This window comes from Bradyrhizobium sp. i1.15.2 (genome assembly GCF_040548425.1).
In the GTDB taxonomy this organism is placed as follows: Bacteria; Pseudomonadota; Alphaproteobacteria; order Rhizobiales; family Xanthobacteraceae; genus Bradyrhizobium; species Bradyrhizobium canariense.
The window spans coordinates 56,522-114,192 of sequence record NZ_JBEPRQ010000006.1 but is presented as its reverse complement, the minus strand read 5'-3'; the positions used below and the strand labels follow the sequence as shown (position 1 = coordinate 114,192).

Here is a 57,671-nt window from a genome sequence, read left to right as displayed (position 1 = left end):
GACCCTCGTCGAGCTCGACTACCGCGATCGCGTAAGGCGGCGTGAAGCCAGGCGCGGCGGGACGGTGATTGATCACGTAGCTGTAGAGAAAGCCCTTGCCGCTCGCCTTGAAGATGCTGACCTTGCGCGAGGCGCAGGACGGGCAGAACGGGCGAGGCGGGAAATAGACATGCGCGCAGGCGTCGCAGCGCTGCAGGCGCAACTCGCCCGCCTTGGTGCCGTCCCAGAAATGCTGGGTCTCCGGCGTCGGTTTCGGTCGCGCGCGCTGCGGTTCGGCCATCTCGGCAGGTCCTCCCAAGGCCAAGCGACGCCCGGCTGTTGCGATCTTGATGCGACAATCGACCATGGCGCGTCAACGGTCCAGCAATGCGCGTGCATGCCATCATGCGCACAATGCTTGTGTCGAAGTGAGGCAGCGCTATACATTGCGCGCAAATATTCCGTGAGACAGACATGCCCGATTTTTCGACACTGAAGAAGCTCGCCGAAGACCTCGAAAGCGGCCGCACCACCTCCCGCAAGCTGGTCGAGGCTTGCATCGCCAAAATCGCCGATCCGGCCGGCGAGGGGCAGCGTGCCTTCATCCATGTCGACAAGGACGCCGCGCTTGTGGCGGCGGATGCGATGGACGGTTTGCGCAAGGTGAAGGCGGCGCCGTCGCGCTACGCCGGTATCCCGGTCTCGATCAAGGATCTCTTCGACATCAAGGGCCAGGTGACGCGCGCCGGCTCCCGCGCTCTGGACGATTCCTCGCCGGCCGAACAGGATGCCCCCACGGTGGCGCGGCTGCGCAAGGCCGGCTTCGTCGTGATCGGGCGCACCAACATGACCGAGTTCGCCTATTCCGGCATCGGCATCAATCCGCATTACGGCACGCCGAAGGGCGCCTGGAACCGGGCCGAGGGCCACGTGCCCGGCGGTTCGTCTTCGGGTGCCGCGGTCTCCGTGCTCGACGGCATGGCGCATGGCGCGCTCGGCACCGACACCGGCGGCTCCTGCCGGATTCCGGCAGCCTATAACGGCATCGTCGGCTACAAGCCGACGCAGCGGCGCGTGCCGCTCGACGGGGCTGTGCCGCTGTCGTTCTCGCTCGATAGCATCGGGCCGCTGGCACGATCGGTCAGTTGCTGTGCCATTCTCGACGCCGTGCTCGCCAACGAGCCGATCGCCCCGCTGAAGCCTCGCCCGGTCAAGGGCATGCGGCTGGCGGTGCCGACCACGATCGCGCTCGACGACCTCGATGCGGCAGTGGCCGGGACATTTGAGCGGGCGCTCAAGACCCTTGCCGATCACGGTGCGATCATCGAGCGCATCGAGATGGCCGAATTCCACGACATCGGACCGATGAACGCCAAGGGCGGCTTTGCGGCTTCCGAAAGCTATGCCTGGCATCGCTACCTCCTCACGTCCAAGGGCGACGTCTACGATCCCAGAGTCTCCGTGCGCATCATGCGCGGCGAGGCGCAGAGCGCGGCGGACTACATCGATCTTCTCAACGAGCGCCGCTCGCTGATCGCCCGCGTCAATGCGCGCATCGCTCCCTATGACGCGCTGGTGCTGCCGACCACCGCCAACACGCCGCCGAAAATTGCGGATCTTGCCGACGACAAGGCGTTCACCAGGGAAAACCTGCGGGCGCTCCGCAATTGCACCCTGATCAACATGATCGACGGCTGCGCCATCTCGCTGCCTGCGCATCGCGAGGGCGAGATTCCGGTCGGCCTGATGCTGGCGGGCGCGGGCGGATCGGACCGCCGTATCTTCGAGCTTGCTGCCGGCATGGAGGCCGTAATTCGTGTTTGACCTGACTTTCACCGTCGACGCCCAGGACACCGCCACGCCGCTGACGCTGGCGATCGACCAGATGGTCATCGCCGGCTGGACCGGCCGCGATCCGGTCGCGCGCGACAAGCACATTGCCGAGCTGCAGGAGATGGGTATCGCCCCGCCAGCCTCGACGCCGATCTACTATCGCGCCTCGGCGCGGCGCCTGACAATGGAAGACAGCATCGAGTGCACTGGCGGCGATTCCAGCGGCGAGGTCGAGTTCGTGCTGATCGGCTGGCAGGGTCGCATTTTCGTCGGCTGCGGCTCCGACCACACCGACCGCAAGGTCGAGGCCTACAACGTCACGGTGTCCAAGCAGATGTGCGACAAGCCGATCTCCTCAACGCTGTGGGAGCTCGAGGACGTCATCGGCCATTGGGACAGGATGATCCTGCGCTCCTGGGCCACCATCAAGGGCGAGCGCGTGCTCTACCAGGAGGGCACGCTGGACGCGATGCTGCCGGTCGTCGACCTGATCGCGCGCGGTTTCGAGGGTGGAAAATTCCCCGACGGGTGCGCCATGTTCGGCGGTACGTTTGCGGCGAAAGGCGGTATCCGCCCCGCCGACCGTTTCGATTTCGAGCTGGAAGATCCCGTGCTGAGGCGGACGATCAAGCACGGCTACGACGTGGTGACGCTGCCGGTGAGGGGCTAAGGTCTCTCCGCACTGTCATTGCGAGGAGCTCTTGCGACGAAGCAATCCAGACTGGTTCCGCGGAGGGATTCTGGATTGCTTCGCTGCGCTCGCAATGACGGGGGCGAGAGTCGGAAATCGGGTGGTAGAGGACGGGGCGGTCCTGCGAAGATCAGAGCCATGACAGCTACAGCACGCAAATCGCGTCAATCTGCGGCAGCCGACCCCGCCGCCCATGTCGATACCCTCGACTGGCCCCAGATCACCGCCGAACTCGACACGCACGGCTGCGCTGTCCTGAAGGGCCTGCTCACGCCGGACCAATGCCGCGCCGTCGCCGCGCTCTATCCCGACGACGCCAACTTCCGCAGCCGCATCGTCATGGGCCGCCACGGCTTTGGCCGCGGCGAGTACAAATATTTCTCCTACCCGCTGCCCGACCTGATCGCGCAATTGCGCCCGGCGCTCTACGCGCATCTCCAGGGCGTCGCCAATCGCTGGAACGAGGCGATGGGAATCGACATCCGCTACCCCGCCGAACACGCAGCGTTCCTGAAGCGCTGCCACCAGGCAGGGCAGGCGCGGCCGACGCCGCTGCTGCTGCAATATGAAGCCGGCGATTTCAACTGCCTGCATCAGGATCTCTATGGCGAGCACGTGTTCCCGCTGCAGGTCGCGATCCTCTTGTCCGAGCCCGGCCGCGATTTTGCCGGCGGCGAGTTCGTGCTGACCGAGCAGCGCCCGCGCATGCAGTCCCGTGCCGAGGTGGTTCCGCTCGCGCAGGGCGACGCGGTCGCCTTCGCTGTGCATCACCGTCCGGTGCAGGGGACACGCGGCACCTACCGCGTTAATCTCCGCCATGGCGTCAGCCGGATTCGCTCTGGCCAGCGCCACACGCTGGGTGTGATCTTTCACGATGCCAAATAAGCGCTGCCGCTGATGGCGGATTTGTTCGATAGCGTCGCCGAAGCCCAGCCGTCGCGCGAGGAGATCGCCGACGGCGCCGTGCTGTTGCGCGGCTTCGTCAAGCCGATCGAAAGCGAGTTGATCGAAGCCGTGCGCGCCATCGTGGCGCAGTCGCCGTTCCGCCGCATGACCACGCCCGGCGGTCATTTGATGTCGGTCGCCATGACCAATTGCGGCGAGCGCGGCTGGATCACCGATCATACCGGTTACCGCTATGATCCGATCGACCCGAAAACCGGTGCGCCATGGCCCGCCATGCCGTCCGTGCTGCGTGATCTCGCCGGCCGTGCGGCCGAGCAGGGCAGTTTCAAAGACTTCGCGCCCGATGCCTGCCTCGTCAACCGCTACGAGCCCGGCACGCGGCTGTCATTGCATCAGGACAAGGACGAGCTGGATTATTCGGCGCCGATCGTCTCGGTCTCGCTCGGGCTGCCTGCGACCTTCCTGTTCGGCGGCATGGCGCGCAGCGACAAGCCCCGGCGCTTCCGGCTGATCCATGGCGATGTCGTGGTCTGGGGCGGGCCCAGCAGGCTCGCCTATCACGGCGTGGCGCCGCTGGCCGACGGCGAGCACGCGCTGCTCGGGCGCAAGCGGATCAATTTGACCTTCCGAAAGGTCCGCTGACGCGTTTCCTCGCAGTCCCCGCTCGTCTAAGCTTCCGGCGGGGGAGACGGCGATATGGCGACCACACAGCTCTCGGCCGGCACTGGCGCTGCCAACCGCACCGGCCTGTATCTGGCCGTGCTGCAACTGGCGTTCGCGCTTGGCTGGACCACCTACGTCATCTATCTGCCAAAGCTCGCGGCTGAAGTCGGCATCGCGCCATCAGCCGTCATCCTCATCCTGATGCTGGACCAGGCAATCTTCACCGTCGCCGACACCGCGATGGGGATTGCCGCCGACAAGATCGCGCTCCATCTCGGGAGGCTTAGCCTGTTCGTCGGGCTCGTGGCCGCGATCTCCTGCGGCGCGTTCGTCGCGCTGCCCTTCGTCGCAGGACGCGGCGTGGCCGCGCAGGGGTGGTTCATTGCCCTGATCGTGGTCTGGTCGATCACCTCGTCCGCGCTGCGCGCGCCGCCGCTGACCCTGCTCGGCAAATACCGCGCGCGGCCGCAGGTGCCGTTCCTCGCCGCGCTCGCGATGCTCGGCTATGGCGTCGCCGGTGCGGTCTCGCCCTATCTCGGCGTGGTGCTTCGCGAGCACGATGCTCGGCTGCCCTTCGTGATATCGAGCGCAGTGTTGCTGTTGACCGCGCTCGGACTGTCACGGATCGAGCACGAGGTGGCGCGCGACACCGCGCCGCCGACACCGGCCGAGGCGGCGAAGCCGCTTGGTGTCGTGCCGATCGCCTTCATCGTCGCGATGGTGGCGCTCGCGCTCGGCTATCAATTGCATTTCGCTCTGAACAGCGCGCCGTTCTATCTGCGCTTTGCCAAGCCGGATGAGCTGCAATGGCTGATGCCGGTGTTCTGGATCGGTTTCAACATTGCGATGTTTCCGGCAAGCCTCGTCGTCAAGAACCGTGGCGGCGTGATCGTGATGGGCGCGGCCGGACTGCTTGGAGCGGTCGCAATCGCTGGGGCCGAATTCGCCGGCAGCCTCAACACGCTGATCGTCGCGCAGTTTCTCGCCGGAGCGGCGTGGGGCTGCATGCTGATGAGCGCGATTTCGGCTGCGTTGGCCATCGGCTCAACCGGCGCGGAGGGAAAGGTGACCGGTCTCGTCTTCTCGGCGCTCGCACTCGGGACCTTCGCGCGGATGGCGGCGGTCGCCGGCGGCTTGCAGAAAATGCCTGATTACGCGCCCCTGCTGCACTGGGCCCCGGTCGCCTGCTGGGCAGTCGCAGGCGCGGGCTTGCTGGTGATCGCGGCAGCGCGGCTACAGGACGGCGTTCACCTCAAGGCTTCGGGGGGTGAATGAACGCCCACGGGCTGACTTCCGAATCCCGCGTCACTTCCACCGAGATCAGATACGGTCCGCCATGGGCCAGCGCCTTCTCCATCGCCGCCTTGAACTGTTCCGGCGCGGTGACGCGCGCAGCGGCGACGCCAAAGGACTCCGCCAGCTTGACGAAATCCGGGTTGACCAGATCGGACGCCACCACACGGCCGTCAAAGCGCTCGCGCTGGTCGCGGCGAACATTGCCGTAGGCGTTGTTGTTGAACACCAGCGTCACCACGCCGATGTTGAACTGCACGGCGGTGGCGAGCTCCTGCACGCCGAACATGAAGCCGCCGTCGCCGGTGATCGCCACCACCGGCTTGTCGGGATTGGCGACCTTGGCCCCGAGCGCGGTGGGGAAGCCCGAGCCGAGCGTGCCCTGATAGCCTGACGTGATGAAGGTGCGCGGCTCATAGATCGGAAAGCCGTACCAGGAGGCGAAACCGAACTGGGACAATTCATCTGTCACGATCGCGTTCGCCGGCAACACCTCGCGCAGGATGTTGAGATACGCCATCTGCGGCTGGATGCGCTGGATCTCGGCTTGCGCCGTCGCCGTTGCCTCGCGGATGTCTCCCCGCCGGCCGCTGGTCCTGGCATAGCCGGCCTTCTTCACGGCAGTGACCAGATCGGCCGTGCCGGCTTTGGCGTCGGCGACGACAGCGACATCGGAGGCGAGCCGTCGCATCTCGGCCGGATCGATGTCGACACGGATGGATTTCAGACCTTTCGGCTGATACGGCCAGCGGAAGCCCGACGCCGGCAGCTCGGCGCGCGTGCCGATCGCGATCATCAAATCGGTCGTCGGCCACAGCTTGTAGGCCGCCGCCATCGTCAGTCCAAGCTCATGCGCATTGGAGACGATGCCGCGGCCGCTGCGGAAGGCGACGACGGGGGCGTCGATCATCTCGGCGAGTTCGAGAATCTCCTCGCGCGCTTCGATCGCGCCGCTGCCGACGAAGATCATCGGCGCCTTGCTGTTCCTGATCAGCGCGGCCGCCTGCTTGATCATATCAGGGTCGGGCTGCGGCGCGGGCAAGGGCTCCAGCACCTGTGCTGCGGCGGTATCCGCGCGTTGGGTGAAGACGTCCCAGGGCATCTCGACCGAAGCGGGGCCGCGCCGTCCGGACGTCATCTCCTGGAACGCGCGCGCCACCGTGGTCGGCGCGTTGCCGGGATATTCTACGCGGTCCGCCCATTTCACATAGGTGCGCAAGGTCGCGAGCTGGTCCGGCATCTCGTGCAGATGGCCGCGGCCCTTGCCGAGAAATTGCGTCGGCACCTGGCCGGTGACGCATAGCACCGGCTCGTTGCAGCCGAAGGCGGTGAGCAGCGCGGCGCTGGCGTTGAGCACGCCGGGACCCGGCACCACGCTGAACACGCCGGGCCTGCCGCTGGAGCGTGCATAGCCGAATGCCATGTAGCCGCAGGCCTGCTCGTGCCGCGCGCCAATCACCTTGAGCTGCGCCTGGTGGAAGGCGTCGAACAGGCCGTAGACCTGCGCGCCGGGCAGTCCGAACACGGTGTCGACGCCGTGGGCGACAAGGCCGCTTACGATCGCTTCGCCGCCGGTGAGGGTGGTCATGGCACTATTCCATTTCAATCAATGTTCAGGCTTCGTCGACGACGCCGTTGCGTAAGGTTCCGATGCCCTCGGCCGCGACTTCGATAACGTCACCAGGCTTTAGATAACGCGGCGGATCGAACCGTGCGCCGGCGCCGGTCGGCGTGCCCGTGACGATGATGTCGCCGGGAACGAGCGTTGCGAAGGTCGAGATATAGCTGATGAGATAGCGGAACGGAAACATCAGCCTGCTGGTGCGGTCGTCCTGCCGCAGCTCGCCGTTGACATGCGTGGTGAGGCGGATGTCGGCGATCTGCGATTCCTGCGTGTAGGGCACCAGCCACGGGCCGAGGCTGCCGCTGGAATCGAAGTTCTTGCCCTGCGTGACATTGAACTTGGCATGGCGCAGCCAGTCGCGCACCGAGCCTTCGTTGCAGAGCGTCAGCGCGGCGATGTAGTCGAGCGCAGAATTTTCCGGAATGTGCCGACCGGCCTTGCCGATCACCAGCACGATCTCGCCCTCATAGTCGAGCTGCGCGGAGGCGCGCGGGCGCACCAGCGGCGTGTCATGGCCGACGAAGGAGCGCGGCGAGCGCATGAACATGCTCGGATATTTCGGCGCGTCCTGGCCGTCCTTGTACTCGGCATTGCGATCGGGATAGTTGACGCCGATGCAGATGATCTTTTCCGGCGCGGGCACCGGCGGCAGCCAGATGATGTCACCGAGCGCGTGATCGGGGGTGCGGCTGGCGGCCTCCTCGGCGAGGCTCGCGAGCTTTCCTGCGGCGATCACCTCGCGCAGCGTGGGATAGTCTTTGCCGTGGCGCGCCGAGAGATCGACGATGCCGCCGTCGACGACGGCGCCGTAGCGGATTGCACCCTTGACGGAATAGGTGGAGAGGTGAGGGAGGGTCATTGCTTAATCCGCCACCAGCACGTCGGCCACGAACTTCGGCTCACGCACGGCTTGCCCGGAGAACGGCGAGCCCTGCTCGAACCAGGAGCGCGGGGCGGGCGCACCCCACAACGTCTGGCGGCGCGGATCGCGCAGCGACCAGCGCAGCGGCTCGTGGTCGTGATCGCCGGTGAAGTAATCGCTGGTGTAGAGCTCCAGACGGTGCCCATCGGGATCACGGACGTAGAGGAAGAACGCATTCGAGATGCCATGGCGGCCGGGACCACGCTCGATGTTCTTCACGAAGCCCTGCGAGGCCATGACGTCGCAGAGATGGATGATGTTCATCGCCGTCGGCGTCCAGTACGCGAAGTGGTGCAGCCGCGGGCCCCTGCCGTTGGTAATCGCAAAATCGTGGACATTGCCCTTGCGATGCATCCAGGCAGCGGCGATGCGCCCGTTCGGCCCGTCCTCCTCGGCGTATTCGGTGAGGCGAAAGCCGAGCCGGGCATAGAATTCAACGGTGTCCTGCACTTCGGCGGCGAACACGTTGAAATGGTCGAGCCGCTGCGGATGGCAACCCCTGTAGAGGTCGTAGCGCCGCAGCAGATGCGGCCGCCGCTCCATCGATGCATACAGCTCGATCTGGAAGCCGAAGGGATCGGTGAACTGCAGCGTCCGGCCCTGGAAGGGCTGATCGGCGAAGGCGTAGCCCAGGCCGTTCTCGGACAGGAACTTTGCGGCCTTGTCCAGATCCCCGTCATTGCCGACCTTGAAACCGAGCCGGTTGCAGGCAGGCGCCGCCGCCTTGCGCAACACCAGTGAGTGATGCTGATGTTCCTCAGCGGCGCGCAAATAGACGACCTTGTCGTCGGCGTCCTCGACATGCAGGCCGACAACGCTTTCATAGAACTCGCGGCTGAGCTTCAGATCGGTCACGTCCAGCACGGCGTGGCTGGAGCGGATGATGTTGAACGGCGGCTCGAAGATATGTTGCGGTACGGGCATTGCGTTTCCCCTCTCGGCCCTTGTCATTCCGGGGCGCGGAGCGCGAGCCCGGAATCCATTCTTCCACTAACTCTGCTGCGCGATGGATTCCGGGTTCGGCTCTTCGAGCCGCCCCGGAATGGCAGTTAAATTCCCAGCTTCTGAATCTTGTGCGTGCCCCGCGCCAGCGAGACGTGCTTGGTTTCCATGTAGAAGTCGAACGAATAGTCGCCGCCGTCGCGGCCGATGCCTGAAGCCTTCATGCCGCCGAACGGCGTCGGCAGATGGCGGACGTTTTCCGAGTTCAGCCAGATCATGCCGGCCTCCAGCGCATCCGCGACACGCAACGCGCGGCCGACATCGTTGGTCCAGACATAGCCGGTCAGGCCGTAGCGAATGTCGTTGGCGATATCGATCGCGTCTGCTTCGTCCTTGAAGGGCAGCACGGTGAGGAAGGGGCCGAACACCTCTTCCTGCGCCACGCGCATCTTGCCGTGTGCGCCGGTCACCAAAGTCGGCTCGACATAATGTCCGCCACCCGGGCCGTCATAGGCCTTGCCGCCCACGGCAATCGTCGCGCCGTCCTGGCGTGCGACGTCGAAATAGGAGCAGACCTTCGCCAGATGCCGCTCATGAATCAGCGGGCCGATCTCGGTGGCGGGATCGAGGGGATGGCCGACCTTCAGGGCTCTTACCCGCGCGGTCAGCTTCTCGATGAACTTTTCGGCGATGCCGGCCTGGATCAGCAGGCGGCTCGACGACGTGCAGCGCTCGCCGTTGAGCGAGTAGATCATGAACACGACGGCATCGAGCGCGCGGTCGAGGTCGGCGTCGTCGAACACGATCACGGGGTTCTTGCCGCCGAGCTCGAAATGCACGCGCTTCAAGGTCGGCGCGCCCTGAATCATGATCGCGGATCCCGTCGAGCTTTCGCCGACGAAGCCGATCGCCTTGATGGCAGGATGCTCGGTCAGCGCCTTGCCGGCCTCTTCGCCAAAACCGTGGACGGTGTTGAGCACGCCGTCGGGCACGCCGGCTTCCTTGACGAGCTTCGCGAGAATAGCCGCCGTGATCGGCGACCACTCCGCCGGCTTGTGCACGACGGTGCATCCCGCCGCGAGGGCAGGCGCGATCTTCCAGGTCGAGAGCATGAACGGCGTATTCCACGGCGTGATGACGCCGACCGGCCCAATCGGCACGCGGGTCGAGACGTTCCAATGCTCGTCGCTCGGCGTGTTCTGGCCGTCGCGCGCCTCGCCGCATCGATCGGCAAAGAAGCGGAAGTTCTCGGCGGCGCGGATCGCAGCCTTGGCCATGAAGCGATAGGCCTGGCCGGTGTCGATGCATTCGAGCACCGCGATGTCCTCGGCATTGTCCTCGATGGCGTCGGCGACGCGATGCAGCAGCTTCTTCCGCATCGCTGGGCCCATGTCGCGCCAGGATTTGAAGGCGAGGGTGGCAGCGGTGGCGGCGCGATCGACGTCCTCGCCATTGCCGCGGGCGACGCTCGCGAGCGTGGCGCCGTCGACCGGCGATTTCGTCTCGAAGGTCTCGCCCGAGATCGACGGCACGATCTTGCCGTCGATCATGTGGCCGATACCGTCGGCACGCAGCGACTTCAGCAGCGGCGCGACCCGGTCGCGGTTGGCCTGGAATACATCGGCTTTCGGCGTGGTCTTATCCATGGGCGGCCTCCGCTTTCAGGGCGTCGTGGATGTTGTTGCGCTTCCAGCTCGTGTCCTTGTCGTTGATCTGCATGTCGAACGAGAGCGCGAATTTCGAGCTTGCGAAGACGGAATCGAGATGGCGGGAGAGCGCCTGGAAGATTTGTTCGCCGGCCTCCTTGCGGGTCTTGAGGTCACGGCCTTCGCCGATGCGCAGCACCATGTCGAGAAAGCCGTAGTCCTGCCGCGCGTCCGCAATCGCATAATGCTCGCATCTGACGGCGCGGACGCGGATGCCCCCGAGCGGGAAGATGCCGGTCTCGACCGCCGCCTTGCGCACCACCTCGCACGCCGCGCCGATGTCGAGGCGGTCGTCGAGATTGGCCGAATATTCGATCGTGAAATGCGGCATCGCGGCTTCACTCCCTGTCTTTACTTGTTCGTCAGGCGAAGTAGCAGCTCACCGAGCCGTAGGCGCCATAATCGGCCTGAATTGTGTCGCCCTTGCGGGTCTCGATCGGACGGATGAAGGAGCCCGCGAGCACGATTTGTCCGGGCTCGAGCGCAAGGCCGAGCGGTGCGATCTTGTTGGCGAGCCAGGCAACGGCCGTTGCGGGATGATTGAGCACGCCGGCGGCAAGGCCAGTCTCTTCGAGCTGACCATTCTTGAAACAGAGCGCGCCGATCCAGCGCAGATCAGCATCCAGCGGGCGGATCGGCCGTCCGCCGAGCACGATGCCGGCGTTCGCCGCGTTGTCGGCGATGGTGTCGAAGATCTTTCGCGTCGCCTTGGTCTGAGGATCGACGCGCTCGATCCGCGTGTCCAGAATCTCCAGCGCCGGCACCACGAAGTCGGTGGCGTTGAGCACGTCGAATAGCGTGCAGTCGGGGCCCGCGAGGCGCTTGCTCATGACGAAGGCGAGCTCGGCTTCCACGCGCGTCGCGATGAAGCGCTCCGTCGGGACGAGGCCACCATCGGCAAAGAACATGTCGTCGAGCAACACGCCGGAATCCGGCTCGTTGATCCCAAGCGCGCTCTGCATCGCCTTCGAGGTCAGGCCGATCTTGTGTCCCCTGACGATGCGCCTCTCGGCGATCTTGATATCGACCCAAGCCTTCTGAATCGCGTAGGCGTCAGCGATGCTGATGTCGGGGAAGTCCTGCGAGAGCTGCCGGATCTGCGTACGGGTCTTCTCCGCCTGGTGCAGACGGTTCGCGCAAGCTCGGATATCGTCGTTTGAAAGCGCCATGTGTAATCTTACAGATCGTGGTGCCGGAAGATACTTAACATGTTAAGTGAATGCGTCAAACACAATTTGGCTTGCTGCACTGCAAACGTTTCGCGGCTTGAAAGGGCGTCATGACGAAGAGACCGGCTGATCCCGCGAACGGAAGCGAGCCCGCCGTGCGGCAGGTGCCGATGCGCGACTTCTCGCGCTCGCTGCCGATGTCGTTGCTGCGGGCACGCGAAGCGGTGATGCGGCAATTCCGTCCCTCGTTGCGTGAGCATGGCCTGACCGAGCAGCAATGGCGCATTCTGCGCGCGCTCGCGGCAATCGACACGGTCGAGGTCACGGAACTCGCGCGCACGGCGTTCCTGCTCGGACCGAGCCTGTCGCGCATCCTGCGCGATCTGGAGGCGCGCAGCCTGATCGAGCGCAAGACCGCGAAGGCGGACCAGCGCCGCAGCATGGTTTCGATCTCGGAAAAAGGCGTGAAGCTGATGGCCTCGGTGGCGCCGTCCTCCGAAGCGATCTATGCGGAGATCACGCGACGCTTCGGCGCACGCAAGCTCGTCGAGTTGCAGGAGATGCTCGGCGAACTCGAACAGAGTCTCGCAGGGCTCGGCGCAAGCGAGGAGGCAAGTGCCGAGGAGTGAAAGCAGATATGCGCGAGCGCGCGGCAACAATCATGGACATCGCCGCATTTTTTCGCTCAAGTGCCGCTCAAGCCGATCGCTGCAAAATCGGCGCGCCGGAACGGATTGCGCCGCCTTTGCCAGTGACACCTTGCGTCATCGCGAGCGTAGCGCGGCGGTCGGGATCGCGCTAATAACGGCATCGTGCTGTCGCGGCGCTCGTCATGGTGACGAAGGTCCAAAACAAAGAAGGAAGGCAACGTGGCGAACAAGGTGAAGGAAATCTGGAAGTCGGGCAAGGCCGTGGTCAACGCGTGGCTCGCGATTCCCTCCGGCTTCTCGGCCGAGATGATCGCGCAATGCGGCTTCGACAGCGTCACCGTCGACATGCAGCACGGCGTGCAGGATTATCTGTCGATGGTGCAGTGCTTCCAGGCGATGGACAAGCACCCGATCACGCCGATGGTCCGCGTGCCCTGGAACGAGCCCGGCATCATCGGCAAGGTGCTCGATGGCGGCGCCTATGGCGTGATCTGCCCGATGGTCAACACGCCGCAGGAAGCCAGGAACCTCGTCTCCTATTCCAAGTACCCGCCGAAGGGCGTGCGCTCCAACGGACCGATTCGCGCCGGCATGTACGGCACCGCGGGCTCCTACCAGAAGACGGCCAACGACGACATCGTGCTGCTGCCGATGATGGAGACCAGGACCGCGGTCGAGAACATGGAAGCGATCTTCGACGTCGAAGGCATCGACGGCGTCTATATCGGCCCGTCCGACCTCGGCTTCTCCTACGGCCTCGAACCGAAGCTCGATCGCACCGAGCCCGAAATCCTCGCGATCTACGAGAAGATCGTCAAGGAGTGCGGCAAGCGCGGCCTCAACCCCGGCATCCATTGCAGCGGCGCCGAAGGTGCCGCGCGCGCCATCAACATGGGCTTCAAGCTGGTGACGCTGTCGAACGAGGTCGGTCTGATGACGACCTACGCCAAGATGCAGGTCAACGCCACCCGGAAGGATTCCGGCGGCAAGGCCTGATCTCTCTCTGTGTCCCGGACGCGGTGCGGCGCGTAGCGCCGCTCCGCAGAGCCGGGACACAGAAGCCAGTGAAGCACATTACGTAAACAACTGGGGCCCCGGCTCAGCAGCGCACCGTTTCACGCTGCGCTGCGTCCGGGGCATGATAGTTTCGATACAGGAGACATCCCATGACCATCAGCCCCGTCATTCGCCTGCATCCCGATGATGGCGTGCTGATCGCGCGCGCAAGCCTGCCGCCGGGAACATCGGTGGCCGACGGCGTGACCACGGTCGAGCGCATTCCTTCCGGCCACAAGGTCGCGATCAAGCCGATCGCAGTCGGCGAGCCGGTGATACGTTATGGCCAGATCATCGGGTTTGCGACGGTGCCGATTGCGCCGGGTCAGCACGTGCACGTGCAGAATTGCGGCATGGGCGATTTTGCCAAGGACTATGCCTATTGCGCCGACGTCAAGCCAACGCCGAATTTCGATCTGCCGGCGAGCTTCGAAGGCATCCGCCGCCCGGACGGCCGCGTCGCCACGCGCAACTATATCGGCATCCTCACATCGGTGAATTGCAGCGCGCATGTCGCAAGCCTCGTCGCCGACGTGTTCAAGAAAAATCCGTTCACCGGCGACAATCCGCTGGCCGACTTCCCGAATGTCGACGGCGTGGTCGCGCTGACCCACAAGACCGGCTGCGGCATGACGCAGAACGAGCCGCTAGCGCTGCTCCGCCGTACGCTCGGCGGCTATGCGCGGCACGTGAACTTCTCCCACGTCATCGTGCTCGGCCTCGGCTGCGAGGTGAACCAGATCGGCGGCCTGATGGAAGAGCAGAAGCTCGCCGGCCGTCTGCGCGCGATGGACATCCAGGAGGTCGGCGGCACCCGCAAGACGGTGGAGGCGGGCATCGCGTTCGTGCGCGAGGCGCTCGCGGAGTCCAACAAGGTCAAGCGCGAATCCGTACCGGTGAGCGAATTGACCGTGGCGCTGCAATGCGGCGGATCGGATGGCTATTCCGGTGTCTCCGCCAATCCGGCGCTGGGCGCGGCCAGCGATCTCATCGTGCGTCACGGCGGCACCGTGATCCTGTCGGAGACGCCGGAGACCTATGGTGCCGAGCATCTGCTGACGCGCCGCGCCGTCAGCCGCGAGGTCGGCGAGAAGCTGGTCGATCTCATGCGCTGGTGGGACGAATACACGACGCGCGAAGGCGCCGAGATGAACGCCAATCCAAGCCCGGGCAACAAGGCCGGCGGTCTCACCACCATTTTGGAGAAGTCGCTCGGCGCGATGGCGAAGGCCGGCACCACCAATCTCGTCGAAGTGCTGCGCTACGCCGAACCCATCACCAAGAAGGGGTTCGTGTTCATGGACACGCCCGGCTACGATCCCGTTGCCGCGACCGGGCAGGTCGCCGGCGGCGCCAATCTGGTCTGCTTCACCACGGGCCGCGGCAGCGTGTTCGGCTGCAAGCCGGCGCCCTCGATCAAGCTCGCTACCAACACGCCCATGTACAAGCGCATGGAAGAGGACATGGACGTCAATTGCGGCACCATCCTCGAAGGCGAGGAGAGCGTCCAGCAGTGCGGCCAGCGCATTTTCGATCTCATCCTCAAGACCGCGTCCGGACAGCCGACCAAGAGCGAGAGTTTTGATTTCGGCGGCGCCGAGTTCGCGCCATGGGTGCTGGGCGCGACGATGTAACCTCGTTGTTGCGCGCCGGCGGTAGCCCGACACTACAAGCGATGCTCCTAAGTAATGATACGGAGCCGTCAAGTGATCACGGGGGTTCCCGCGGTCACACCTGATTAACATCTTCTGCCGTAATCCCTGGGAGGATGCGAGCTCCACTCGTTTGGAGCGTTCGCCCTTCGTGAGGATTCGTCAACGATGACGCGTGCGATACGGCCGACCGGCGTGGAAAATCTCCTCGGTGAGGAGGAGCTGATCGTGTCGAAGACCGATCTCAAGGGCCGCATCACCTACGCCAACGATGTCTTCATCCGGATGGCGAAGTATTCCTGGAAGGAGCTGATGGGCGCCCCCCACAGCCTGATCCGCCACCCTGAGATGCCACGCTCCGTCTTCAAGCTGCTGTGGGACACGCTTCAGTCCAGGCAGGAGATCTTCGCCTACGTCGTCAACCTCGCCAAGGACGGCAGCCATTACTGGGTGTTCGCCCACGTCACGCCGACATTCGACGAGCGTGGCAATATCGTCGGCTATCACTCCAACCGTCGCAGGCCCGATCCTGCGCAGATCGAGCGTATCAAGCCGATCTACAAGACGCTGTGCGCGGAAGAGGCGCGGCATGCCAATGCCAAGGACGGCATGCATGCGAGCTTCGAGGCGATGGTCGGGCTGCTCAAGCAACAGGGTGTCGGTTACGATGAATTTGTGCTCTCTCTCTAAAGCGCAGGGAGCGACCGCGCTCGCATCCGTTCTTGCCGTCGTCGCGTTCGTGCTCTCGCTCGCCGGTACGACCGGAGTTTCCGGCGCGGCGTTGCTTGGCGTTACGGTCGTGCTGCTCGTCTATGCCGTCTGGTGCCAGCACCGCACGGCGGTGGCCGTCGACGAGGTGGCAGACGTGTGCCGCAAGGCCGCAGGTGGCGACCTCGAGGCGCGCATCCTCAGCATCCGCCAGGCCGGACGGATCGGCGCCATTCAGAAGTCGGTCAACGACATGCTCGACATCACCGATGCCTATTTGCGGGAAGCTTCGGCGTCGATGGACTATGCAAGCCGCGGTAAATATTTCCGCAAGATCCTCGCGCGCGGATTACCCGGCTCGTTTCGCCGTTCAGCCACCGTCATCAATTCCGGCACCGACAGCCTCGGCCGTCGCGTGGTCGAGATCGCGGACCTCGCAAAGCAGTTCGGCACCCATCTCGACCAGGTCGCCGGCACTCTGATGGGCGCGGCAACCGATCTCGAATCCGACGCCGGCCAGATGGCGGCGGCGGCCGAGAAGACCAGCCGACAGACGTCCGGCGTGCTCAGTGCGTCCGACCAGGCCTCGCGCAACGTCGCCACCGTCGCCAGCGCCGCAGAGCAGCTCGCATCATCGATCGCCGAGATCAGCCGGCAGGTGGCCGGTTCGACCACGAGCACGGGGCGGGCGGTGAACGAAGCCAATCGTGCCGGCAGCGAGATTCGCATGCTTGCGGATGCAGCGATGCGGATCGGCGACGTGGTCAAGCTGATCAGCGAGATCGCCGAGCAGACCAATCTCTTGGCGCTCAACGCCACCATCGAGGCCGCGCGGGCAGGCGAGGCCGGCCGCGGCTTCGCCGTGGTCGCATCCGAGGTCAAGAGCCTCGCCAACCAGACCGCGAAGGCGACCGAGGAGATCAGCGCCAAGGTCGGCGAGATGCAGCAATCGACCACCAATTCGGTCGCCGCCGTCGAGGCGATCGCGCAGACCATCACCGAGATCAACGGCATCACCGCCTCGATCGCGACCTCGATCGAGCAGCAGGGTCTCGCCACCCGTGAGATCGCCCGCAACGTCCAGGAAGCCTCGGCCGGTACCTCGCAAATGTCCTCCAACGTCACCGGCATCAGCGAAGCCGCCGCCGACACGGGCCGTGTGGCGAGCCGCGTCAACAGCGCCTCCGAACGCGTCCATGGCGAGGTCGAGACGTTCCGGCGCGAGGTGACGCAATTCCTGCAACGGCTGACGTCAGCGGCGTAGGCCTTCGATGCAGATGCACTCTGCTAACCCTCTCCCCTTGTGGGAGAGGGTGGCTCGCCGCTCAGCAGCGAGACGGGCGAGGGGTCTCTCTCCGCGCGCACCTCTCACGCCGGAATTCGCGGAGACGTACCCCTCATCCGGCGCTTCGCGCCACCTTCTCCCACAAGGGGAGAAGGAAGAAAGCGACCGCCCGCACCTTGCGTAGGCACCCTTTGCCCGTTGTTAGTGCTTGATCGAGGTCACCAGCGGTGTTCTGCTCAAAAAAGCTGCTGGAGTACCGCACCCCGTGTCGATCTACGTCGCATTACACCACGTCACGCACTACAAATACGACCGCCCGATCGATCTCGGCCCGCAGACCATCCGTCTGCGGCCGGCGCCGCATACGCGCACGCCGATCCTGAGTTATTCGCTCAAGGTCACGCCGGCCAATCATTTCGTGAACTGGCAGCAGGATCCGCTGGGCAATTGGATCGCGCGTTATGTCTTCCCGGAGAAGACGACCGAGCTCAAGATCGAGGTCGATTTCACGGCGCAGATGACCACGGTCAATCCGTTCGACTTCTTCGTCGAGCCCTATGCCGACAGCTTTCCGTTCGAATATACGCAAGATCTCAAGACCGAACTCGCGCCTTATCTCGAGACCGTCAAGCCCGATCGGCTGTTCGCGAAATATCTCGACACGATCCCGCCCGAAGCCCCGAACACCGTCAACTTCCTGGTCGACCTGAACAGGGAGCTGCAGAAAAAGATCGGCTACGTCATCCGCATGGAGGCGGGCGTGCAGACGCCGGAGGAGACGCTCTCCTCCGCGGCCGGCTCATGCCGTGACTCCGCCTGGCTTCTGATCCAGACCTTCCGTCATCTCGGTCTCGCCGCCCGTTTCGTCTCCGGCTATCTGATCCAGGTCCGTCCCGACATCGATCCGATCGAGGGGCCGCCGGAGGTCGAGAACGATTTCACCGATCTCCACGCCTGGGCCGAGGTCTACCTGCCGGGCGCCGGCTGGATCGGCTTCGACGCGACCTCGGGCATGCTCGCGGGCGAGGGCCACATCCCGGTCGCGGCGACGCCGCACTACCGCTCGGCCGCGCCGATCTCCGGCGGGGCCGGCTTTGCCGAGGTCGAATTCGCCTTCGACATGAGCGTCAAGCGCATTCGCGAGGCGCCGCGCATCACAAAACCGTTCTCGGACGAATCCTGGATACGGCTCAACGATCTCGGCGAGCAGGTCGACGGCGATCTTGCGGCGCAGGACGTGCGTCTGACCATGGGCGGCGAGCCGACCTTCGTCTCCGTCGATGATCTCGAAGGCGCCGAGTGGAACACGGATGCCGTCGGTCCGACCAAGCGCGGGCTCGCCGACGATCTGATCCGCCGCCTGCGCGCGCGTTTCGGACCCGGCGGCCTGCTGCACTTCGGGCAGGGCAAATGGTATCCCGGCGAAAGCCTGCCGCGTTGGGCGTTCGGCCTGTACTGGCGCAAGGACGGCGTGCCGATCTGGAAGAATGCCGACCTCATTGCCAGCATTGAAAATCCGCGGCCGGCACAGGCCAAGGACGTCCAGGCGTTCGTGGAAGGCGCGGCGTTACGGCTTGGCCTCGATCCCGGTTACATCATGCCGGCCTATGAGGACACCGCGTACTGGCTGCAGAAGGAAGCCGAGCTTCCCGTCAACGTCGATCCCTCCGATTCCAAATTATCCGATCCGGAGGCACGCGCGCGCATGGCGCGGGTGTTCGAGCAGGGGCTCAACAATCCTCGCGGCTTCGTGCTGCCGGTGCAGCGCTGGAACGCGGCACCACGCTGGCGCAGCGAGCGCTGGCAGCTCCGGCGCAGTCATCTGTTCCTGATGCCGGGCGATTCGCCGCTCGGCCTGCGCCTGCCGCTGGACTCGCTCGGCTATGTCCCGCCCGATCAATATCCCTACATCGTCGAGCGGGACCCGATGGAGGCCCGCGGCAAGCTGCCGGTGTTCAGCCTTCCGGCGCGTCCCGACTCGCCGGAGCGGCTTGAGCCGGAAGAGCTCAACACCTCCGTCCCGGTCCGCACCGCGATGTCGGTCGAGGTTCGCGATGGCGTGCTCTGTGCCTTCATGCCGCCGGTCGAGCAGATCGAGGATTATCTCGAGATGATCGCGGCGCTCGAAGCCACGGCCGAGGAGATGCAGCTCCAGGTCCACGTCGAGGGTTATCCGCCGCCATTCGATCCGCGCGTCGACGTCATCAAGGTGACGCCCGATCCCGGCGTGATCGAGGTCAACGTCCAGCCGGCAAAAAACTGGCGCGAGGCGGTCGACATCACCGCCGGGCTCTATGAAGATGCCGGCAAGACGCGCCTCGGCGCCAATCGCTTCCTGGTCGACGGCCGCCACACCGGCACCGGCGGCGGCAATCACGTCGTGGTCGGCGGCTCGAGCCCGCAGGACTCGCCGTTCCTGCGCCGGCCTGATCTGTTGAAGAGCCTGGTGCTGCACTGGCAGCGTCATCCGTCGCTGTCCTATTTCTTCTCCGGCCTGTTCATCGGCCCGACCAGCCAGGCACCGCGCATCGACGAAGCCCGCCACGACAGCATTTACGAGCTCGAGGTGGCGCTCACGCACGTGCCGCCGCCGGGCACTCAGGCGCCGCTGTGGCTGGTGGATCGCTTGTTCCGGCATCTCCTTGTCGACATCACCGGCAACACCCATCGCGCCGAGATCTGCATCGACAAGCTCTATTCACCGGACGGCACGACCGGCCGCCTCGGCCTGGTCGAATTCCGCGCGCTCGAAATGCCGCCGGATCCGCGCATGTCGCTGGCGCAGCAGCTGCTGATCCGCGCGCTGATCGCAAAATTCTGGCGCGAGCCGCAACAAGGCAAGTTCGTGCGCTGGGGCACCGCGCTGCACGACCGCTTCATGCTGCCGCACTTCATCTGGGAAGATTTCCTCGAAGTGCTGACCGAGTTGAAGCAGTCCGGCTATCCGTTCGAGCCCGAATGGTATCTGGCCCAGCTCGAATTCCGCTTCCCCGCCTTCGGCCGCATCCATCATGGCGGCGTGACGCTGGAGCTGCGGCAGGCGCTGGAGCCCTGGCACGTGCTCGGCGAGGAGGGCTCGGCCGGCGGCACCGTGCGCTATGTCGACTCATCGGTCGAGCGGCTTCAGGTCAAGGCGGAAGGCTTCGTCGAGGGCCGCCATATCGTCACCTGCAACGGCCGTCGCCTGCCGATGACCGCCACCGGCCGCTCCGGCGAAGCCGTGGCCGGAGTCCGCTTCAAGGCCTGGCAGCCGGCCTCAGGCCTGCACCCGACCATTCCCGTTCACGCGCCACTGACGTTCGACCTCATTGACACCTGGAACGGCCGCTCGCTCGGCGGCTGCGTCTATCACGTCGCCCATCCCGGCGGCCGCAGCTACGACACCAAGCCGGTCAACACCTACGAGGCCGAGGCGCGGCGGCTGGCGCGCTTCCAGGACCACGGCCATACGCCGGGCCCGATGCAGCCGCCGCCCGAGGAACGCACAAATGAGTTTCCGCTGACCCTCGACTTGCGGTCCCCGCTCCTGCAATGAGTATGATGCGGGGGCAGGGAGAGGCGCATGGCCGAGGGCGCAGCCGAAGAGGACGACAAGGCGGGTAAGGCGCAAGGTCAACGTGAAGGCCAGCGCCGTTTTGCGCAATGGGTCCGCGACTATAAGCGCCTGCCCGGCATCCCCGACGAGTTTCTCGGCCCGGACGGCAAGCCCCGCGCCGTCTGGAGCCGCTTCTTCGATGCCTTCGGCGGGCTCGCGCCCGACGAGGTCGAGCGGCGGTTCGGCATGGCCGACCGTCATCTCCGCGAGGCCGGCGTCACCTATCGCGCGCCCGGCGAGAGCGCCGACCGGCCCTGGTCGATCAGCCATCTGCCGCTGCTGATCGACGAGGCCGACTGGAAGCAGCTGTCCGACGGCATCACCCAGCGCGCCGAGCTGCTCGAGCTCGTGCTGCGCGACATCTATGGCGAGGGCCGCCTCGTCGCCGAAGGCGCGCTGCCGGCGGCCGCGATCGCCGGGAGCCCCGAATATCTCCGCCCCGTCTGCGGCGTGCCGCCGCCGGGCGGGCGCTATCTCTCGCTCTATGCCGCCGATGTCGGCCGCGGGCCCGACGGCCGCTGGTGGGTGCTCGGCGACCGCACGCAGGCACCGTCGGGCGCGGGCTATGCGCTGGAGAATCGCCTGGTGCTCTCGCGCGCCTTCTCGGATCTCTACAAGTCGATGAACGTGCCGCGCGTCGCGCCGTTCTTCGAGGCCTTTCGCGACAGTCTTCGGGCGCGCGCCGACCGCGACGAGCCGCGGATCGGCGTGCTGACGCCGGGCAGTTTCAGCGAGACCTATTTCGAGCACGCGACGCTGGCGCGCTATCTCGGCTTCCTGCTGGTCGAGGGCGACGATCTCGCCGTCAGCGACAACCATATCCACATCCGCACGGTTGCGGGCCTCAAGCGCCTCGACGTGCTGCTGCGCCGCGTCGATTCCAACTCGCTCGATCCGCTCGAACTCGATGCCTCCTCGCGGCTCGGCGTGCCCGGCCTGATCGACGTGCTGCGCAAGGACGGCGTCGTCGTCGCCAACATGCCGGGCTCGGGCGTCCTGGAGGCGCGCGCGATGCTCGGCTTCCTGCCGGCGCTCAGCCGCCGCCTGCTCGGTGAGGAGCTGAAGATGCCGCACATCGCGACCTGGTGGTGCGGCCAGCGCTCGGCGCGCGACGAGGTGTTGTCGCGGCTCGACCGGGTCGCGATCGAGGGGGCCTATCGCCGCGGCGTTCCCGGCTTCGACAGCAATGGCCCCGTGCTCGCGAGCGAGCTCGATGCGGCCGAACGCCAGCGCCTGATCGACGCAATCAGCGCGCGCGGCATGGACTATGTCGGCCAGGAGGTGGTGCGGCTCTCGACCATGCCGGTGTGGGAGCAGGGGCAGATCACGCCCCGTCCCTTCGTGCTGCGCGTGTTCGCAGCCGCGACGCCGGACGGCTGGGCCATCATGCCCGGCGGCTTCTGCCGGATCGCCGAGCAGCCGGATGCGCGCGCGGTGTCGATGGGCGACGGCGCGCGTTCCGCCGACGTCTGGGTGGTCTCGGACAAGCAGGTCTCGACCGCGACGCTGCTGCCTGCGGTCGACAAGGTGCGCATCCGCCGTATCGCCGGCGTGCTGCCGAGTCGCGCCGCCGACAATCTGTTCTGGCTCGGCCGCTATCTCGAACGCGCCGAGGCGACGCTGCGGCTGGTGCGGGCGCTGGGCTCGCCGAGCGGGCCCAACAAGGGCACCGCGGCGTCGCTGCAATCGGCCGAGCGTATCCAGCGCCTGCTGGTGACCTGGGGCGCGATCTCGCAGACCTCGCGCGCGGCGCCCGGCCGCATCGTCGCCGAGGCGCTGCAGAGCCCGGAGCGTTTCGGCTCGGCACTGTCGCTGGTCCGCGCGGCCCAGCGCACGGCGACCTCCTTGCGCGAGCGGCTGTCGCCCGATGCCTGGCAGGTCATCACCGAGATGACCGAGCGGTTAGCCTTCGAGGTCGAGGATGACGACAGCGTGCTGAGCGCGGCCGAGCTGACCCTGCAGGAGCTCGCGAGCTTTGCCGGCCTTGCGCATGAGAACATGAACCGCGCCGCCGGCTGGCGCTTCCTCGATATCGGCCGCCGCACCGAGCGCGCCATCAACACCACGCGTTTTGCCCGGCAGTTTGCCTATGACGAAGCCGGCGACGAGGATCTCGATATCCTGCTCACGCTGGTGGATTGCCAGATCACCTACCGCTCGCGCTATCTGCTGGCGCCGATCCTGGCGCCGGTGCGGGACCTCGCCGTGCTCGACAGCTACAATCCGCGTTCGGTGGCGTTCCAGGTGACGGCGCTGAACGAGCACATCGCCGCACTGCCGAGCCTGAAGGAGCATGGCCTGATCGAGAAGCCGCAGCGGCTTGCGGTCGCGATGCAGGCGATGCTCGCGACCGCGGAGGCCGAGAAGCTCGAGGTCAAGACGCTGTTCGCACTGGAGCAGGATCTGCTCAGCCTCGCCGAGGCAGTCGGGCAGCACTATTTCCCGCACGGCCCCAATGCCAGCCGCCCGGAAAAACTGACGGGGCTGGCGTGATCTACGATATCCGCCACGTCACCACCTACGAATACGAGAGTCCGGTCAGCTTCGCCCGCTGCACGCTGCGGTTGGAGCCGGGGAGCGGCCATGGCCAGGAGCTGATCTCGCATAAGGTCGAGATTCGTCCGCGCCCCGCGGAGCGTAGCGTCCGGCGCGATTTCTTCGGCACCCTGACCGAGAGCGTCGTGATCGAGGCCGCGCATCGCACTTTGCGTATCGATTCCCGCTCTCGCGTGAAGGTGTCGCGCCAGCCGCCGGCGCGCGCCGCTGCCAGCCCGACCTGGGAGAACATTCGCGACATCGCCTTCGAGGCGACGAGCCTCGGGCCGTCATCGCCGGTCGGCTATGTCTTTGCGAGCCCGCTGGTCCCGGTGCTGGGACCGGTCAGCGCCTATGCGGCGGAAAGCTTCGCGCCCGGCGCAGCCATCCTCGCCGGGGCGGTCGATCTGATGCATCGCATCCGCACCGAATTTCGCTACGACCCCAAAGCGACGGTGATCTCGACGCCGCTTGACGAGGTCTTCGTCAAGCGCCATGGCGTCTGTCAGGATTTTGCCCATGTGATGATTGCGGGCTTGCGCGGGCTGGGCCTGCCCGCGGCCTATGTCAGCGGATATCTGCGCACCATTCCGCCGGCGGGCCAGCCGCGCCTGCAGGGCGCCGACGCTACCCATGCCTGGGTGTCGCTGTGGTGCGGGGAGGAGCTTGGCTGGGTCGATTTCGATCCGACCAACGATCTTATGGTTGCTGGCGATCATATCGTGCTCGCGGTCGGCCGCGACTTTTCCGACGTTTCGCCGGTCGACGGCATCATCGTCGGCTCGCCGAAGCAGAAGCTCGACGTCGCCGTCGACGTGCTTCTGGTGGAATGATTACGGGTCCTGCCGTGCCCGCGACGCCCAGCCCGGGTGTGTCGGGCCGGCACCGCAATCGCGATATCGCGGGGCACAACCGCAACATATTTCCGTATTTTCGTTCCCGGGTTTGGCCAGTCGGCCCAAGTTGGGCTAAGCTGGCCTTTGCGTCGAGGACATGAATGAGACGTCGGGAGTTGGCGTGGAACACCACCGACAAGCGGGGCTGCATCCATGATCACGTTACCGAAACTGGCGGCGGAGACCCTGGAGAAGTTGCTGGGATCGTTCATGCGTCGTCGGTACGACGAGTCCTACGCCAGAGTGCTGGAAGGCTCGACTCGGACGGCGATGGAATGCATCGGCAACAGCGACGCACTCTATCACAACATCGAGCACACGATGTTGGTGACGCTGGCCGCTCAGGCGATCCTGATGGGACGTAATCTCCACACGCATCTTGCGGCTGAGGACTACATCAACGTTCTGATCGCATGCCTTGCGCACGACATCGGCTATGTCCGCGGTCTGTTTCCGGAGGATGATGAAGACGGTTTCATCATCGATGATTCCGGCACCAAGGTGGCGCTGCCGCGTGGCGCTTCGGATGCCAGCCTGATGATGTATCACGTCGATCGCTCGAAGCTTTTTGTACGGCGGCGGCTGCCGCAAGTTCGGGGCGTGGACAGCGAGCGCGTCGCCCGCGCCATCGAGGGAACCCGCTTCCCGGCCCGCGAAGGGCAGGAATACGACGACGACGCCTCGATCCTGCGCGCTGCCGATTTCATCGGGCAACTCGGCGACCCCAACTATCTGCGCAAGGCCAACGCGCTCTATTACGAATTCGAAGAAGTCGGCATGAACCGCCAGCTCGGTTACGATTCGCCGGCCGATATCGTGAACCGCTATCCGCAGTTCTATTGGAATAGCGTCGCACCGCACATTCAGACCGAGATCGGCTACCTCAACAAGACCGAGATCGGTCGGCAGTGGATCGCCAACCTCTACAGCAACGTGTTCCGCGCCGAACGCGACATCACGTTGTCCGGGCCGCAGAAGTAGGGCGGACTCTCGTAGCCCGGATGGAGCGAAGCGCAATCCGGGAAACCTGTCGCTGCGGACGCACCGCCCCGCATTCCGCTTCGCTGCATGCGGGCTACGACATTGCAAATCGGTCAGTCGATCATGCAACAAAAAACAATCGCCACCGATATCCTCGACATTGCCTACCGTGAATACGGCGCGCCGGACGGCTGGCCCTGCATCATGGGTCACGGCTTTCCCTACGACGTGAACGCCTATGCCGAGACCGCGCCGATCATCGCGCAAGCGGGCGCGCGGGTGCTGGTGCCCTGGCTCCGCGGCTACGGGCCGACGCGATTCCGCTCCGCTGCGACGTTGCGCTCCGGCGAGCAGGCGGCGCTTGGCGCCGATCTGCTGGCCTTCATGGATGCGCTTGGAATCTCGCGCGCGGTGGTCGGCGGTTACGACTGGGGCGGGCGCGCGGCCTGCGTGGTCTCGGTGCTGCATCCGGAGCGCGTGATCGCGCTCGTCTCGGGCAATTCCTACAACATCCAGAACATCGCGCGTTCGATGGAGCCGGCTTCGCCACCGGAGGAGGCGGCGCTCTGGTATCAATATCTCTTCCACAATGAGCGCGGCCGCCGCGCGCTGGAGCGCAACCGGCGTGGTTTCGCGCGCCAGCTCTGGTCGATGTGGTCGCCGACATGGGCCTTCGACGATGCGACGTTCGAGACCAGCGCAATGTCGTTCGACAATCCTGATTTCGTCGATGTCGTGATCCACTCCTATCGACATCGTTACGCGCTGGTCGCGGGCGATCCCGCCTATGCCGCGATCGAGGCGAAGCTCGCCGCCCAGCCGCCGGTCCGGGTGCCGACCATCGCGATCGATGGCGACAGCGACGGCGTCAATTCCGGCACGGCGCACCATGCAGGCAAATTCGAGGGCTTTTTCGAGCGGCGCGTCTTTGCAGGGGCTGGCCACAATTTGCCGCAGGAGCGGCCGGCCGAATGGGCGCAGGCCGTGCTCGATGTGCGGAAAGCGGCCTCATAGAGCCGGGTTTCTCGTCCCCACTGTCTTGCCGCTCTCGCAGCTTCCGATTTTTCCTGATCCCGGGAACCTTTTCCAATCGCAGCCGTCCAAGCTGTGGGGCCGCTTTCTGTATGCGGTTCGTTGCAGGGGAGGTTTTCGATGAAGACGCAAACGCGCAGGCTGGAACGTGTCGCGGTCGCGCAGGCGCCGAGCGAGCGGCCTGAGAGGGCGGAGGTCGAGCAGGCGATCCGGACCATGATCCGCTGGGCCGGCGATGATCCCGCGCGCGACGGTCTGCGCGATACGCCGGGCCGGGTCGCCCGCGCCTTCGAGGAGTATTTCTCCGGCTATGCGCAGGATCCGACCGAAATCCTGCAAAAGACGTTTGAGGAGATCGAAGGCTATGACGAGATGATCGTTCTGCGCGGTGTTCGCTTCGAAAGCCATTGCGAGCACCACATGGCACCGATCGTCGGCCGCGCCTGGGTCGCTTATATCCCGCAAGGGCGCGTCGTCGGCATCTCCAAGCTCGCGCGTCTCGTCGACATCTACGCCAAGCGGCTTCAGATCCAGGAGAAGATGACCGCACAGATCGCCAACACCATCAACGATGTGCTGAGGCCCGAAGGCGTCGGGGTCATCATCAAGGCAACGCATCACTGCATGACCACGCGCGGCGCGCACAAGCCCGGGACCGATCTCGTCACCAGCCGCATGCTCGGCGTGTTCCGCGACAATGCGTTGACACGCCAGGAGCTGCTGGGGCTGGCCAATTCGGACGATTGATCCGCGGCGACCCAAGGAGGCAACGCCATGACTGAGGACAAGAAGCCAAGCGGGCCCGACCTGAGCAGGGGCGTGACGCTCGCCGCGTTCAAGGGCGGCAAATTGCTCGGCCATGTCGGCGAGGAAGACGTTCTGTTGGTGCAGGCCGGCAGCGAGATCTTTGCGATCGAGCCGGCCTGCAGCCACTATCACGGCCCGCTCGCCGAAGGACTGGTGGTTGGCGACACCATCCGCTGTCCCTGGCACCACGCCTGCTTCTCCTTGCGGTCAGGCGAGGCGACCCGTCCGCCGGCGCTGAACGCGCTGGCGGTGTGGGAGGTCTCGCGCGATCAGGACAAGATCATCGTTGAGCGCAAGCGCGAGATGCCGAAGCCTCCGGCGCCTCATCGGACAGCGCCAACGCCGGAAAAATTCGTTATCATCGGCGGCGGCGCGGCGGGTTTCGCGGCGGCGGAGACGCTCCGTCGCGAGGGCTTTGCCGGCGCCATCACCATGCTTAGCAATGACAGCGCGATGCCGGTGGACCGGCCCAATCTCTCCAAGGATTACCTCGCGGGCAACGCGCCGGAGGATTGGCTGCCGCTGCGGGGCGAGGACTACTATCGGGACGCCGGCATCGATCTCAGGCTCAACACGAACGTCGCCGCGATCGAGGCGAAGACGCGCAGCGTGACGCTGGGCAACGGCGACAGGCTGCCGTTCGATCGGCTGCTGCTCGCGACCGGCGCCGAGCCGGTCAGATTGCAGATTCCGGGTGCCGACCAGCCTCATGTCTACACGGTGCGCTCCGTCGCCGACAGCCGCGCCATCATCAAGGCGGCCGCCAGCGCCAAGCGCGCGCTGGTAATCGGCGCCAGCTTCATCGGCCTCGAAGTTGCGGCCTCCTTGCGGGCACGCAAGATCGAGGTGCACGTGGTCGCGCCGGACGAACGGCCGATGCAGAAGGTGCTCGGTCCCGAGATGGGCGACTTCGTGCGCGCGCTGCATGAGGAGAACGGCGTCAACTTCCATCTCGAGGACACGGTGGAGAAGCTGGACGGCACGCGCGCCACGTTGAATAGCGGCGGCATGATCGAGGCCGACCTGGTCGTGGTCGGCATCGGCGTCAAGCCGCGCCTCGCGCTCGCCGAGCAAGCGGGACTTGCGGCCGACCGGGGCGTCAGCGTCAGCGGATATCTGGAGACCAGCATAGCCGGTATCTTCGCGGCCGGCGACATCGCGCGCTGGCCCGATCCGCATTCGCGGCAAACCATCCGCGTCGAGCACTGGGTCGTGGCGGAGCGGCAGGGCCAGACCGCGGCACGCAACATGCTCGGCAAGCGCGAGCGCTTCGAAGCCGTGCCGTTCTTCTGGTCTCAGCACTATGACGTACCGATCAACTATGTCGGCCATGCCGAGAGCTTCGACGACATCGCGATCGACGGCAGCATTTCCGGCAAGGACTGCCTGCTGAAGTATCGCAAGGGCGGCCGCGTCCTCGCGGTTGCTTCAATTTATAGGGATCTCGACAATCTCAAGGCCGAGCTGGAGATGGAGCGAACACGCGGCTGAGGCGCGCATCCGGTCTTGATTTGCGTCAATGTTGCTGGCCGCGAGGGCTGCTGTGCTGGCTGTTGTCCCGGTGCGGCGCGCGCTATACTGGCCTGTGCTCGCGGGCTTCCATGCAGGAGTCACCGTCATGACAAGTGCCTCGGATACCTCCCATCCTTCCGGCCTGGGCTCCGGGATCTCGGCCCTGCATGCCAAATGGGGCTGGATCGTAGCCTTGGGAGTCGTCTACCTCGTCGCCGGCTTCGTCGCACTTGGCAGCGTGGTAATGGCGACGGTGGCGAGCGTCATCGTGGTTGGCGCCATGATGATCGTCGCGGGCGCGGCCGAAATCATCGGCGCGTTCCAGATGAAAAGCTGGGGCAAGTTTGTGATCTGGGCCTTGCTCGGCGTACTCTATGTTATCGCGGGCTTTCTCACCTTCGAGAACCCGCTGTTTGCTGCAGTGTTGCTGACTCTGTTCCTGGGCGCATCGCTGCTCGCCTCCGGCGCCGTCCGGCTCTTTCTCGCCTTCAGCATGAAGCGTGAAAGTCCATGGGTCTGGGTGGCGCTCTCGGGCGCCATCACGCTGCTGCTGGGGCTGTTGATCCTGGCACGTTGGCCGGTGAACAGCGTCTACATCCTCGGCCTGTTTCTCGGCATCGACCTGATCATGGCGGGCGCGGGGTGGGTGAGCCTGGGCTTCAGCCTGAAGCGGCGCCACTGATCAGCAACTCGACGCAAGACCCTCTCACGGAACTCCGCTGATCTGGCGTGCTGGCAAAAAGCAGCACGCCGCGCCTTCCGACCAGCGCGGCGATCATCACCGGGGAGAAACCATGAAAGCCGCTTTGGTCCTGGCTGCAGCCTTGGCTGCCTGCTTGTCCACGCCTGTCTCCGCGCAGAAATCTTACGGTCCCGGCATCAGCGACACCGAGATCAAGATCGGCAACACCATGCCCTATAGCGGCCCCGCATCGCCGCTCGGCATCACCGGCAGGGTGATCTCGGCCTATTTCGACGAGGTCAACGAGAAGGGCGGGATCAACGGCCGCAAGCTCAATCTCCTGTCGCTCGACGACGCCTTCTCGCCGCCGAAGACCATGGAAGCGGCGCGGCGGCTGGTCGAAGGCGACGGCGTCGCCTTCATCTTCGCGACCATGGGCACCGCGCCGAGCTCGGCGATCGCGAAATATCTCAACAGCAACAAGGTGCCGCAGCTGTTTCTGATCAGCTCGGCCTCGAAGTGGAACGACCCCGCCAACATGCCCTGGTCGATGGCGCTGCCATGGGCACCGAACTACACCAGCGAGGCCGCCATCGACGTCGCCTATGCCCGTGCCAAGAACCCGAACGCGCGCTTCGCGGTGCTCTATCAGAATGACGATGCCGGCAAGGAATATCTGCGCGGCGTCAAGGAAGCGCTTGGTGCCGACGCCGACAAGGCGATCGCGATGGCGTCGAGCTTCGAGGTCGCCGACCCCACCGTCGATTCCCAGGTGCTGACGCTCGCCAACACCAAGGCCGACGTGTTCATGATCTATTCGGTGACGCCGCGTGCCTGCGCCCAGGCGATCCGGAAAGCGCATGAGGTCGGCTGGCAGGCGACGCGCTTCCTCGCCTCGGGCTGCGCCAACAAGGCCACCGTGATGGTTCCGGCCGGCCTCGATGCCGGCAAGGGCGTGCTCTCGCTCGGCTCGCTCAAGCCGTTCGTCGAGGTGCCGAAGGACGATCCGGCGATGACGGCCTATATCGACTTCATGAAGAAGCGCCTGCCCAATGCCGACGTCAACAACGTCGCGGGTCTCTACGGCTACACCGTTGCCGAGGCATTGGTGGTCTTGCTGAAGCAGTGCAAGGACAATCTGACGCGCGAGAACATCATGGCGCAGGCGGCCAATTTGAAGAACGTGCCGCTGTCGCTGCTGATGCCCGGCATCACGCTCAACACCACGCCGCAGGATTTCCGCCCGATCAAGGACGGCTATATGCTCCAGTTCAACGGCAATGACTGGATCGTCGCGAGCGAGCTATTGCGCGGCACGTGAGGGGACTGCGCGAGGTCGACGAACGGGTTGAGGGAGCTCTCTCCGCGAGTTCGGAATCGTAGGGTGGGCAAAGGCGCACTTGCGCCGTGCCCACCACCTATCAATGCTTCGAGAGAAGCGGTGGGCACGCTTCGCTTTGCCCACCCTACGATACTGGCGCGAAGGTCGGCGAACGGGAGGATCAAGAATGGATTTTCAACACTCCGCCCGCTCGATGGAAATGCAAGAGCGCGTCCGCCGGTTCATGCGGACGCATGTCGAGCCGGTCGAGGAGCTCTATTACGAGCAGGTGAAGCCGGAAGCGACACGCTACAAGACGCCGCAGGTCCTTCAGGACCTGAAGCGGCTGGCGCGCGAGCAGGGGCTCTGGAACCTGTTCCTCTCCGGCGAGCACGGCCAAGACCTTAACAACACTGGCTTGACCAATCTCGAATATGCGCCCGTGAAGGAGATCATGGGCCGCATCCTTTGGGCGCCCGAGGTCTTCAATTGCTCGGCGCCCGATGTCGGCAACATGGAGGTGCTGGCCAATTACGGCACGCCGGCACAGCAGGAGCGCTGGCTGAAGCCGCTTTTGGAGGGGCGCATCCGCTCCGGCTTCTCGATGACGGAGCCGCAGGTCGCCTCCAGCGATGCCACCAACATCCAGTGCGAGATCAGGCGCGACGGCGGCGACTACGTCATCAACGGCCGCAAATGGTTCACCTCCGGCGCGATGAACGAGGATTGCGAGATCCTGATCGTGATGGGCAAGACCGCGCCTGACGATCCCGACCGCCACCGTCAGCAATCCATGATCCTGGTGCCGAAAGCGACGCCCGGCGTGCGCATCGTGCGCGACATGCTGACCTACGGCTATGACGACGCGCCGGTCGGCCATCCCGAGATCGTCTACGAGAACGTTCGCGTGCCCGCAGAGAACATCCTGCTCGGCGAGGGCCGCGGCTTCGAGATCGCGCAAGGCCGGCTCGGCCCCGGCCGTATCCATCATTGTATGCGGCTGATCGGCTGCGCCCAGCGTGCGCTCGAATTGATGTGCCAGCGCGCGGTCTCCCGCACGGCGTTCGGCAAGCCGCTCGCAGAGCAGGGCTCGGTGCGCGAGGACATCGCACATTCATTCTGCGAGATCGCGCAGGCGCGGCTCTTGACGCTGCAAGCCGCCGACAGGATGGACCGCGAGGGCAACAAGATGGCGCGCGACCTGATTGCGGCCGCCAAGATCGTGGTGCCCAGCATGGCCGCCCGCGTTATCGACCGCGCCATCCAGATCCACGGCGCCGCCGGCGTCTCGCAGGACACGTTCCTCGCCCGCGCCTATGTCTACGCCCGCTTCATCCGCATCGGCGACGGGCCGGATCAGGTGCATCTGGCTGCGGTGGGGAAGGAGCTGATCAAGCGGGGCGGGGTGATGGAGGGGTAGGTGGTTGCTCTTAGCCAGGGCGTGCAGTCATAGACGGCGGATGCCCGCTCATGGGGGTGAAGCAGATTGCGGCAACGCCGACACTTTGATTTTTGCTCCTGAACTGCCGTCGATCACCCGCCGCTATGCAGCCGGTTTCTCATCCATAAGCCAATAGACGATGGCTGTCAGAGCAAGGGTCGATGCGCCTGCAACGATAAACGGGGCGAGATAGTCGCCATTCGAACTGAACTGCAGGGCCGCGCCCAAAAGTGCGATCCCGAAGCTGAAACCGATTTGGCGCATCGTGACGCAAATGGCAGATGCGGTCGCCGCACGATCGCTTGGAACCGCCGACACGGCGGCGGCAGTGATCTGCGCGTTGATCACGGCACAGCCTGACCCGCTGACGAGCAACGCAATGACTGTCACTACCAGCGTGTCCGGCCCCACGTTTCCGCCGGAGATTGCACCAAGGGCCAGGTCAGCCACCCCGATAAGCGCGAGACCACCACAGAAGAACGAGCGTGATGGGATGCGGGTCGTCAAAACCGCTCCATAGCGCGGCAACACCATCATCGGCAATGTGAGCGCGACCAGGAGCCAGCCCGCCTCAAACGGACTGAGACCCAACGGACCGCGCGCCAATTGCGGCACGTAGACGAGAAGCGACCAGAAGCCGGTCGATCCCGCCATCGGGACGAGGCACATCGCGACGAACTGCCGAGATCCGAACAGCTTGAGATCGAACGCCGGGTTGGGATGTCGGCGTTCCACCCAAACGAAAAGGAGGAGCGCAATCCCCGAAGCGGCGAGTCCCGTCAGGAACGTCGCCGAGGCGACGCCACCAAGCGCAGCTGCTTCCAGCAACATAAACGCCAACGCCGCCGAAATTGTCGCAAGAAGGCCAGCACCGAGCCAATCCACCTTGGCGCTCGAACGCTGCTGGTCGAGCTCATTGCCAATTCTGTACAGCACCAGGAAGACCAAAACGGCGCAAAGCGGCAAGTTGATCCAGAAAATCCAGCGCCACCCGATCGTATCAGCCAGGAGCGATCCGAGCGGCGGGCCAGCGACCATCGAGGCACCGACGATCGTGCCCCAAAGTCCAAACGCCCGCGCACGTCGGGGCCCCTCGTAAGCACCAGCAAGGAGGGCAGACGAGGTGCTGGTGATGCAGGCACCGGCGATACCTTGCAATGTGCGGAATGTCAGCAAAACGTCGAGCGTGTTGGCGCACGCACACAGCAGAGAGGCCAGGCCAAACAGCCCTGCACCCCAGGTGAACATTTGAACGCGTCCGTATCTGTCGGCAAGGCTACCTGCAATCGGCAAACAGAAGATCAAGGCAAGGCTGTAGACGTCGATGACCCAGGCCGCTCGTGCGGAAGCGGCACCGAGATCGTGGCCAACATCGGGTAAGGCAGCCGCTAGAGCCGTCAGGTCGACTTGAAACAGAGAGCCGCTCAAGCACGCTGCAAGCAGCGTCGCCGTTTCCAGGGACATGCGATTGCCGCGATGGCCGTCATCGGCAAGCCAACTGGCGCTCGGCATTTCATCATCGTCGTGCTGAGGTTTGTCGAGCATGGTTGTTTCGGCCTCCATGGAGCATGGATGGCCGGGCAACGGGCTTTGGTCGAATGATGGTTCCTCAAAACCTCATGAATCGGTATCATGGCGTGAGGAGATCGAGATGCCACGCCGCTTGCCACCCTTCGCGCCCCTTGTCGCGTTCGACGCGGTCACCCGCCATGGCTCGTTCACGCGCGCCGCGGCGGAGTTGGGCGTCACGCAGAGTGCGGTCAGCCATCAGATCCGAAAACTGGAGGACCATTTCGGGGTTGCATTGTTGCAGCGGCAGAATCCAGGGGTCGGGATAACACCTGCCGGCGCGCAGCTTAGGCAAGAGCTTGCCGCAGCACTCGACGCGCTTGGTGCGCTGGATGCTCAGGTGCGGCGGCGCTCGAACCGAACGACGTTGCGCGTGGGCGCCGGCTCGGCGTTGGCAACATGGTGGCTCGTCCGCCGCCTGCCAGATTTTACGGCGCGATATCCGTCGATCAATGTTGATCTCAAACCACTGGAGACGGGTGACAGTTCAAAGCGGCCGCTCGACGTGCGAATTGTCTGGAACGCCGGCGAAGACGCACGGCGGACGTCTACTCAATTGCCGCTGTTTTGGGAGCGGATTTTTCCCGTCTGTGCGCCGCACCTGTTGCCCCGGCGGCGTCCCTTGACGGACCCCGACGGCTTGCTGACCCTGCCGCTCATCCACAAAGGCGACAACGCGACCGGCGACTGGGGTTGGCCCTCCTGGTTTAGACGCCTGGGATTGCCGAAATCGGGCGCTGCCGCTGGCAGCTTGACGCTGGACGACATGGGAATGTGCATGTCGGCTGCGGCCGAAGGAGCCGGGGTGACACTTGGGCGCTCACTTCTTGTGGCAGATGCGGTTTCGTCTGGACGCCTCGTGTCCGCACTCGCCGATTACCCCGCAGTCGAGTGCACGAAAATTCAGGTTGCCCAGTGGCCAGCCGATTTGATCGGCGATCGCAGCGTCGAGTTATTCGTGAATTGGCTCGCCGAGCAGGCCGAGACGACCGTGAGGAATATTTCGGCCGCATAGTCCTTTGCCGGCCCTCTGCCGATTTGTTAGGGGCCGGCACTGTCAGTTCGCAGCTATTCGTCGGGGCTCTCGTCGTCATGCTGTTGACGCAATGTCTGTCTTAGACGGCGACAACTAAAACGCCGTGCTGGAACCGTTGGGGTTCCTACAAACGGTTCCGGAGCCAGGGGTTGGCTCGACCCGCAAAACGATTTGCGGCATCGGAACCGAACAATCGAAAATCACAGGAGATATAATGGTGTTTCGATCGAGCGCCGCAATTTGCGGCGCCGTGGTTGCGCTTGCCGTTTCCGTTTCTATTGCGCGATGTGAAGCTGGTGGGGTTCACTCAAGCGCCGCCGACAATGCCGCTTCCGGGGAAGCGATCGTTGGCGCGGCATCCATGTACAATCCGTTCAAGCCCGGCAAAGAGGAGGGCGGCCCGAAGACGGCTTCCGGCGAGCGCTATGATCCCTCGGTCTGGTCGGCCGCCATCAAGACGAGCTTGCGTAAGAAATTCGGTGGGGTCCAATTTGGCGCGAAGCCGAAATATGCCCTCGTCGAGGCCGTCGGCAAGAAGGTCATCGTCAGGATAAATGACGTGGGACCGCTAAGGCCGGGCCGCATCATCGACTTCAATGAGCGGACGATGCGCCATTTCGATCCGAGCCTGGAGCGCGGGGTCATTCCTGACGTAAAAGTCCGGCCGCTTGCCGGCGGCGATTGGACACCCGGACCGGTTGGCTGAACCGTCGCATCAGAACTCGAGCAACACGCCCGTCCAGAACAGTCGAGCGCCTCGATGGCTTCATCGCGTTTGTCTCGATCGGCGGGAAGCGTGCCTGACGCGTGGAGACACGACGCTTCGTTGGCGGGAAAAATTCGCGCGTACATTCCCTCGGCAGGACGACCAAGGTCCCGCGGGGCGCCATCGCCATGATGACATCATGCCGGTGTTTTGCCCGACGAGTCAAATGTCATTTCGTAAAATACGAATATATTTGGACTAGAACCAAGCCATTGATATCGCTGTCCCCGGCTACTGTGCATGGGGTTGTTTTCGCGTTTTTTGCTGGAGAGACCCCACCGCCGGCTCTGTTGGCGATGGACGTGCTGCTACCCGGCCTTGGCGATGCGGCCGTCCGCTGCGTCCGAGCGCAGGTTCTGGAAGAACTTCTCCACCTCGCGCGACAGCGTCTCCGCCGTCTCGGTCACGCTGCTCGCAGCCGTCAGCACCGAGGAGGCCGCAGTGTCGGTCTCGCCGATGGCGTCGCGGAGCGAGCTGATGTTGGCGACGAGGGTCTCGTTGCCTTGGGCCGCCGATTGCGCGTTGGACGAGATCTCGCGCGTGGCGGCGTCCTGCTGGCCGATGGCGCCGGCGATCGCCGAGGTGACGTCGTTGATCTCGCGCACTGCGCCGCCGATCTCGCGGACGGCGTCGACCGCGTTGCGGGTGGAGGACTGGATCATCGAGACGTTTTCGCTGATGTCGGCCGTCGCCTTCGCGGTCTGCCCCGCGAGCGCCTTGACTTCATGCGCGACGACGGCAAAGCCGCGGCCGGCATCGCCCGCGCGCGCGGCCTCGATGGTGGCATTGAGCGCGAGCAGATTGGTCTGCTCGGCGATCGCCTGGATCAGGCTGAGCACGCCGTCGATGCGTTGCGTGGCGGCCGCCAGGCTCTCGATCTCGGCGATCGATTTCTCGGTGCGCTGGCCGGTCTGCTCGACCGCGCCGGCGGATTGCCGCACCTGCCGGCCGATCTCCACCACCGACGCAGATAGCTCCTCGGCCGCGCCTGCCACCGCCGTAACGTTGTGCGAGGCCTGTTCGGTGGCGTTCGCCGCCGTGCCGGCGCGGCTGCTCGCGTCCGCGGTGACGCGGGTGATGGTCTGCGCCGTCTCGCGCATGACGGAGGCGTTGTCGCTGAGGCCGCGCATGATCGCGCCGATCGCCTCGCGAAACGCGTCGACGGATTGTTCGATGTGGCGGGCGCGCTCCTCGCGCGCGGCGGAGTCCTGCGAGACCTGCGAGGCGAGGTTGCGGTTGCGCGCCATCGCGTCCTGGAAGATCTGGATCGCGCGTGCCAGTGCGCCGATCTCGTCGGCCCGGTCAGAGTGGGGCACCACGACGTTCTCGGCGCCGTCAGCGACCTGCTTGATGGTCGCGGTGATGGCGGAGAGGGGGCGTGCGATCGAGCGGGCGATGATGACGATGCCGATCACGACGAGGGCGAGCGCCACGCCGGCGAGGCAGGTCAGGACCAAGGACAGGGTGCGATTGGTCTCGGTCTCGTGCGCGATTTGCCTTGCACGCTCGGCATAGACCTTGGACAGCGCCTCGAGATCCTTGTTCAGCGCCGAGCGCACGGCGCGGTTGGCGTCGTTGTCGCCCCATTCGCGGCCCGCGGCCGCATTGATCTCGACGCCGCGGCGCACCAGCTCCTTGCGAAACTCGACGAACTGCTCGATGCGCTTCTTGAACGTGGCGAACTGCTCGGCATCGTCAGCCTTGACGATGGTCTCCCAGCGCTTCACGACGTCAAGGATCTGGGCGTTGAACTTGAGCAGGCCCTCGCCGTACTTCTTCACCACGGCCGGTTCAGTCGACATGTAGACGCCGCGCGATTCCATCACGACCGCATAGACCAGCGAGTTGACCCGCTCGACGTTCAGCGCGGCGGCGTTCGCGGTCTCGATCGCGGTGGTCAGCTCGGCGCCGCGGCGGCTGTTGTAGTCGGACAGCATCGCGATCGCCGCCGTGAGAAGCGCGAACAGCGCGAAGATGGCGTAGAGCTTGTTGGCAAGCGTGAAGCGGCCGGCGAGGCCGGTGGCATTCCCAGGTCGGTCAGTTGTCATGGTTTTCAGAGGCCCGAATGGCCGGGAGCGGCCGGAGAGCGCGGTCGTGCAAATTATTGCAAAACTATGCAGAATGAAGATGGACGCGGCGTTAACGCTGGGTTTGGCGCCCTTCGCCCTCGGTCGAAGGAAAGGTAGATATTTCAGCGTCTTGATCTGAAGGTATAGTCTTGGGATCGTGCTGGACTCGGTCACTGGCCGACGAACCCCGGAGAGACCCTTGATCTACCGCCACACCATCGACGCCACGACCTACACGTTCCCGGATTTGCGCGACCTGCTCGCCAAGGCGACGCCGCCGCGCTCCGGCGACCGCCTGGCCGGGATCGCCGCCGCCAGTGCCGAACAGATGATCGCGGCGCGGATGGCGCTGGCCGACGTCCCGCTCGGGCAGTTCTTGCAGGAAGCCGTCATCCCCTATGAGACCGACGAGGTCACCCGCCTCGTCATCGACAGCCACGACGCCAAGGCCTTCGCGCCGGTGGCTTCGCTGACGGTCGGCGCCTTTCGCGACTGGCTGCTATCGGACGCCGCGACACCCGAAATCTTGCGCAAGCTGGCCGGCGGCATCACCCCGGAGATGGCCGCCGCGGTCTCGAAGCTGATGCGCAACCAGGATCTGATCCTGGCGGCGCGGAAATGCGAGGTCACCACCGCTTTCCGCAACACCATCGGCCTGAAGGGCCGGATGAGCACCCGGCTGCAGCCCAACCATCCCTTCGACGACGCCAGGGGCATCACCGCCTCCATCCTCGATGGCATCCTGCTCGGCGCCGGCGATGCCTGCATCGGCATCAACCCGGCGAGCGACGACCCGGCCGTGATCGGCCAATTGCTGCGGCTGCTCGACGAGGTCATCGCGCGGCTGAAGATTCCGACACAGGGCTGCGTGCTGACCCATGTCACCACGACGCTGTCGCTGATCGGGCAGGGGGCGCCGGTCGACCTCGTGTTCCAGTCGGTCGCCGGCACTGAGGCTGCCAACCGCAGTTTTGGTATCGACCTCGCGCTTCTCAAGGAGGCGCACGAGGCCGGGTTGTCGCAGAGGCGCGGTACGGTTGGGCAGAACGTGATGTATTTCGAGACCGGGCAGGGCTCGGCGCTGTCGGCCAACGCCCATCACGGCGTCGACCAGCAGACCTGCGAGGCGCGCGCCTATGCGGTCGCCCGCGCCTTTGCGCCCCTCCTGGTCAACAGCGTGGTCGGCTTCATCGGCCCGGAATATCTCTACGACGGCAAGGAAATCATCCGGGCCGGGCTGGAGGATCACTTTTGCGGCAAGCTGCTCGGCCTGCCGCTTGGGATCGACATTTGCTACACTAATCACGCCGAGGCGGACCAGGACGACATGGACAATCTGCTGACGCTGCTCGCGGCCGCCGGCGTCACCTTCATCATGGGTGTCCCCGGCGCCGATGACGTGATGCTGAACTACCAGTCCACGTCTTTTCACGACGCGCTCTACGTCCGCGACGTCTTCGGATTGGGTCGTGCGCCGGAATTCGACGACTGGCTGGTGCGGTCCGGCATTGCGGGCGCCGACTTCCGTCTTGCCGGCGATGCAGGCCTGCTGCCCGATTTTGCCTCCCGGCTGATCGCGTGACGCGGCGGAAGCACCCGGCGGCCCGAGGAAACCATTGGTGCCCTAAGGAATTATGCTCATGCCACAATATTGAGAAATTCCGGCGGCAGCATTACGCTATGTGGCTGTCTGGCAATTTCCGCAGCTAAGTCGAGCGTGGCGGGGGAGCTTTGATGCGAGCTGAAAGTAACGGGACGTCCCGGCGGATTCTCTGCGTGTTTCCGCGATACACATCGTCGTTCGGGACGTTCGAGCATTCCTACCCCCTGACCGATGGCGTCCGCGCCTTCATGCCGCCGCAGGGACTTTTGCTGCTCGCCGCCTATCTGCCGGAGGAGTGGCAGGTCAAATTCGTCGATGAGAACCTTCGCCGTACGACAAGGGAAGAGTTCGAATGGGCGGAGGCGGTCTTCGTCAGCGGCATGCACATCCAGCGCCAGCAGATGAACGACATCTGCCGCCGCGCCCATGAGTTCGACCTGCCGGTCGCGCTTGGCGGTCCCTCCGTCAGCGCCTGCCCGGATTACTATCCGTCGTTCGACTATCTCCATGTCGGCGAGCTCGGCGACGCCACCAATCAGCTGCTCGAAATACTGTCGCGCGATATCTCGCGTCCCGAGACCCAGGTGGTTCTGACCACCAAAGACCGCATGCCGATGACGGAGTTTCCGATCCCGGCCTACGAGCTCGCCGACGTGAAGAAATACTTCCTCGGCAGCATCCAGTATTCCAGCGGCTGTCCGTATCAGTGCGAGTTCTGCGACATCCCCGGGCTGTACGGCCGCAATCCGCGCATCAAATCGCCGGAGCAGATCATCGCCGAACTCGACCGCCTGCGCGAATGCGGCATGACCGACACGGTCTATTTCGTCGACGACAATTTCATCGGCAACCGCAAGGCGGCGCTGGACCTCCTGCCGCATCTGATCGAATGGCAGAGGAGGACCGGCTACATGGTGCGGCTCGCCTGCGAGGCGACGCTCAACATCGCCAAGCGGCCGGAAATCCTCGAGAAGATGCGCGAGGCCTATTTCGTCACCATCTTCTGCGGCATCGAGACGCCCGATCCCGATGCGCTGAAGGCGATGCACAAGGATCACAACATGATGGTCCCGATCCTCGAGGGCGTGCAAACCATCAACTCCTACGGCATGGAGGTCGTGTCCGGCATCATCATGGGGCTCGACACCGATAAGCCGAACACTTCGGAGGCGCTGCTCGCCTTCGTCGAGGACTCCCGGATTCCGCTGCTCACGATCAACCTGCTTCAGGCGCTGCCGAAGACGCCGCTATGGGACCGTCTTGAGCGCGAGGGACGCCTGGTCGAGGACGACGGCCGCGATTCCAATGTCAACTTCCTGTTGCCCTACGACGACGTCGTCGCATCCTGGAAGCACGCCATGGCCGTCGCCTACGAGCCCGAGAAGGTCTACGCGCGCTTCCAGTATCAATGCGACCACGTTTACGTGCATCGCCTGAAGATGCCGACGCCGGACGAGATGAAGACCTGGCCCAACATCAGGCGCGGCCTCGTCATGCTGCGAAACATCTTCTGGAAGGTCGGCGTGCTCGGCGACTACAAGCGCGTGTTCTGGAAGTTCGCGCTGGGCCGCATCAAGCGCGGCGACCTCGAAGGTCTGATCGGCTGCACTCTGATCGCGCACCATCTCATCACCTTTGCGCGGGCGGCCTCGACCGGCCAGCAGAACGCCTCGAACTATTCGATCCGGCTACGCGAGGCCTCCGTCCCCGCCGAATGACACAACATGTCTGATCCGGCCATCCCGCGTCGTCCGACCCTCGATCTGCGGTCGCTCACGCCTGCGCGCGTCGCGCTCGGGCGCAGCGGCGCGAGCCTGCCGACGCGGGCACTGCTCGATTTCACGCTGGACCATGCCCGCGCCCGCGATGCCGTGCATGCCGTGTTCGATGCGCCGCGGCTGGTCGCGGATCTCCGCGCGCTCGGCCTCGTCGTCACCGAGGCGAACAGCCGGGCGGTCGACCGCAGGGACTATTTGCGGCGGCCCGATCTGGGCAGACGGCTGGATGCCGGATCAGTCGAGGCTCTGGCGCGGAGCGCCTCGGAGCCGTGCCAACTCGCGGTCGTGATTGGCGATGGGCTGTCGGCTGCGGCGGTCCACGCCCATGCGGCCGCGCTGGTGATTCGCCTGCTGCCGTTGCTCGCAGCCGGCGATGGTGTCGCGATCGGCCATGTCGTGGTCGCCTCAGGCGCGCGTGTCGCGCTCGGCGACGAGATCGGCGCCATTCTCGGCGCGCGCATGGTCGCGACGCTGATCGGCGAGCGGCCGGGCCTGTCGGCGCCCGACAGTCTCGGCGCCTATCTGACTTTCGCCCCGAAGCCGGGCCGCACCGATGCCGAGCGCAATTGCGTGTCGAACATCCACAAGGCCGGGTTGAGCTATGACGAGGCTGCTTTCAAGATCGCCTGGCTGGTCCGCGAGGGGCTCGCGCGGGAAGTGAGCGGTGTGGCGCTGAAGGACGACAGCGCGGACCGCGCGCCGCGTCGAATTGGCACGGCTTTGCCCGAATGAAGGGCATTAAGGCAAAATCGCCACATCTTGATCGATTCGGCCACACTCCGCCTGCTTGCGAGAAGGGCGATTGACCTGCTAAACCCCTCGCGGCGATTTTCTGCGCATTTTCAAAGGGCAAGCCTCCCATTGGTATGGCATTTTCAAGCCGTTCGCGGGGCGCGACAAGCTCACAGACCCGAGCCGATTTAGGAACTGGACAAGGCATGCTCGAAAAGCACAGCGAGAGTGAGGTTCATGTCGACAAGGTCGAGCAGGGACCTGCGTCCTCGATCGCCTTCGGGCTGGAGCGCATCGGGCTGTTCGCCGTCCGGGCGCCCATCGTCTCCTGCATCGTCCTGCTCGTCCTGATCGTCGGCGCCGTGTTCGGCATCCACCGGATCAAGATCGACGATTCGCTGTCGCAGCTGTTCCGGTCCAACACGCCGGAATTCCGCCAGTACGAAGCGGTGACCAAGAAGTTCCCGGCCGAAGAATTCGACGTCCTCGTCGTAGTCGAGGGCAAGACCCTGCTGGCGCGGAACAACCTCGAGAAGCTGCGCGACTTCGTCACCGACATGCAGCTGGTGGAGGGTACGCGCGGACTGGTCTCGCTGTTCTCCGCGCGTCAGGCGCCGGCGCCGGGCAAGCTTCCCGCAGCCTTGTTCCCGCCCGAGCTGCCCGAGGGCGCGGCCTATGACAAGTTCATCGAGGGCGTCAAAGCCAACGAGATCATCCGCGGCAAGCTGTTGTCCGAGGACGGCACGCTGGCGCTGATCGTGCTTTCGCTCGATCCGGAGGTGGTCGCCTCCAACAAGCTGACCAAGACCGTCGCCGACATCCGCGCGCTGATGAAGGAAGACCTCGGCGATACCGGCCTCAACGTGCAGCTTTCCGGCGTGCCGGTGATGCAGCTCGAGATCCGCAACGCGGTCGAGCGCGACGGGCTCACCTACAACATCCTCGGCATTCTCGCCGGCTGTGTCATCGCCATCATCTTCTTCCGCAAGATCTCGTTCATGGTGGCGGCGGCGTTCCCGCCGATGATTGCGATCCTGCTGGCGCTCGGCGCGCTCGGCTGGGCCAATTTCAACCTCAACATGTTCCTGAACGTGATGACGCCGCTCATCATGGTCATCAGCTTCTCGGACTCCATGCAGCTCACCTTCGCCGCGCGCGACCGGCTGATCGCGGGCCAGGACAAGTTCACCGCGTTCAAGAACGCGGTGCTGGTGGTGGGACCGGCCTGCGTGCTGACGCACGGCACCGCCGGCATTTCCTTCATCGCGCTCCAGTTCTCCGACTCCGATCTGATCCGCAAGTTTGGCGAGGCGGGTCTCGCCGCCACCATCATCGCGCTGGTCGCGGTGTTGTCGCTGGTGCCGGTGTTCGGCGTGCTGCTGGTGCGCAACGAGAAGGTCTTTGCGACCAAGTTCCAGAGCGCGGATGCCGGCGTGCAGGCGCTGCGTAATTTCTGCTACTGGATCGCGGTGCGCATGGTGGGCCGTCCTGGCCTGTTCAGCCTGATCGCGGTGGTGTTCGTGGCGGGCCTCGGCGTCATCTACGCCAATCTGGAGCCGCGCTACCGGCTCGCCGACCAGGTGCCGGACAAGCGCCAGGCGGTCGCCGCCAGCGACCGGCTCGACGCCAAGCTCACCGGCGCCAACCCGGTCAACGTTCTGATCCAGTTCCCCAAGGGTGAATCGCTCTATTCGCCGGAGACGCTGCAGACCATCGCGGATGTGCACGCGACGGTGGAGAAGGCAGCCGGTGTCGGCAATGTCTGGTCGGTCGAGACCCTGCGCCGCTGGCTTGCGGACAAGGCCGGCAGCGCCGACGTCGCGACGCTGAAAGAATATGTCAGCGTCATTCCGGAGCATCTGGTGCGCCGGTTCATCGATGCCGAGCAGGACGCCGTCGTGGTCGCAGGTCGCGTGCCGGACAAGGATTCCAGCCAGCTCCTTCCGATCGTCGACAAGCTCGATACCGAGCTCGACGCCGTGCGCAAGAAGCATCCCGGCTATGAAGTGGCGGTCACGGGTCTTGCCGCGATTGCCGCGCGCAACTCGGCCGGCATGATCGAGAAGCTCAACCGTGGGCTGACCGTCGAATTCGCGCTGGTCGCGATCTTCATCGGCCTGGCCTTCCGTTCCTGGGTGGTGATGTTCGCCTGCATCCTGCCGGGCATCTTCCCCGTTGTGATGTCGGGAACGGTGCTGTGGGCGATGGGTGAGGGACTGCAATTCGCCAGCGTCGTGGCTCTGACCGTTTCGTTCGGCCTCGGCTTAAGCGCCACCATCCATTTCCTCAACCGCCTCAGGCTCGAGAGCAAGCCGGGCGTCGGCTCGGCGCTCGCGGTGGAGCGCGCCACCGTGCTGGTCGGCCCGGCCTTGATCCTGACCACGCTGGTGCTGGCCTGCGGTCTCGTCGTCACGGTGTTCTCCGACCTGCCGTCGCTACGGCTGTTCGGCTGGCTCAGCGCCTTCTCGATGGTGATGGCGCTCGTCGCCGACCTCTTCATCCTGCGGCCGACGGCGATGTGGTTGATCAATCTGCACGCCAAGCTTCAGGGCGACAAGCCGGCGATCTGAACGGCTTCGTTCATCAGACACTCGAATCGGCGCGGTCCGGGCGATTGCGCCGCGTCTCCCGAAAACAACAAAGCCCCGGTTCGCGAGAACCGGGGCTTGTTGCTTTCGAAGCGGTAAGAGCCGTCAGCCCTTCGTCATCGTGATGTTGACGCCGCGAATCTCGCCCTTGGATGAGATCTGCACCGTTTGCTTGGTGCCGTTGGTGCGCAGCGACAAATTGGCGGCAAAGCCGTTGGCCTCGACGAACACCTCGATCTGGCCGCCACCGGCGGTGCCTTGCAGATTGCCGAAGATGTTGCGGTTGGTCTCGCTCCAATTGCCGGAGATCCGCTCGCCCTGGCTGGTCACGTCGCTGGTGAGGTCGAACTTGTAGCTGTCGGACGCGCAGTGCAACGCCTGCTTGAGGCTGAGACCGGTGCCGGCAACTTTGTAGTCGGCCTTGCAACGGATGCGCTCGGTGGAGCCGTCGGACAGCGACACCGTACCCGTGCCGGTCCATGCGCCCTCGAAACCTGCAAACGGTCCGGACGACTGAGCCTGACTTGCCGAAACCGAGAACAGCAGCACAGCGCCGATGCCGGCCGCCTTGATTGCCAGTTCAGATCGCCCAAAAAAATTCATCTTCAAAATATCCCGTTTTGGAACGACGTCCGCTTGTCACCAAGGACGTCTCGCCACATCGAAGGTTTAGTGTTCCGAGCCTGTGTCAGGTTCAATGGCCGGCCGCCCACATGTCGGCATCGCGAAGCGCACTTGCCATGATTGGCCTCCGGATTCTCTGCGTTTCGGCATGTTTCTGGGGCCCATGGCGGGATGTAGAGATGCAGCTCTGCAACAGGTGCGCAGCAAAACGCGACGCACCTGAATTATGACGTAGTATCAGTCTCTTACATTTGTCACAGAAGGCGCAGGGAAGACCTGATCTGGTGGACGTGGCGCCAATTTGGCCGCATTTGCCAGTGCTTGTGCCTTCTCCGAGGCCGCTACTCCCGCGGCGACTTGCCCATCAGAACAATCCGCTCCGGTCGTCGCCCTGTGCTGTCCGGGATTGGTGCGATTCTGCCGTCAGAATGAAGGAATACAATGCGTAAGCTTCTCGTCGCTCTCACCTTGCTGTCGGCCTCCCTCTCGACCGCAGCGTTCGCCCAGCAAGGGCGCGGCACGGACGCCGAGCAGAAGGCCTGCTCGCGCGATGTGCAGAAGCTCTGCCGTCCGGTCATCGACCAGGGCGATTTCACCATCCTGGCCTGCCTCAAGGAGAACCGGGCCAAGATTTCGCAGGCCTGCGACCAGGTCCTGAAGAACCACAACCAGTAAGCTCGGCCACTGGCCCACAAAAGGCGGCCTCCGGGGCCGCCTTTTCGGGCCTGATCCGCAAAGGGCAGCCATCGAGAGACAGGATTGGTTTTGCGGCCGTATTCCCCTATATGGGGGCCGCGGCGGCATCGCCCGCACGGGCTAGCGCGAGCGAAAAAGCCCTTCCTGTCCAAACGATTGTAGACCAGCCCTCGATGACCTCTGCGAGCGAATTGCGATCCGGCAAGGGTGAGCGCGACGAGAATTTTCCCGTCGCGTCCTGGATCATTCATCCGCGTCATCGCGCGCTGATCCTGGCGTATTACAATTTCGTTCGCACCGCCGACGACATCGCCGACCACGCCACGCTGCCGCCGGACGAGAAGCTCGCTTATCTCGACCTGCTCGAGGCGGAATTGCTCGGCAAAGGCGACACCCAGGCCGAGGCCGTCAGCCTGCGGCACGCACTGGCCGAACGCGGTATGGCGCCGCGCCACGCGCTCGACGTGCTCATCGCGTTCCGCATGGACGTGACCAAGTTGCGCTACGAGAATTGGGACGAGGTCATCCATTATTGCCGCTACTCGGCGATGCCGGTCGGCCGCTTCATGCTCGACGTCCATGGTGAGAGCACCTCGACCTGGGCCGCGTCCGATGCGCTCTGTGCAGCGCTGCAGATCAACAACCATCTCCAGGATTGCGGCAAGGATTTCCGCGAGCTCAACCGCGTCTATCTGCCGCGCGATGCGCTGGCTGCGAGTGGCGCCTCGGTCGAGCAGCTCGGAGAGGCGCAATCGCCACCGGCGATGCTGGCCTGCCTTCAGGCGCTCGCCGTGCGCAACGAAGCGCTGCTCGACGAGGGCAGGTCGCTAGCTGCGGAGATCAGGGATTTCCGCCTCGGCATCGAGGTCTCGGTGATCCAGGCTTATGCCGACCGCATCGTGCGCCTGTTGAAGGTGCGCGATCCCCTGCGCGAGCGCGTGCACCTGAACAAGCTCGAGCTCCTCACCTTCAGCCTCGCCGGCATGATCGGCGAAGTCGGCCGCCGCGCGGTCGGACGCAAGGCCATTTCAAGACCGGGGACTGCACATGACGCTTGAGGCGACCTCGCCCGGCGCCAATTATGGCTCGACCGCATCCGGCAGTTCGTTCTACGCCGCGATGCGCATCCTGCCGCACGACCAGCGCGAAGCGATGTTCCAGATCTACAGCTTCTGCCGCCAGGTCGACGACATCGCCGATTCCGACGGACCGCGCGACGAGCGGCTCGCCGCCCTTCAGGCGTGGCGCAACGACATCGATGCGCTCTACCAGGGCAATCCGCCGCCACGGCTGAAGGACTACGTCGCCTCGGTGAAGACCTTCGGCCTCAAGCGCGAGGATTTCCTCGCGATCGTCGACGGCATGGAGATGGACGTGCCGCAGGACATCCGCGCGCCCGACATGGCGACGCTGGATCTCTACTGCGATCGCGTCGCGAGTGCCGTGGGGCGGCTGTCGGTCCGCGTCTTCGGCCTGCCGGAAGAAGACGGCATCGAGCTCGCCCATCATCTCGGCCGCGCGCTCCAGCTCACCAACATCCTGCGCGACATCGACGAGGACGCGGGCCTCGGCCGGCTCTATCTACCGCGCGAAGCGCTGCTGCATGCCGGCATCACTTCCAACGATCCGGACCGCGTGATCGTCGAGCGCGCGCTGCCGAAGGTCTGCCTGCCGCTGGCGCAGCGCGCAAAGGTGTATTTCGAGAAGTCGGACGAGATCATGAACCGCAATCGGCGCCGCGCGGTGCGCGCGCCCCGGATGATGTCGAAATACTATCATGCCATTCTGGATCTTCTGATCGCGCGCGGGTTCAACGCGCCGCGTGAGCCGGTGCGTGTGTCGAAGATCACACGCATCGCCATCCTGCTCCGATACGCTCTCATCTGATGCAAAAAACAGCTCACATCATTGGCGCTGGAATTTCCGGCCTCTCCGCCGCCGTGCGGCTTGCCAATGCCGGCTTCAAGGTCGCCGTGCACGAGGCGACCCAGCAGGCCGGCGGCCGCTGCCGTTCTTATTTCGACGGCGCCACCAATCTCACTATCGACAACGGCAACCATCTGCTGCTGTCCGGCAACAGCCATGCGCGCGCCTACGCGCGCTCGATCGGCACTGAAGCGGGCCTCGTCGGTCCGGAGCGCGCGCAGTTTCCCTTTGTCGACCTCACGACCGGGCAGCGCTGGCAGATTGACCTCGGCGACGGCCGGCTCCCGACCTGGGTGCTCGACGAGAGCCGCCGCGTCCCCGACACCGGGTTGACCGATTACCTGAAGCTGGCGCCGCTGATCTGGGCATCGGAAGAGACGCTGGTCGGCAAGTCCATTCCCTGCGAGGGCGTGCTCTATCAGCGCCTGGTGCAGCCGCTGCTGCTGGCGGCGCTCAACGTCGATCCACCCGAAGGCTCGGCGGGGCTGGCCGGCGCGATCGTGCGCGAGACGCTGCTCGCCGGCGGGCAGGCCTGCCGTCCCCTGATCGCGCGCGACGGGCTCAGCGCGGTGCTGATCGAGCCTGCCGTGACGTTCCTGCAGGAGCGCGGGCACAGCGTTCAGCTCGGCCATGAGCTGCGCTCGTTTGCGACCCATGACGGCAAGGTCGGCGCGCTGAATTTCGGCGGCGAAGATGTGATCCAGATCGGCGAGGGCGACGTCGTCGTGATGGCGGTACCGCCGCGCGCTGCCTCCAACCTGCTGCCGGGCCTGAAGACGCCGACCGAATTCCGCGCCATCGTGAATGCGCATTTCCGCGTTGAGCCGCCAGCGGGATCGGCTCCGATCCTCGGCGTGATCGGCGGCGTCGTGGAATGGCTGTTTGCGTTCCCGAACCGGCTGTCCGTCACCATCAGCAACGGCGACCGTCTGGTCGAGATGCCGCGCGAGGAACTCGCGCAGGCGATCTGGAACGACGTGTGCAAGGCGGGCGGTGTGTCCGGCGAGCTGCCCCCTTGGCAGATCGTGCGCGAGCGCCGTGCCACATTCGCGGCGACGCCGGCGCAGAATGCCCTGCGTCCAGGGCCGGTCACTGCGCTGAAAAACCTGTTTCTTGCAGGCGATTGGACTGCTACGGGATTGCCTGCAACCATCGAGGGATCGGTCCGATCCGGTGATCGCGCCGCCGATCTGGTTCTGGCCGCCAAGGGATAGTGACAGGCGGCCCTGACGGGTATTTGTCCCGGTCAATTTCGGCCAATTCAATCGACTATCGGAGCAATCGAGCGAGATGGATTCCGTGAACGCGACCAGCCGCGAAGCCCAAGAATTCGGGAACTTGGAATCGAGCATTGCGTCGGCCACCGAAGGCGTCCTCGGCTTCCAGCAATCCGACGGGCATTGGGTGTTCGAGCTCGAGGCCGATTGCACGATTCCGGCCGAATACGTGCTGCTGCGCCATTATCTCGCCGAGCCGGTCGATGCCGTGCTCGAAGCCAAGATCGCCAATTATCTTCGCCGCGTTCAGGGCGTCCATGGCGGCTGGCCGCTGGTGCATGATGGCGAGTTCGACATGAGCGCCAGCGTGAAGGCGTATTTCGCGTTGAAGATGATCGGGGATTCCATCGACGCGCCGCACATGGTGCGTGCGCGCGAGGCGATCCATTCCCGCGGCGGCGCCATTCACAGCAACGTCTTCACGCGCTTCATGCTTGCGATGTTTGGCGTCGTGACCTGGCGCGCGGTACCGGTGCTGCCGATCGAGATCGTGCTGCTGCCGTTCTGGTCGCCGTTCCACATCAACAAGATCTCCTACTGGGCACGCACCACCATGGTGCCGCTGATGGTCATCGCCGCGCTGAAGCCACGGGCGAAGAATCCCAAGGGTGTCGGCATCGACGAGCTGTTCCTGCAGGATCCGCGCTCGATTGGCATGACGGCCAAGGCGCCGCACCAGAGCATGGCCTGGTTCGTGCTGTTCCGCGCGCTCGACGGCATTTTGCGCGTGGTCGAGCCGATGTTTCCCAAGAGCCTGCGCAAGCGCGCGATCGATGCCGCGCTCGCCTTCACCGAGGAGCGGTTGAACGGCGAGGACGGCATGGGCGCGATCTATCCGCCGATGGCCAACATCGTCATGATGTACGACGCGCTCGGCAAGGATGAGACCTATCCGCCGCGCGCGATCACGCGCCGGGGTATCGACAAGCTGCTCGTGATCAAGGACGACGAGGCCTATTGCCAGCCCTGCGTCTCGCCGGTGTGGGACACGACGCTGACCGCCCACGCGCTGCTCGAAGCCGGCGGTGACAGAGCGGTGCCCGCGGCCAAGCAGGGTCTCGACTGGCTGATCCCGAAGCAGGAGCTCGAGGTGAAGGGCGACTGGGCGGTGAAGCGGCCCGACGTGCGCCCGGGCGGCTGGGCCTTCCAGTACAACAACGCCCATTATCCCGATCTCGACGACACCGCGGTGGTGGTGATGTCGATGGACCGGATGCGCCGGGAGCACGGTGCGACCGGCTATGACGCCGCGATTGAGCGTGCCCGGGAGTGGATCGAGGGCATGCAGAGCGACGACGGCGGCTGGGCCGCCTTCGACGTCAACAACCTCGAATATTATCTGAACAACATCCCGTTCTCCGACCATGGCGCGCTGCTCGACCCGCCGACCGAGGACGTCACCGCGCGCTGCATCTCGATGCTGGCCCAGCTCGGCGAGACCGCGAACACCAGCAAGCATGTCGCCGAGGGCGTCGCCTACCTCCGCAAGACCCAGCACCCGGAAGGGTCCTGGTACGGCCGCTGGGGCATGAATTTCATCTATGGAACCTGGTCGGTGCTGTGCGCCCTCAACATGGCCGGCGTCCGCCATGACGACCCCATGATCCGGAAAGCCGCCGGCTGGCTGGCCTCGATCCAGAATCAGGACGGCGGCTGGGGCGAGGATGCCGTCAGCTACCGGCTGGACTACCGAGGCTGGGAAGCCGCCCCCTCGACCGCATCGCAAACGGCATGGGCCTTGCTTGCCTTGATGGCTGCTGGCGAGGTTGATCACCCGGCCGTCGCCCGCGGGGTGGAGTACCTGATTGCAACACAGAACGAAAAAGGACTGTGGGACGAACAGCGGTACACCGCCACAGGCTTTCCCCGTGTATTCTATCTACGGTACCATGGTTACCCGAAGTTCTTCCCGCTGTGGGCGTTGGCGCGGTATCGGAACTTGCGGAACACCAACAGCAGGGTGGTAGGGGTCGGAATGTGACTTTGGGGACGGGGGACTATCTTACCGCGGGTCAAACCGTTGATCCGAGGCCGATATTGATCGTGACTGGATTGGTTCAGGAGGCCCGCATCGCGGCCGGGCCCGGAATGGCGGTGATCTGTTCGTCGAGCAGCCCGACCCAGTTGCGGGCGCTGTTGACGGTGCTGGATCCCGAGACGATTCGCGGTGTGATCTCCTTTGGCGTGGCCGGCGGGCTCGACCCGACGCTGCGCTCCGGCGACGTCGTGTTGGCGACCGAGGTGCTCGCGGGCGACACGCGCTGGGCCGCTGGCCTCTCGCTCGGCGACGACCTGATCGACCGCCTGACGTCGGGCCGCCGCCGCGTGGTGCGCGGCAGCCTCGCCGGTGCCGAGGAAGTGGTCACGAGGCGCTCCTGCAAGGCGGCGCTGCATTCGGAGACCGGAGCTGCCGCCGTCGACATGGAAAGCCACATCGCGGCCGCCTACGCCGCCGAAGCCGGCTTGCCGTTCGCCGCGGTCCGCGTCATCAGCGATCCCGCCCATCGCGCGCTGCCGGCGCTCGCCCGCGCCGCCATCAAGCCGAACGGCCAGATCGACGTGCTGGCCGTGCTGCGCGGCATCGTGCGCAATCCGACCGCGCTGCATGGACTGGTCTCGACCGGCCTCGACTTCAACCGCGCGCTGCGCAGCTTGCGCGGTTGCCGCGACTATTTGATTGGTACCGAGCTCGTGGAGAGCGAGGCGCTGGTCTCTGAGGCAGCCTGAGCGGTTTCTGCGATCACTAAAAACAAAAGGCCCGGTCGCCATTGGCGATCGGGCCTTTTCTATTTCGGTGTGCGTAGCTCGGATGGAGCGGAGCGCAATCCGACGTCTTCAAAGCGAGGGGCCGTCCCGGATTTCGCTTGCGCTCCATCCGGGCTACAGGGCGTCGCGCTTACGCGGCGGTGGAAGCCTTCCGCGCCGCCTTCTCCTGCGCGGCGGCGGCCTCGTCCTTGCGGATCTCCGACAGGCGCTTCTGCACTTCCGCCGAGAAGATGTACTGCGCCGGGCGCTGCTTGCTCATGTCGATCTCCGGGGCCATCGGACCCGTGGTCCTGATCCCGCGCAGCGACACCCACATCGCCTTCAGCGGGTTGTTGATGGCTGCGGTCGCCGCCGTCGGCTCGTAGCCGCAATGGGCCATACAGTCGGCGCACTTCTCGTACTTGCCGGTGCCGTAGGTCTCCCAGTCGGTGGTGTCCATCAGCTCCTTGAAGGTTTTTGCGTAGCCTTCACCGAGCAAATAGCAGGGCTTCTGCCAGCCGAAGATGTTGCGCGCCGGCATGCCCCAGGGCGTGCACTCGTATTCCTGGTTGCCGGCGAGGAAGTCCAGGAACAGGCCGGAATGCATGAAATTCCACTTCTTGCCCTTGCCCATCGCAAAGACGTCGCGGAACAGCTTCTTGGTCTTGGTGCGGTTGAGGAAGTGCTCCTGGTCCGGCGCGCGCTCATAGGCGTAGCCCGGAGACATCGAGACGCCGACGCCGAGCTCGACGGTGAGATCCAAGAACTTGGCGATCTCCTCGGCCGGATGGCCGTCGAAGATGGTGGCGTTGACGTTGACGGTGAAGCCGCGGGCCTTGGCCGCCTTGATCGCGGAGACGGCGCGGTCGAACACGCCCTTCTGCGACACGGCCTTGTCGTGGTGCTCCTTCAGGCCGTCGAGGTGCACGGAGAAGAACAGGTAGGGCGAGGGCTCGAACAGATCGAGCTTCTTCTCGAGCAGCAGAGCGTTGGTGCAGAGCGAGACGAACTTCTTGCGCGCCACGAGGCCGCGCACGATCTCGCCGATCTCCTTGTGGATCAGCGGCTCGCCGCCGGGGATGGCGACCATCGGCGCGCCGCACTCGTCGGCCGCGTCCCAGCACTCCTGTGCGGTCATGCGGCGGTTGAGGATCGCATCCGGATAGTCGATCTTGCCGCAGCCGACGCAGGCGAGGTTGCAGCGGAACAGCGGCTCCAGCATCAGCACGAGCGGATAGCGCTTGCGGCCAAGCAGCTTCTGCTTGATCAAATAGCCGCCGATACGCATTTCCTTGAAGAAGGGGATAGCCATTACAAGTTTCTTTCTGGGCTTGAAATTCGGGTGGGTCAGCTCGCAGCCAGTTGGGCCGGAAGCCGGAATTCGATGTTTTCCTCGCGGCCCGGAAGCACCGAGACCTTGACCGGTCCGATCCGCCGCATCGCTTCGATCACGTCATCCACGAGTACCTCGGGCGCCGAAGCGCCGGCCGTGACACCGACGGTTCTGGCATCTTTCAACCACTCCGGATTGAGCGCGCTGCCGTCGGCAATCAGATAACTCGCGACACCGGCCTCAGTGCCGATTTCGCGGAGCCGGTTCGAATTCGAGCTATTGGCAGCGCCCACCACCAAGATCACGTCGACCAGCTTGCTCAAGTCCCTTACCGCAGATTGGCGGTTCTGTGTCGCATAGCAGATATCCCGGATATCCGGGCCTTGAATATCTGTAAAGCGGGCCTGCAGGGCCGAAATGATGTCCTTTGTGTCATCCACAGACAGGGTGGTCTGGGTGATGTAGGCCACTGGCGTATCCGCCGGCAGCTCAAGGGCCTTAACCTCTTCAACGCTTTGGACCAACAGTACGGGGGCGGGAACCTGGCCCATCGTACCTTCGACCTCGGGGTGGCCGGCATGGCCGATCAGGATCAGGGTGCGGCCCCTGGCGATGTAGCGCTTCCCCTGATTGTGAACTTTCGTGACCAGGGGGCAGGTGGCATTGAGCACCGGAAGGTCGCGCGCGGCCGCTTCTTCCTCCACGCTGCGGGCGACGCCATGAGCGCTGAAGACCGTCACAGCCTTCGGCGGCACCTCCGACAGTTCCTCGACGAAGATCGCGCCCTTGTTCTTCAGGCTCTCGACGACGTACTTGTTGTGCACGATCTCATGGCGCACGTAGACGGGCGGGCCGTACTTCTCCAGCGCCCGTTCCACGATCTCGATCGCACGTACCACCCCCGCGCAAAAGCCGCGCGGTTGCGCCAGATAAACTTCCATTGGACGCCCATCACGCAAGTTGCACCAATCCGCTCTCAAGTTCAGGGGACACCCCGATACGAACCAATGAGTTGCAATATCCGCACCACCGGTTTCGCTCACGCGGTAGCCGCCCACCCCTGTCGGGGCCCCGTGCATGGAGGCGCAATACTTTGTGTCAAAAAATCGGCAGCAAGGAAAGGTGGAATGAACTTTGGTTCCTCTGGGATCACTTTTACGGTATTATAGTAGAGGGATGTTTGGTCAGAAAAGCGGTGATATCGGTGTTTGCGCCTTCGTCACTTTCCCGCCTCAACTCCCCGGCTATACCGACCGCCCCGCATGATTTCGCCATGGTCTTCCGCCGTTTACCTCGAACCTTCTGACGGCGATAACCACTCAAAACAGCAATAGGTTTCGGCCGGGAACTCCGTTAAACAGCGGGCGTTTCCGGCAAGCTGTTAACCGCAGAAAGAAAAGTAGTGCTGCAAAGCGTCGTCGTTGCCATCGTCAGGGCCTGCACCCGGTTTGCCTCCCTCGTCGTCATTCTCGGGCTCCTGCTGGCGGTGGGGGCGGGCTATTACACGTCCCGGCATTTCGCCATCAACACCGATATCAATTCGCTGATTTCCCAAAATCTGGACTGGCGCCAACGCGACCAGCAGTTCGATCGCGCCTTCGACCGCGATGCGACGATTACGGCGGTGGTCGAAGCCAAAACGCCGGAGATGGCGACCGCGGCCTCGGACGCGCTCTATGCCAAGCTGAAGGACAACAAGACAGACTTCCAGTCGGTGCAGCAGCTCGGCACCGGCGAGTTCTTCGAGAAGAATGGCCTGTTGTTCCTGCCGACAGAGGAAGTCGCAAAGGTCACCAGCCAGTTCGAATCCGCCGCGCCTCTGATCGAGATCATGGCAGGCGATCCCTCGATCCGCGGCCTGACCGGGGCGCTGGAAACGGGACTTGCCGGCGTCAAGCGCGGGCAGGTCAAGCTCGACAACACCGAGCGGCCCTTCAACCAGATCGCGCAAACGGTCGAGACCGTGCTCAACAAGGGCAATGCGACCTTCTCCTGGCGTGAGCTCGTCAGTGACGAGCCGCTGACGGATTCGGACAAGCGCGCCTTCATCGAGTTCAAACCGATCCTCGACTACAACGCGCTGGAGCCCGGTAAGGGCGCAACCGACGCGATCCGCAAGGCCGCAGCCGATCTGGACTTTGCCACCAAATACCAGGCGCGGGTCCGGCTGACCGGGCCGGTCCCGATCGCCAACGAGGAATACGCAACCGTCCAGGAAGGCGCCGTCGTCAACGGCATCGGCACGGTGCTCGTCGTGCTGCTCATCCTCTGGCTGGCGCTGCATTCGGCGAAGATCATCTTCGCCGTGTTCGTCAATCTCTTCGTCGGTCTGGCGCTGACAACCGCCGCCGGCCTGATGATGGTGGGTTCGCTCAATTTGCTGTCGATCGCGTTCGCCGTGCTGTTCGTCGGTCTCGGCGTCGATTTCGGCATTCAGTACAGCGTCCGCTATCGCTCCGAGCGCTACAAGCACAACGACCTTTCGGGCGCGCTGATCCTGGCTGCCAAGCGCTCGGCAATTCCGTTGTCGCTGGCGGCAATGGCGACCGCGGCCGGCTTCCTCTGCTTCATCCCCACCGACTACAAGGGCATCGCCGAACTCGGGCAGATCGCCGGCGTCGGCATGCTGGTCGCGTTCGTCACCAGCATCACCGTGCTGCCGGCGATGCTGAAGCTGTTGAACCCGCCCGGCGAGAAGGAGCCGGTCGGCTACGCCTTCCTGGCGCCGCTCGATCACTTCCTGGAGAAGCACCGGGTGCTGGTCGTCGGCGGTACGATGTTTCTGGCGGTCGCCGGCCTGCCGCTGCTCTATTACATGAAGTTCGACTTCAACCCGATGAACCTGCGCAACCCGAAGGCGGAGTCGATCGCGACCTTCCTCGATTTGCGCAAGGATCCCAACACCGGCGCCAATGCCATCAACGTGATGACCACGTCGGAAGAGCAGGCGAGGCAGGTGGAGGCGAAGCTGGAGAAGGTGCCGGAGGTGTTGCGCGTGATGTCGCTCAACAGCTTCGTTCCCGAAGACCAGGCGCCGAAGCTGAAGCTGATCGCGCAGGGCGCCAAGGTGCTGAACCCCGCGCTCAATCCCGACCAGATCGACGCCGCGCCGACGGACAAGGAAAACGCCGATGCGTTGAAATCCTCGGTCGACAATCTGCGCCGGACCGCAGGCGATGCGAAGGGCCCGGGTGCGGTCGCCTCGCGTCGGCTCGCTGACGCGCTGGAAAAGCTCGCCAATGGCGATGAAGCCACGCGGAACAAGGCGCAGGACGTGTTCGTCGCGCCGATGAAGATCGTGTTCGACCAGCTCCGGAACGCGATGCAAGCCGAGCCGGTTACCCTGAAGTCATTGCCGGCAGATCTCGTCAGCGCCTGGAAGAGCAAGGACGGCATCATCCGGGTCGAGGCGCTGCCGAAGGGCGATCCCAACGACAACGACACGCTGCGCAAATTTGCGGCGGCGGTGCTCGTTGCCGAGCCGACCGCGATCGGCGGTCCGGTCTCGATCCTGAAATCCGGCGACACCGTGGTGAAGGCGTTCATCCATGCGGGAATCTACGCGCTGCTGGTGATCGGCCTGCTGCTGTGGATCACGCTGCGCCGGTTCGTCGACGTGTTGATGACGCTGGTGCCGCTGCTGGTGGCCGGCGCGGTGACGCTCGAGATCTGCGTGCTGATCGGCTTGCCGCTCAACTTCGCCAATATCGTCGCGTTTCCGCTGCTGCTCGGCGTCGGCGTGGCCTTCAAGATCTACTATGTCGTGGCCTGGCGCTCGGGCAGGACAAACCTGCTCCAGACCAGCCTGACGCGCGCGATATTTTTCAGCGCGCTGACAACGGCGACCGCGTTCGGCAGCCTTTGGCTGTCGAGCCATCCCGGCACGTCCAGCATGGGCAAGCTGCTCGCGCTGTCGCTGGTGACGACGCTCGCCGCCGTGCTGCTGTTTCAGCCCGCCCTAATGGGCAAACCCCGCAATCTCAGGGAGTAGACAGATGTCGCCGACCTGGTCGGCGGCGCCCTTCTGACCGGGTTTGGCACTGCCGGCGGCCTTCGGGGCTGCGGGCGCAGGCTGCGCCGCTGTAGTACCCGTCGTTCCCGGGGCTTTCGGTGCCGCGCCGGCGGGCTTCGGCGCGCCCTTGGCCATGGCGTTGGCGGAGCTCAAGGGAATCGGGGGGCTGACCCGGGTCCAGGTCTCGCCACCGCACAGGAACCCCATCACGCAGCCCTTGATCTCGAGCTGGTCGGTGCCAACCGGCGTGATGGTCGCGCTGTAGAGCTGGCCGTCCTTGGCGTTGTAGACCTGACCTTCCCACTGCTCGGCGCCGGGCTTTTTCTTCATGTCGATCAGGGTCGCCATGCCCAGCGTGGGCCGGGTCTTTTTCGACGCGTCCGGATTGTTCTCGTCGCGGCCGCCGGGCTGTTTTTCCCAGGAAACCGCGCCCCACATGCTGCCATTGCATTGGGCGACACGAATGTTGGCAACGCCGTCGGCAACCCGCCAGTCGCCGGTCGGATCGGCGGCGAGCGCCGGGGCCAGGCAGGTGTAACCGCCAGCCAGTATTAGTCCGGTGTAAAGGGCTAAACGCATGATAGTTCCTTGGCAGTGCAACATGGTCTAAAGCTCTGCTTGCGAAGATGGTCCGAAAAAGGGCAAAAGGCCGCACAGACCGTTTTCAGCGACGTTCCGTTTTCAGTTGACGAGACGGCCCTCAACCGAAGTATGTAGCGGATGCACAGCCCAAATCCAGACATGTCTCAGCTGTTCGCGGACCGCCAGGCCCAGCGCAGCGCCCTGCATAATCGGCATCTGAACGAGCAGTTCGTTCGGGTTCTGAAGACCATCGGCTACGATGTCGGCTTCCAGAAGGGGCAGGGGCAGTACCTCTACGACCGCGACGGGGCGCGCTATCTCGACCTCTTGTCCGGCTTTGGCGTGTTTGCGATCGGGCGCAATCATCCTGTCATGCGTGAGGCGCTCAAGAGCGTGCTCGATGCCGACCTGCCGAACCTCGTCCAATTCGACGTCTCGGTGCTTGCCGGCGTGC

General features: G+C 64.7%; 47 protein-coding genes (2 of these 47 running past the window's edge). 34 read left to right on the top strand and 13 right to left on the bottom strand.

Annotated elements, in window-relative coordinates; genetic code table 11:
- Positions 1 to 280, bottom strand: the 5' portion of a protein-coding gene (locus ABIB80_RS13760; protein WP_007593674.1) for a Zn-ribbon domain-containing OB-fold protein. The gene continues 134 nt to the left of window position 1, outside the view; the window shows 280 of its 414 coding nt (coding positions 1-280); its start codon is at positions 278 to 280; its stop codon lies off the left edge, out of view.
- A gap of 173 nt (positions 281 to 453) precedes the next feature.
- Here ABIB80_RS13760 and ABIB80_RS13755 point away from each other — a divergent pair, with 173 nt between their 5' ends.
- The 5 genes from ABIB80_RS13755 (at position 454) to ABIB80_RS13735 (ending at position 5,347) form a co-directional block, all read left to right on the top strand.
- Positions 454 to 1,803 (top strand): amidase, encoded by a 1,350-nt coding sequence (locus ABIB80_RS13755; RefSeq protein WP_007593673.1) that lies wholly within the window; start codon positions 454 to 456, stop codon positions 1,801 to 1,803.
- Complete coding sequence (locus ABIB80_RS13750) at positions 1,796 to 2,482, top strand: DUF2848 domain-containing protein (RefSeq protein ID WP_354127667.1); 687 nt, start codon at positions 1,796 to 1,798, stop codon at positions 2,480 to 2,482. The genes ABIB80_RS13755 and ABIB80_RS13750 overlap by 8 nt, the downstream gene beginning before the upstream one ends.
- A 159-nt stretch (positions 2,483 to 2,641) precedes the next feature.
- The gene (locus ABIB80_RS13745; RefSeq protein ID WP_007593670.1) at positions 2,642 to 3,388 is read left to right on the top strand and encodes a 2OG-Fe(II) oxygenase; all 747 of its coding nucleotides are present in this window, start codon (positions 2,642 to 2,644) and stop codon (positions 3,386 to 3,388) included.
- A 9-nt stretch (positions 3,389 to 3,397) separates the two neighbouring features.
- Positions 3,398 to 4,051 (top strand): DNA oxidative demethylase AlkB, encoded by a 654-nt coding sequence (gene alkB / locus ABIB80_RS13740; RefSeq protein ID WP_354127785.1) that lies wholly within the window; start codon positions 3,398 to 3,400, stop codon positions 4,049 to 4,051.
- A 54-nt stretch (positions 4,052 to 4,105) separates the two neighbouring features.
- Positions 4,106 to 5,347, top strand: a complete 1,242-nt coding sequence (locus tag ABIB80_RS13735; protein WP_354127666.1) for an MFS transporter — start codon at positions 4,106 to 4,108, stop codon at positions 5,345 to 5,347.
- Here ABIB80_RS13735 and ABIB80_RS13730 read toward each other — a convergent pair.
- From ABIB80_RS13730 to hpaH, 6 genes are all read right to left on the bottom strand, one after another.
- Positions 5,325 to 6,953 carry a thiamine pyrophosphate-dependent enzyme gene (locus ABIB80_RS13730; RefSeq protein WP_354127665.1) on the bottom strand — a complete coding sequence of 543 codons (1,629 nt, stop codon included), beginning with the start codon at positions 6,951 to 6,953 and terminating at the stop codon, positions 5,325 to 5,327. The two genes, ABIB80_RS13735 and ABIB80_RS13730, sit on opposite strands and share 23 nt — an antisense overlap.
- 25 nt (positions 6,954 to 6,978) lie before the next feature.
- Positions 6,979 to 7,848: a fumarylacetoacetate hydrolase family protein gene (locus ABIB80_RS13725; protein WP_354127664.1), complete on the bottom strand. Its 870-nt coding sequence runs from the start codon at positions 7,846 to 7,848 to the stop codon at positions 6,979 to 6,981.
- 3 nt (positions 7,849 to 7,851) lie between these two features.
- Positions 7,852 to 8,835 (bottom strand): 3,4-dihydroxyphenylacetate 2,3-dioxygenase, encoded by a 984-nt coding sequence (gene hpaD / locus ABIB80_RS13720; protein WP_354127663.1) that lies wholly within the window; start codon positions 8,833 to 8,835, stop codon positions 7,852 to 7,854.
- Positions 8,836 to 8,960: 125 nt separating this feature from the next.
- Positions 8,961 to 10,499 (bottom strand): 5-carboxymethyl-2-hydroxymuconate semialdehyde dehydrogenase, encoded by a 1,539-nt coding sequence (gene hpaE / locus ABIB80_RS13715; RefSeq protein WP_354127662.1) that lies wholly within the window; start codon positions 10,497 to 10,499, stop codon positions 8,961 to 8,963.
- Positions 10,492 to 10,890, bottom strand: a complete 399-nt coding sequence (locus tag ABIB80_RS13710) for a 5-carboxymethyl-2-hydroxymuconate Delta-isomerase (RefSeq protein WP_007593662.1) — start codon at positions 10,888 to 10,890, stop codon at positions 10,492 to 10,494. Before ABIB80_RS13710 ends, hpaE begins: the two co-directional genes overlap by 8 nt.
- 31 nt (positions 10,891 to 10,921) lie before the next feature.
- Positions 10,922 to 11,728: a 2-oxo-hept-4-ene-1,7-dioate hydratase gene (gene hpaH / locus ABIB80_RS13705; protein ID WP_219684788.1), complete on the bottom strand. Its 807-nt coding sequence runs from the start codon at positions 11,726 to 11,728 to the stop codon at positions 10,922 to 10,924.
- Positions 11,729 to 11,838: 110 nt separating this feature from the next.
- Here hpaH and hpaR point away from each other — a divergent pair, with 110 nt between their 5' ends.
- The 15 genes from hpaR (at position 11,839) to ABIB80_RS13630 (ending at position 31,860) form a co-directional block, all read left to right on the top strand.
- The gene (gene hpaR / locus ABIB80_RS13700) at positions 11,839 to 12,357 is read left to right on the top strand and encodes a homoprotocatechuate degradation operon regulator HpaR (RefSeq protein ID WP_007593660.1); all 519 of its coding nucleotides are present in this window, start codon (positions 11,839 to 11,841) and stop codon (positions 12,355 to 12,357) included.
- 240 nt (positions 12,358 to 12,597) lie between these two features.
- Positions 12,598 to 13,374 (top strand): HpcH/HpaI aldolase family protein, encoded by a 777-nt coding sequence (locus tag ABIB80_RS13695; RefSeq protein WP_007593655.1) that lies wholly within the window; start codon positions 12,598 to 12,600, stop codon positions 13,372 to 13,374.
- A 170-nt stretch (positions 13,375 to 13,544) separates the two neighbouring features.
- On the top strand, positions 13,545 to 15,068 hold the full coding sequence (locus tag ABIB80_RS13690; RefSeq protein WP_354127661.1) for a UxaA family hydrolase: 1,524 nt from the start codon (positions 13,545 to 13,547) through the stop codon (positions 15,066 to 15,068).
- 186 nt (positions 15,069 to 15,254) lie between these two features.
- The gene (locus ABIB80_RS13685; protein WP_354127660.1) at positions 15,255 to 15,776 is read left to right on the top strand and encodes a PAS domain-containing protein; all 522 of its coding nucleotides are present in this window, start codon (positions 15,255 to 15,257) and stop codon (positions 15,774 to 15,776) included.
- Positions 15,754 to 17,058, top strand: a complete 1,305-nt coding sequence (locus ABIB80_RS13680; protein ID WP_354127659.1) for a methyl-accepting chemotaxis protein — start codon at positions 15,754 to 15,756, stop codon at positions 17,056 to 17,058. The genes ABIB80_RS13685 and ABIB80_RS13680 overlap by 23 nt, the downstream gene beginning before the upstream one ends.
- Before the next feature lie 286 nt (positions 17,059 to 17,344).
- Entirely contained in the window at positions 17,345 to 20,614 is a 3,270-nt protein-coding gene (locus ABIB80_RS13675) for a transglutaminase family protein (protein WP_354127658.1), read from the top strand.
- Positions 20,615 to 20,641: 27 nt separating this feature from the next.
- Positions 20,642 to 23,167, top strand: coding sequence for a circularly permuted type 2 ATP-grasp protein (locus tag ABIB80_RS13670; RefSeq protein WP_007593651.1), 2,526 nt, complete (start codon positions 20,642 to 20,644; stop codon positions 23,165 to 23,167).
- The gene (locus tag ABIB80_RS13665) at positions 23,164 to 24,042 is read left to right on the top strand and encodes a transglutaminase family protein (RefSeq protein ID WP_007593649.1); all 879 of its coding nucleotides are present in this window, start codon (positions 23,164 to 23,166) and stop codon (positions 24,040 to 24,042) included. The genes ABIB80_RS13670 and ABIB80_RS13665 overlap by 4 nt, the downstream gene beginning before the upstream one ends.
- Before the next feature lie 216 nt (positions 24,043 to 24,258).
- Positions 24,259 to 25,086: an HD domain-containing protein gene (locus ABIB80_RS13660; RefSeq protein WP_007593648.1), complete on the top strand. Its 828-nt coding sequence runs from the start codon at positions 24,259 to 24,261 to the stop codon at positions 25,084 to 25,086.
- 123 nt (positions 25,087 to 25,209) lie between these two features.
- Positions 25,210 to 26,100: an alpha/beta fold hydrolase gene (locus ABIB80_RS13655; RefSeq protein WP_354127657.1), complete on the top strand. Its 891-nt coding sequence runs from the start codon at positions 25,210 to 25,212 to the stop codon at positions 26,098 to 26,100.
- A 138-nt stretch (positions 26,101 to 26,238) separates the two neighbouring features.
- Positions 26,239 to 26,865, top strand: coding sequence for a GTP cyclohydrolase I FolE (gene folE / locus ABIB80_RS13650; RefSeq protein ID WP_007593645.1), 627 nt, complete (start codon positions 26,239 to 26,241; stop codon positions 26,863 to 26,865).
- Positions 26,866 to 26,892: 27 nt separating this feature from the next.
- Positions 26,893 to 28,416 (top strand): FAD-dependent oxidoreductase, encoded by a 1,524-nt coding sequence (locus ABIB80_RS13645; RefSeq protein WP_354127656.1) that lies wholly within the window; start codon positions 26,893 to 26,895, stop codon positions 28,414 to 28,416.
- Positions 28,417 to 28,543: 127 nt separating this feature from the next.
- A complete protein-coding gene (locus tag ABIB80_RS13640) occupies positions 28,544 to 29,119 on the top strand; it encodes an HdeD family acid-resistance protein (protein ID WP_007593641.1) in 576 nt (191 codons plus the stop codon).
- A gap of 112 nt (positions 29,120 to 29,231) precedes the next feature.
- Positions 29,232 to 30,440, top strand: a complete 1,209-nt coding sequence (locus ABIB80_RS13635) for an ABC transporter substrate-binding protein (RefSeq protein WP_219684798.1) — start codon at positions 29,232 to 29,234, stop codon at positions 30,438 to 30,440.
- Positions 30,441 to 30,627: 187 nt separating this feature from the next.
- On the top strand, positions 30,628 to 31,860 hold the full coding sequence (locus ABIB80_RS13630; RefSeq protein ID WP_354127655.1) for an acyl-CoA dehydrogenase family protein: 1,233 nt from the start codon (positions 30,628 to 30,630) through the stop codon (positions 31,858 to 31,860).
- A gap of 123 nt (positions 31,861 to 31,983) precedes the next feature.
- On the opposite strand, the gene ABIB80_RS13625 is transcribed toward ABIB80_RS13630, so the two are convergent.
- Positions 31,984 to 33,426, bottom strand: a complete 1,443-nt coding sequence (locus ABIB80_RS13625) for an MFS transporter (RefSeq protein WP_007593635.1) — start codon at positions 33,424 to 33,426, stop codon at positions 31,984 to 31,986.
- On the opposite strand from ABIB80_RS13625, the gene ABIB80_RS13620 reads away from it, so the two are divergent.
- Both ABIB80_RS13620 and ABIB80_RS13615 read left to right on the top strand, forming a co-directional pair.
- Positions 33,425 to 34,465 (top strand): LysR substrate-binding domain-containing protein, encoded by a 1,041-nt coding sequence (locus tag ABIB80_RS13620; protein ID WP_354127654.1) that lies wholly within the window; start codon positions 33,425 to 33,427, stop codon positions 34,463 to 34,465. The two genes, ABIB80_RS13625 and ABIB80_RS13620, sit on opposite strands and share 2 nt — an antisense overlap.
- 235 nt (positions 34,466 to 34,700) lie before the next feature.
- Positions 34,701 to 35,192: a septal ring lytic transglycosylase RlpA family protein gene (locus ABIB80_RS13615; protein WP_007593634.1), complete on the top strand. Its 492-nt coding sequence runs from the start codon at positions 34,701 to 34,703 to the stop codon at positions 35,190 to 35,192.
- Positions 35,193 to 35,560: 368 nt separating this feature from the next.
- Here ABIB80_RS13615 and ABIB80_RS13610 read toward each other — a convergent pair whose 3' ends face one another.
- Positions 35,561 to 37,300: a methyl-accepting chemotaxis protein gene (locus ABIB80_RS13610; protein ID WP_354127653.1), complete on the bottom strand. Its 1,740-nt coding sequence runs from the start codon at positions 37,298 to 37,300 to the stop codon at positions 35,561 to 35,563.
- A gap of 220 nt (positions 37,301 to 37,520) precedes the next feature.
- On the opposite strand from ABIB80_RS13610, the gene ABIB80_RS13605 reads away from it, so the two are divergent.
- The 4 genes from ABIB80_RS13605 (at position 37,521) to ABIB80_RS13590 (ending at position 44,004) form a co-directional block, all read left to right on the top strand.
- The gene (locus ABIB80_RS13605; RefSeq protein WP_354127652.1) at positions 37,521 to 38,903 is read left to right on the top strand and encodes an ethanolamine ammonia-lyase subunit EutB; all 1,383 of its coding nucleotides are present in this window, start codon (positions 37,521 to 37,523) and stop codon (positions 38,901 to 38,903) included.
- Positions 38,904 to 39,055: 152 nt separating this feature from the next.
- Positions 39,056 to 40,642: a B12-binding domain-containing radical SAM protein gene (locus tag ABIB80_RS13600; protein ID WP_354127651.1), complete on the top strand. Its 1,587-nt coding sequence runs from the start codon at positions 39,056 to 39,058 to the stop codon at positions 40,640 to 40,642.
- A 6-nt stretch (positions 40,643 to 40,648) separates the two neighbouring features.
- Positions 40,649 to 41,434: an ethanolamine ammonia-lyase subunit EutC gene (gene eutC, locus ABIB80_RS13595; RefSeq protein WP_354127650.1), complete on the top strand. Its 786-nt coding sequence runs from the start codon at positions 40,649 to 40,651 to the stop codon at positions 41,432 to 41,434.
- A gap of 206 nt (positions 41,435 to 41,640) precedes the next feature.
- Positions 41,641 to 44,004, top strand: coding sequence for an efflux RND transporter permease subunit (locus tag ABIB80_RS13590; protein ID WP_007593629.1), 2,364 nt, complete (start codon positions 41,641 to 41,643; stop codon positions 44,002 to 44,004).
- A gap of 123 nt (positions 44,005 to 44,127) precedes the next feature.
- Here ABIB80_RS13590 and ABIB80_RS13585 read toward each other — a convergent pair whose 3' ends face one another.
- Positions 44,128 to 44,625: a hypothetical protein gene (locus ABIB80_RS13585; RefSeq protein WP_219684806.1), complete on the bottom strand. Its 498-nt coding sequence runs from the start codon at positions 44,623 to 44,625 to the stop codon at positions 44,128 to 44,130.
- A gap of 462 nt (positions 44,626 to 45,087) precedes the next feature.
- Here ABIB80_RS13585 and ABIB80_RS13580 point away from each other — a divergent pair, with 462 nt between their 5' ends.
- From ABIB80_RS13580 to ABIB80_RS13555, 6 genes are all read left to right on the top strand, one after another.
- Positions 45,088 to 45,321 carry a hypothetical protein gene (locus tag ABIB80_RS13580; protein ID WP_007593627.1) on the top strand — a complete coding sequence of 78 codons (234 nt, stop codon included), beginning with the start codon at positions 45,088 to 45,090 and terminating at the stop codon, positions 45,319 to 45,321.
- Positions 45,322 to 45,515: 194 nt separating this feature from the next.
- A complete protein-coding gene (gene hpnC / locus ABIB80_RS13575) occupies positions 45,516 to 46,400 on the top strand; it encodes a squalene synthase HpnC (RefSeq protein WP_007593626.1) in 885 nt (294 codons plus the stop codon).
- Positions 46,390 to 47,229, top strand: a complete 840-nt coding sequence (gene hpnD / locus ABIB80_RS13570; RefSeq protein ID WP_007593625.1) for a presqualene diphosphate synthase HpnD — start codon at positions 46,390 to 46,392, stop codon at positions 47,227 to 47,229. The genes hpnC and hpnD overlap by 11 nt, the downstream gene beginning before the upstream one ends.
- The gene (hpnE, locus tag ABIB80_RS13565) at positions 47,229 to 48,482 is read left to right on the top strand and encodes a hydroxysqualene dehydroxylase HpnE (RefSeq protein ID WP_007593622.1); all 1,254 of its coding nucleotides are present in this window, start codon (positions 47,229 to 47,231) and stop codon (positions 48,480 to 48,482) included. Before hpnD ends, hpnE begins: the two co-directional genes overlap by 1 nt.
- A 76-nt stretch (positions 48,483 to 48,558) precedes the next feature.
- Complete coding sequence (shc, locus tag ABIB80_RS13560; RefSeq protein WP_219684808.1) at positions 48,559 to 50,526, top strand: squalene--hopene cyclase; 1,968 nt, start codon at positions 48,559 to 48,561, stop codon at positions 50,524 to 50,526.
- Complete coding sequence (locus tag ABIB80_RS13555; RefSeq protein ID WP_007593620.1) at positions 50,523 to 51,272, top strand: phosphorylase; 750 nt, start codon at positions 50,523 to 50,525, stop codon at positions 51,270 to 51,272. Before shc ends, ABIB80_RS13555 begins: the two co-directional genes overlap by 4 nt.
- Before the next feature lie 169 nt (positions 51,273 to 51,441).
- Here ABIB80_RS13555 and hpnH read toward each other — a convergent pair whose 3' ends face one another.
- On the bottom strand, positions 51,442 to 52,602 hold the full coding sequence (hpnH, locus tag ABIB80_RS13550) for an adenosyl-hopene transferase HpnH (RefSeq protein WP_007593619.1): 1,161 nt from the start codon (positions 52,600 to 52,602) through the stop codon (positions 51,442 to 51,444).
- A gap of 35 nt (positions 52,603 to 52,637) precedes the next feature.
- The gene (ispH, locus tag ABIB80_RS13545) at positions 52,638 to 53,564 is read right to left on the bottom strand and encodes a 4-hydroxy-3-methylbut-2-enyl diphosphate reductase (protein WP_219684809.1); all 927 of its coding nucleotides are present in this window, start codon (positions 53,562 to 53,564) and stop codon (positions 52,638 to 52,640) included.
- 461 nt (positions 53,565 to 54,025) lie between these two features.
- Here ispH and hpnN point away from each other — a divergent pair, with 461 nt between their 5' ends.
- Positions 54,026 to 56,614 carry a hopanoid transporter HpnN gene (gene hpnN / locus ABIB80_RS13540; RefSeq protein ID WP_354127649.1) on the top strand — a complete coding sequence of 863 codons (2,589 nt, stop codon included), beginning with the start codon at positions 54,026 to 54,028 and terminating at the stop codon, positions 56,612 to 56,614.
- Here the strand turns inward: hpnN and ABIB80_RS13535 are convergent.
- Positions 56,582 to 57,214: a DUF2147 domain-containing protein gene (locus tag ABIB80_RS13535; protein ID WP_007593616.1), complete on the bottom strand. Its 633-nt coding sequence runs from the start codon at positions 57,212 to 57,214 to the stop codon at positions 56,582 to 56,584. The two genes, hpnN and ABIB80_RS13535, sit on opposite strands and share 33 nt — an antisense overlap.
- A gap of 141 nt (positions 57,215 to 57,355) precedes the next feature.
- Here ABIB80_RS13535 and hpnO point away from each other — a divergent pair, with 141 nt between their 5' ends.
- Positions 57,356 to 57,671: the start of an aminobacteriohopanetriol synthase HpnO gene (gene hpnO / locus ABIB80_RS13530; RefSeq protein ID WP_026233264.1), read on the top strand. The gene runs 1,076 nt beyond the window's last position; the window shows 316 of its 1,392 coding nt (coding positions 1-316); it begins with the start codon at positions 57,356 to 57,358; its stop codon lies beyond the right edge, outside the window.

Bases quoted from the DNA above. Each gene is read 5' to 3' on its own strand.
- ABIB80_RS13755 (WP_007593673.1), top strand. From the start codon at position 454: ATGCCCGATTTTTCGACACTGAAGAAGCTCGCCGAAGACCTCGAAAGC.
- ABIB80_RS13745 (WP_007593670.1), top strand. From the start codon at position 2,642: ATGACAGCTACAGCACGCAAATCGCGTCAATCTGCGGCAGCCGACCCC.
- ABIB80_RS13735 (WP_354127666.1), top strand. From the start codon at position 4,106: ATGGCGACCACACAGCTCTCGGCCGGCACTGGCGCTGCCAACCGCACC.
- ABIB80_RS13730 (WP_354127665.1), bottom strand. From the start codon at position 6,953: ATGACCACCCTCACCGGCGGCGAAGCGATCGTAAGCGGCCTTGTCGCC.
- ABIB80_RS13725 (WP_354127664.1), bottom strand. From the start codon at position 7,848: ATGACCCTCCCTCACCTCTCCACCTATTCCGTCAAGGGTGCAATCCGC.
- hpaD (WP_354127663.1), bottom strand. From the start codon at position 8,835: ATGCCCGTACCGCAACATATCTTCGAGCCGCCGTTCAACATCATCCGC.
- hpaE (WP_354127662.1), bottom strand. From the start codon at position 10,499: ATGGATAAGACCACGCCGAAAGCCGATGTATTCCAGGCCAACCGCGAC.
- ABIB80_RS13710 (WP_007593662.1), bottom strand. From the start codon at position 10,890: ATGCCGCATTTCACGATCGAATATTCGGCCAATCTCGACGACCGCCTC.
- hpaH (WP_219684788.1), bottom strand. From the start codon at position 11,728: ATGGCGCTTTCAAACGACGATATCCGAGCTTGCGCGAACCGTCTGCAC.
- hpaR (WP_007593660.1), top strand. From the start codon at position 11,839: ATGACGAAGAGACCGGCTGATCCCGCGAACGGAAGCGAGCCCGCCGTG.
- ABIB80_RS13690 (WP_354127661.1), top strand. From the start codon at position 13,545: ATGACCATCAGCCCCGTCATTCGCCTGCATCCCGATGATGGCGTGCTG.
- ABIB80_RS13685 (WP_354127660.1), top strand. From the start codon at position 15,255: ATGACGCGTGCGATACGGCCGACCGGCGTGGAAAATCTCCTCGGTGAG.
- ABIB80_RS13680 (WP_354127659.1), top strand. From the start codon at position 15,754: ATGAATTTGTGCTCTCTCTCTAAAGCGCAGGGAGCGACCGCGCTCGCA.
- ABIB80_RS13670 (WP_007593651.1), top strand. From the start codon at position 20,642: ATGGCCGAGGGCGCAGCCGAAGAGGACGACAAGGCGGGTAAGGCGCAA.
- ABIB80_RS13660 (WP_007593648.1), top strand. From the start codon at position 24,259: ATGATCACGTTACCGAAACTGGCGGCGGAGACCCTGGAGAAGTTGCTG.
- ABIB80_RS13655 (WP_354127657.1), top strand. From the start codon at position 25,210: ATGCAACAAAAAACAATCGCCACCGATATCCTCGACATTGCCTACCGT.
- folE (WP_007593645.1), top strand. From the start codon at position 26,239: ATGAAGACGCAAACGCGCAGGCTGGAACGTGTCGCGGTCGCGCAGGCG.
- ABIB80_RS13645 (WP_354127656.1), top strand. From the start codon at position 26,893: ATGACTGAGGACAAGAAGCCAAGCGGGCCCGACCTGAGCAGGGGCGTG.
- ABIB80_RS13640 (WP_007593641.1), top strand. From the start codon at position 28,544: ATGACAAGTGCCTCGGATACCTCCCATCCTTCCGGCCTGGGCTCCGGG.
- ABIB80_RS13635 (WP_219684798.1), top strand. From the start codon at position 29,232: ATGAAAGCCGCTTTGGTCCTGGCTGCAGCCTTGGCTGCCTGCTTGTCC.
- ABIB80_RS13630 (WP_354127655.1), top strand. From the start codon at position 30,628: ATGGATTTTCAACACTCCGCCCGCTCGATGGAAATGCAAGAGCGCGTC.
- ABIB80_RS13620 (WP_354127654.1), top strand. From the start codon at position 33,425: ATGGTTGTTTCGGCCTCCATGGAGCATGGATGGCCGGGCAACGGGCTT.
- ABIB80_RS13625 (WP_007593635.1), bottom strand. From the start codon at position 33,426: ATGCTCGACAAACCTCAGCACGACGATGATGAAATGCCGAGCGCCAGT.
- ABIB80_RS13615 (WP_007593634.1), top strand. From the start codon at position 34,701: ATGGTGTTTCGATCGAGCGCCGCAATTTGCGGCGCCGTGGTTGCGCTT.
- ABIB80_RS13610 (WP_354127653.1), bottom strand. From the start codon at position 37,300: ATGACAACTGACCGACCTGGGAATGCCACCGGCCTCGCCGGCCGCTTC.
- ABIB80_RS13600 (WP_354127651.1), top strand. From the start codon at position 39,056: ATGCGAGCTGAAAGTAACGGGACGTCCCGGCGGATTCTCTGCGTGTTT.
- eutC (WP_354127650.1), top strand. From the start codon at position 40,649: ATGTCTGATCCGGCCATCCCGCGTCGTCCGACCCTCGATCTGCGGTCG.
- ABIB80_RS13590 (WP_007593629.1), top strand. From the start codon at position 41,641: ATGCTCGAAAAGCACAGCGAGAGTGAGGTTCATGTCGACAAGGTCGAG.
- ABIB80_RS13585 (WP_219684806.1), bottom strand. From the start codon at position 44,625: ATGAATTTTTTTGGGCGATCTGAACTGGCAATCAAGGCGGCCGGCATC.
- ABIB80_RS13580 (WP_007593627.1), top strand. From the start codon at position 45,088: ATGCGTAAGCTTCTCGTCGCTCTCACCTTGCTGTCGGCCTCCCTCTCG.
- hpnC (WP_007593626.1), top strand. From the start codon at position 45,516: ATGACCTCTGCGAGCGAATTGCGATCCGGCAAGGGTGAGCGCGACGAG.
- hpnD (WP_007593625.1), top strand. From the start codon at position 46,390: ATGACGCTTGAGGCGACCTCGCCCGGCGCCAATTATGGCTCGACCGCA.
- hpnE (WP_007593622.1), top strand. From the start codon at position 47,229: ATGCAAAAAACAGCTCACATCATTGGCGCTGGAATTTCCGGCCTCTCC.
- shc (WP_219684808.1), top strand. From the start codon at position 48,559: ATGGATTCCGTGAACGCGACCAGCCGCGAAGCCCAAGAATTCGGGAAC.
- hpnH (WP_007593619.1), bottom strand. From the start codon at position 52,602: ATGGCTATCCCCTTCTTCAAGGAAATGCGTATCGGCGGCTATTTGATC.
- ispH (WP_219684809.1), bottom strand. From the start codon at position 53,564: ATGGAAGTTTATCTGGCGCAACCGCGCGGCTTTTGCGCGGGGGTGGTA.
- ABIB80_RS13535 (WP_007593616.1), bottom strand. From the start codon at position 57,214: ATGCGTTTAGCCCTTTACACCGGACTAATACTGGCTGGCGGTTACACC.